The 57671-nt window shown below is 42.6% G+C and carries 50 protein-coding genes, 2 tRNA genes and 1 pseudogene (2 of these 53 cut by a window edge); 26 read left to right on the top strand and 27 right to left on the bottom strand.

What is annotated here, in order from left to right:
- The 5 genes from CYLST_RS14150 to CYLST_RS14130 all read right to left on the bottom strand — a co-directional run.
- Positions 1–1027: the 5' portion of a ferredoxin:protochlorophyllide reductase (ATP-dependent) subunit N gene (locus CYLST_RS14150; RefSeq protein WP_015208402.1), read on the bottom strand. The gene continues 377 nt to the left of window position 1, outside the view; the window shows 1027 of its 1404 coding nt (coding positions 1–1027); its start codon is at positions 1025–1027; its stop codon lies beyond the left edge, outside the window.
- A 152-nt stretch (positions 1028–1179) separates the two neighbouring features.
- A complete protein-coding gene (locus tag CYLST_RS14145; protein ID WP_015208401.1) occupies positions 1180–1941 on the bottom strand; it encodes a DUF5331 domain-containing protein in 762 nt (253 codons plus the stop codon).
- 29 nt (positions 1942–1970) lie between these two features.
- Positions 1971–2837: a ferredoxin:protochlorophyllide reductase (ATP-dependent) iron-sulfur ATP-binding protein gene (gene bchL, locus CYLST_RS14140; protein WP_015208400.1), complete on the bottom strand. Its 867-nt coding sequence runs from the start codon at positions 2835–2837 to the stop codon at positions 1971–1973.
- 572 nt (positions 2838–3409) lie between these two features.
- A complete protein-coding gene (locus tag CYLST_RS14135; protein WP_015208399.1) occupies positions 3410–3664 on the bottom strand; it encodes a TIGR02450 family Trp-rich protein in 255 nt (84 codons plus the stop codon).
- Positions 3661–4038 (bottom strand): hypothetical protein, encoded by a 378-nt coding sequence (locus CYLST_RS14130; protein ID WP_015208398.1) that lies wholly within the window; start codon positions 4036–4038, stop codon positions 3661–3663. Before CYLST_RS14130 ends, CYLST_RS14135 begins: the two co-directional genes overlap by 4 nt.
- 791 nt (positions 4039–4829) lie before the next feature.
- On the opposite strand from CYLST_RS14130, the gene clpB reads away from it, so the two are divergent.
- Together clpB and CYLST_RS14120 are read left to right on the top strand one after the other, a co-directional pair.
- Positions 4830–7448 carry an ATP-dependent chaperone ClpB gene (gene clpB, locus CYLST_RS14125; protein ID WP_041233107.1) on the top strand — a complete coding sequence of 873 codons (2619 nt, stop codon included), beginning with the start codon at positions 4830–4832 and terminating at the stop codon, positions 7446–7448.
- Positions 7449–7626: 178 nt separating this feature from the next.
- Positions 7627–7872 (top strand): hypothetical protein, encoded by a 246-nt coding sequence (locus CYLST_RS14120; protein ID WP_015208396.1) that lies wholly within the window; start codon positions 7627–7629, stop codon positions 7870–7872.
- Positions 7873–7929: 57 nt separating this feature from the next.
- Here CYLST_RS14120 and CYLST_RS14115 read toward each other — a convergent pair whose 3' ends face one another.
- Positions 7930–8505: a DUF924 family protein gene (locus CYLST_RS14115; RefSeq protein WP_015208395.1), complete on the bottom strand. Its 576-nt coding sequence runs from the start codon at positions 8503–8505 to the stop codon at positions 7930–7932.
- Positions 8506–8510: 5 nt separating this feature from the next.
- Complete coding sequence (locus CYLST_RS14110; protein ID WP_015208394.1) at positions 8511–9068, bottom strand: SRPBCC family protein; 558 nt, start codon at positions 9066–9068, stop codon at positions 8511–8513.
- A gap of 346 nt (positions 9069–9414) precedes the next feature.
- Here CYLST_RS14110 and CYLST_RS14105 point away from each other — a divergent pair, with 346 nt between their 5' ends.
- Positions 9415–9609 carry a hypothetical protein gene (locus CYLST_RS14105; RefSeq protein ID WP_015208393.1) on the top strand — a complete coding sequence of 65 codons (195 nt, stop codon included), beginning with the start codon at positions 9415–9417 and terminating at the stop codon, positions 9607–9609.
- Positions 9610–9961: 352 nt separating this feature from the next.
- Positions 9962–10046, top strand: a tRNA-Ser gene (locus CYLST_RS14100).
- Positions 10047–10051: 5 nt separating this feature from the next.
- Here CYLST_RS14100 and CYLST_RS14095 read toward each other — a convergent pair.
- Positions 10052–10495, bottom strand: a complete 444-nt coding sequence (locus CYLST_RS14095; RefSeq protein WP_015208392.1) for a DUF2267 domain-containing protein — start codon at positions 10493–10495, stop codon at positions 10052–10054.
- A 350-nt stretch (positions 10496–10845) separates the two neighbouring features.
- On the opposite strand from CYLST_RS14095, the gene CYLST_RS14090 reads away from it, so the two are divergent.
- Entirely contained in the window at positions 10846–12000 is a 1155-nt protein-coding gene (locus CYLST_RS14090; protein WP_015208391.1) for a CapA family protein, read from the top strand.
- Between the two features lie 6 nt (positions 12001–12006).
- On the opposite strand, the gene CYLST_RS14085 is transcribed toward CYLST_RS14090, so the two are convergent.
- Positions 12007–13701 (bottom strand): serine/threonine protein kinase, encoded by a 1695-nt coding sequence (locus CYLST_RS14085; RefSeq protein ID WP_015208390.1) that lies wholly within the window; start codon positions 13699–13701, stop codon positions 12007–12009.
- Positions 13702–13939: 238 nt separating this feature from the next.
- On the bottom strand, positions 13940–16108 hold the full coding sequence (locus CYLST_RS14080) for a BamA/TamA family outer membrane protein (protein WP_015208389.1): 2169 nt from the start codon (positions 16106–16108) through the stop codon (positions 13940–13942).
- Between the two features lie 275 nt (positions 16109–16383).
- Here CYLST_RS14080 and CYLST_RS14075 point away from each other — a divergent pair, with 275 nt between their 5' ends.
- On the top strand, positions 16384–17748 hold the full coding sequence (locus CYLST_RS14075) for a lipid-A-disaccharide synthase-related protein (protein WP_015208388.1): 1365 nt from the start codon (positions 16384–16386) through the stop codon (positions 17746–17748).
- 185 nt (positions 17749–17933) lie between these two features.
- On the opposite strand, the gene CYLST_RS14070 is transcribed toward CYLST_RS14075, so the two are convergent.
- Complete coding sequence (locus tag CYLST_RS14070; RefSeq protein WP_015208387.1) at positions 17934–18656, bottom strand: response regulator transcription factor; 723 nt, start codon at positions 18654–18656, stop codon at positions 17934–17936.
- Between the two features lie 316 nt (positions 18657–18972).
- Here CYLST_RS14070 and CYLST_RS14065 point away from each other — a divergent pair, with 316 nt between their 5' ends.
- The 3 genes from CYLST_RS14065 to CYLST_RS14055 all read left to right on the top strand — a co-directional run bounded on the left by CYLST_RS14065 (position 18973) and on the right by CYLST_RS14055 (position 22229).
- Positions 18973–19197: a hypothetical protein gene (locus tag CYLST_RS14065; protein WP_015208386.1), complete on the top strand. Its 225-nt coding sequence runs from the start codon at positions 18973–18975 to the stop codon at positions 19195–19197.
- A 541-nt stretch (positions 19198–19738) separates the two neighbouring features.
- Positions 19739–21070 carry an ATP-binding response regulator gene (locus tag CYLST_RS14060; protein ID WP_015208384.1) on the top strand — a complete coding sequence of 444 codons (1332 nt, stop codon included), beginning with the start codon at positions 19739–19741 and terminating at the stop codon, positions 21068–21070.
- Between the two features lie 34 nt (positions 21071–21104).
- A complete protein-coding gene (locus tag CYLST_RS14055) occupies positions 21105–22229 on the top strand; it encodes a sensor histidine kinase (protein WP_015208383.1) in 1125 nt (374 codons plus the stop codon).
- A gap of 18 nt (positions 22230–22247) precedes the next feature.
- Here CYLST_RS14055 and CYLST_RS14050 read toward each other — a convergent pair whose 3' ends face one another.
- Entirely contained in the window at positions 22248–22703 is a 456-nt protein-coding gene (locus CYLST_RS14050; protein WP_015208382.1) for a response regulator, read from the bottom strand.
- 1252 nt (positions 22704–23955) lie between these two features.
- Here CYLST_RS14050 and CYLST_RS14040 point away from each other — a divergent pair.
- Positions 23956–24609, top strand: coding sequence for a translation elongation factor Ts (locus CYLST_RS14040; RefSeq protein ID WP_041233105.1), 654 nt, complete (start codon positions 23956–23958; stop codon positions 24607–24609).
- A gap of 75 nt (positions 24610–24684) precedes the next feature.
- Here CYLST_RS14040 and CYLST_RS14035 read toward each other — a convergent pair whose 3' ends face one another.
- The 3 genes from CYLST_RS14035 to CYLST_RS14025 all read right to left on the bottom strand — a co-directional run bounded on the left by CYLST_RS14035 (position 24685) and on the right by CYLST_RS14025 (position 28688).
- Entirely contained in the window at positions 24685–26520 is a 1836-nt protein-coding gene (locus CYLST_RS14035; protein WP_041233104.1) for a hypothetical protein, read from the bottom strand.
- A 170-nt stretch (positions 26521–26690) separates the two neighbouring features.
- Positions 26691–27641, bottom strand: a complete 951-nt coding sequence (locus CYLST_RS14030) for an ABC transporter ATP-binding protein (RefSeq protein ID WP_015208378.1) — start codon at positions 27639–27641, stop codon at positions 26691–26693.
- Between the two features lie 192 nt (positions 27642–27833).
- Positions 27834–28688: a mechanosensitive ion channel family protein gene (locus tag CYLST_RS14025; protein ID WP_015208377.1), complete on the bottom strand. Its 855-nt coding sequence runs from the start codon at positions 28686–28688 to the stop codon at positions 27834–27836.
- Positions 28689–28897: 209 nt separating this feature from the next.
- On the opposite strand from CYLST_RS14025, the gene leuB reads away from it, so the two are divergent.
- From leuB to accD, 4 genes are all read left to right on the top strand, one after another.
- Positions 28898–29986: a 3-isopropylmalate dehydrogenase gene (gene leuB, locus CYLST_RS14020; RefSeq protein WP_015208376.1), complete on the top strand. Its 1089-nt coding sequence runs from the start codon at positions 28898–28900 to the stop codon at positions 29984–29986.
- 113 nt (positions 29987–30099) lie between these two features.
- Entirely contained in the window at positions 30100–30360 is a 261-nt protein-coding gene (locus CYLST_RS14015) for a hypothetical protein (protein WP_015208375.1), read from the top strand.
- A gap of 211 nt (positions 30361–30571) precedes the next feature.
- Complete coding sequence (locus CYLST_RS14010; RefSeq protein ID WP_015208374.1) at positions 30572–31393, top strand: prepilin peptidase; 822 nt, start codon at positions 30572–30574, stop codon at positions 31391–31393.
- Between the two features lie 628 nt (positions 31394–32021).
- A complete protein-coding gene (gene accD, locus CYLST_RS14005; protein ID WP_015208373.1) occupies positions 32022–32972 on the top strand; it encodes an acetyl-CoA carboxylase, carboxyltransferase subunit beta in 951 nt (316 codons plus the stop codon).
- Positions 32973–33039: 67 nt separating this feature from the next.
- On the opposite strand, the gene CYLST_RS14000 is transcribed toward accD, so the two are convergent.
- The gene (locus CYLST_RS14000) at positions 33040–34422 is read right to left on the bottom strand and encodes an MFS transporter (RefSeq protein WP_041233103.1); all 1383 of its coding nucleotides are present in this window, start codon (positions 34420–34422) and stop codon (positions 33040–33042) included.
- 118 nt (positions 34423–34540) lie between these two features.
- Here CYLST_RS14000 and CYLST_RS13995 point away from each other — a divergent pair, with 118 nt between their 5' ends.
- Complete coding sequence (locus CYLST_RS13995) at positions 34541–35779, top strand: ABC transporter substrate-binding protein (RefSeq protein ID WP_015208371.1); 1239 nt, start codon at positions 34541–34543, stop codon at positions 35777–35779.
- Between the two features lie 23 nt (positions 35780–35802).
- Here the strand turns inward: CYLST_RS13995 and CYLST_RS13990 are convergent, their stop codons facing one another.
- The 5 genes from CYLST_RS13990 to CYLST_RS13970 all read right to left on the bottom strand — a co-directional run bounded on the left by CYLST_RS13990 (position 35803) and on the right by CYLST_RS13970 (position 41547).
- A complete protein-coding gene (locus CYLST_RS13990; protein WP_015208370.1) occupies positions 35803–36165 on the bottom strand; it encodes a hypothetical protein in 363 nt (120 codons plus the stop codon).
- A 6-nt stretch (positions 36166–36171) separates the two neighbouring features.
- Complete coding sequence (locus tag CYLST_RS13985) at positions 36172–36576, bottom strand: hypothetical protein (protein WP_015208369.1); 405 nt, start codon at positions 36574–36576, stop codon at positions 36172–36174.
- A 12-nt stretch (positions 36577–36588) separates the two neighbouring features.
- Positions 36589–37965, bottom strand: coding sequence for a hypothetical protein (locus CYLST_RS13980; protein ID WP_015208368.1), 1377 nt, complete (start codon positions 37963–37965; stop codon positions 36589–36591).
- A 197-nt stretch (positions 37966–38162) separates the two neighbouring features.
- Complete coding sequence (locus tag CYLST_RS13975) at positions 38163–39080, bottom strand: alpha/beta hydrolase (protein WP_015208367.1); 918 nt, start codon at positions 39078–39080, stop codon at positions 38163–38165.
- Between the two features lie 13 nt (positions 39081–39093).
- Positions 39094–41547: an ATP-binding protein gene (locus CYLST_RS13970; protein ID WP_015208366.1), complete on the bottom strand. Its 2454-nt coding sequence runs from the start codon at positions 41545–41547 to the stop codon at positions 39094–39096.
- Between the two features lie 347 nt (positions 41548–41894).
- Here CYLST_RS13970 and CYLST_RS13965 point away from each other — a divergent pair, with 347 nt between their 5' ends.
- From CYLST_RS13965 to petJ, 6 genes are all read left to right on the top strand, one after another.
- Entirely contained in the window at positions 41895–42803 is a 909-nt protein-coding gene (locus tag CYLST_RS13965) for a carbohydrate ABC transporter permease (protein ID WP_015208365.1), read from the top strand.
- Complete coding sequence (locus tag CYLST_RS13960) at positions 42800–43636, top strand: carbohydrate ABC transporter permease (RefSeq protein ID WP_015208364.1); 837 nt, start codon at positions 42800–42802, stop codon at positions 43634–43636. The genes CYLST_RS13965 and CYLST_RS13960 overlap by 4 nt, the downstream gene beginning before the upstream one ends.
- 287 nt (positions 43637–43923) lie before the next feature.
- Positions 43924–44145, top strand: a complete 222-nt coding sequence (locus tag CYLST_RS13955) for a hypothetical protein (RefSeq protein ID WP_015208363.1) — start codon at positions 43924–43926, stop codon at positions 44143–44145.
- Positions 44146–44277: 132 nt separating this feature from the next.
- Positions 44278–44769, top strand: a complete 492-nt coding sequence (gene psbV / locus CYLST_RS13950; protein WP_015208362.1) for a photosystem II cytochrome c-550 — start codon at positions 44278–44280, stop codon at positions 44767–44769.
- A 558-nt stretch (positions 44770–45327) separates the two neighbouring features.
- On the top strand, positions 45328–45747 hold the full coding sequence (gene petE, locus CYLST_RS13945; protein WP_015208361.1) for a plastocyanin: 420 nt from the start codon (positions 45328–45330) through the stop codon (positions 45745–45747).
- A gap of 328 nt (positions 45748–46075) precedes the next feature.
- Positions 46076–46420 carry a cytochrome c6 PetJ gene (gene petJ / locus CYLST_RS13940; RefSeq protein ID WP_015208360.1) on the top strand — a complete coding sequence of 115 codons (345 nt, stop codon included), beginning with the start codon at positions 46076–46078 and terminating at the stop codon, positions 46418–46420.
- 59 nt (positions 46421–46479) lie between these two features.
- On the opposite strand, the gene CYLST_RS13935 is transcribed toward petJ, so the two are convergent.
- Positions 46480–47988: a hypothetical protein gene (locus CYLST_RS13935; RefSeq protein WP_015208359.1), complete on the bottom strand. Its 1509-nt coding sequence runs from the start codon at positions 47986–47988 to the stop codon at positions 46480–46482.
- Positions 47989–48464: 476 nt separating this feature from the next.
- On the opposite strand from CYLST_RS13935, the gene CYLST_RS13930 reads away from it, so the two are divergent.
- On the top strand, positions 48465–49142 hold the full coding sequence (locus CYLST_RS13930) for a lipase family alpha/beta hydrolase (RefSeq protein ID WP_015208357.1): 678 nt from the start codon (positions 48465–48467) through the stop codon (positions 49140–49142).
- Between the two features lie 87 nt (positions 49143–49229).
- The gene (locus CYLST_RS13925; RefSeq protein WP_015208356.1) at positions 49230–49865 is read left to right on the top strand and encodes a cytochrome b N-terminal domain-containing protein; all 636 of its coding nucleotides are present in this window, start codon (positions 49230–49232) and stop codon (positions 49863–49865) included.
- On the opposite strand, the gene CYLST_RS13920 is transcribed toward CYLST_RS13925, so the two are convergent.
- On the bottom strand, positions 49832–51751 hold the full coding sequence (locus CYLST_RS13920; RefSeq protein ID WP_015208355.1) for a cation:proton antiporter: 1920 nt from the start codon (positions 51749–51751) through the stop codon (positions 49832–49834). The genes CYLST_RS13925 and CYLST_RS13920 overlap by 34 nt on opposite strands.
- Before the next feature lie 396 nt (positions 51752–52147).
- On the opposite strand from CYLST_RS13920, the gene CYLST_RS13915 reads away from it, so the two are divergent.
- Positions 52148–52220 (top strand) — tRNA-Glu (locus tag CYLST_RS13915).
- A 102-nt stretch (positions 52221–52322) separates the two neighbouring features.
- Here the strand turns inward: CYLST_RS13915 and CYLST_RS13910 are convergent.
- Together CYLST_RS13910 and CYLST_RS13905 are read right to left on the bottom strand one after the other, a co-directional pair.
- The gene (locus tag CYLST_RS13910) at positions 52323–52916 is read right to left on the bottom strand and encodes an SRPBCC family protein (protein WP_015208354.1); all 594 of its coding nucleotides are present in this window, start codon (positions 52914–52916) and stop codon (positions 52323–52325) included.
- A gap of 2 nt (positions 52917–52918) precedes the next feature.
- Complete coding sequence (locus tag CYLST_RS13905) at positions 52919–54940, bottom strand: sensor histidine kinase (RefSeq protein WP_041233653.1); 2022 nt, start codon at positions 54938–54940, stop codon at positions 52919–52921.
- A 795-nt stretch (positions 54941–55735) separates the two neighbouring features.
- On the opposite strand from CYLST_RS13905, the pseudogene CYLST_RS13895 reads away from it, so the two are divergent.
- Positions 55736–56131: pseudogene (locus tag CYLST_RS13895) on the top strand (RpnC/YadD family protein); the annotation flags it as partial.
- A complete protein-coding gene (locus CYLST_RS36780) occupies positions 56105–56245 on the top strand; it encodes a DUF4351 domain-containing protein (RefSeq protein ID WP_425389084.1) in 141 nt (46 codons plus the stop codon). The pseudogene CYLST_RS13895 and the gene CYLST_RS36780, both read left to right, overlap by 27 nt.
- A 131-nt stretch (positions 56246–56376) precedes the next feature.
- Here CYLST_RS36780 and CYLST_RS32310 read toward each other — a convergent pair whose 3' ends face one another.
- Both CYLST_RS32310 and CYLST_RS13885 read right to left on the bottom strand, forming a co-directional pair.
- Positions 56377–57252 (bottom strand): PD-(D/E)XK nuclease domain-containing protein, encoded by an 876-nt coding sequence (locus tag CYLST_RS32310; RefSeq protein WP_015208351.1) that lies wholly within the window; start codon positions 57250–57252, stop codon positions 56377–56379.
- Between the two features lie 211 nt (positions 57253–57463).
- Positions 57464–57671: the 3' portion of a ribbon-helix-helix domain-containing protein gene (locus CYLST_RS13885; protein WP_015208350.1), read on the bottom strand. The gene runs 128 nt beyond the window's last position; the window shows 208 of its 336 coding nt (coding positions 129–336); its start codon lies off the right edge, out of view; it ends in the stop codon at positions 57464–57466.

Below are 57671 nucleotides of genomic sequence, written 5' to 3'. Positions count from 1 at the left end.
CGCAACGCACCAAGAACCGTGCGAGGGAAACTTCCAGCAAATTATCACCCATGAAGAATACAGACTTACCGCGAATCAGTTTGACATATTCTTCCAAACCTGCCCAAATTTGCGCTTCCCGTTCATCTAAACCTTGGGGTGTAATACCGAACACAGAGCAGATTTTCTCAATCCAAGCGCGGGTGCCATCGGGGCCAATGGGGAAGGGTGCGCCTATTAGTTTACATTTGCGGCGACGCATTAAAGTTGTAGCAGTGCGGCTGAGGAAGGGATTGACACCAGCGACATAATACCCTTCTTCGATGACTGGCAGTTCAGTGAAGCGCTTTGCAGGTAGCCAGCCGGAAACTTTGATACCTTGTCTCTTCAATTCCAAAGTTAACTGGGTCACCACGGGGTCAGGAAGAGAACCGAAGAGAACTAGGGGTTTATGATCTACATATTCAGATTCATCTTGGGCTACTTCTTCTTTTTTCTTGCCGAAGTTAAGCAGCTTTTGAATGGCGTTGCGCTCGTTTTTGTCTGTTTCTGACACCGGTGCCTTTTCGGGACAACGATTAGCCATAGCGGCTAACACAGTGTCCTCTCCTTGGGTAAATGCGTAGTCTAAACCGTTGGCACGAGCAACTACGATGGGAATACCAATTTCGGATTCTAACTTGGGTGCCAAACCTTCCAAGTCTGTTTTAATAATTTCTGTGGTGCAAGTGCCTATCCAGACGATTACACTAGGATTGCGATCGCGCTTAATTTGCTCACACAAGCGCTTTAACTCTTCATAATCACTCAGTTGTGCCGAAATATCCCCTTCTTCCAACTCTGCCATTGCATAGCGGGGTTCCGCAAAAATCATCACCCCCATCGCGTTTTGCAGGAAGTAGCCGCAAGTTTTTGTCCCAATCACCAAAAAGAAGCTATCTTCAATTTTTTGGTATAACCACGCCACGCAGCTAATGGGGCAAAAGGTGTGGTAATTCCCAGTTTCACATTCAAAATTTAAAGCTTCTGGTTGTTGAGCGACAGTCATTTTGGTTTTTCTCCCATTGATATTTAAAGCTAACAAGGCAGGTGGATATAGCTCTGACATCTAGGGGAAAATTAGTTTTTCCCCTAAACCGCCATGATGCGTGGTATATGACACCAGCCAGCCATCCCTAGATTCAACAGGAATGGCAATAATTAAGAATTGGGGAAGAGACGAGCAATTTCTGATTCGTCAAAAACGCCAGAAGGCAGTTCTTCCCCCAAAAAGTCATTATTCTCTTCAGCCTTTTGCAGCGAGGTTTCATCACCCCAAACATCCGACAACACATCGCTAAACGCGTGTTCTTCTGTTGTATTCAGTTCTGCAAGTACCTCGTCATCTAGATTCCCTTCAGTCACAGTCGGGGTGTCAAAAGAAATTTCGCCAAACTCATCCGCCATTTCTAGATTAAGCGACTCATCAGACTCATCTATTGAGTTGTGCCCGTTGGATAAGGAAATCTCGCCCAAATCATCTGCGGTTTCCTGTAACTCGCTGACCACCAAGTCTTGTGGATCTTCATCCTCCTCAAAACCAGGCAAAGGGTGATTAGTCAATGTTTCATCTTCGGGGGCGTCATCAATGAGCACTGCCGACTTATACTCATAAGTCTCTGTTTCTACTTTGGGAATGAAGCGGTTACCGAGAGCGATGTCTGGGTCAAAATTTAACTCCAACACCTCAATCAGGGTATCGGCGTCAGGATTCAGTTTGGCAAAAGGAAACATTAGCTGCGCTAGCTTGGGTTCCAGCGCATTGACAACTCCCAGGATGAGGAAAGAAGGTGGTCGCTTTCCGCCATCAGGGGTATAAACTGATTCCACTTCCATTTGCAGGGAAATCCAGTCGCGATTCACCTGAAAAAATTGCAACCACTTTTGTTTGATCGAATCGGTAAAACTTTGAAAGAAAGCCATAGCATCCCCCATCCTGAGAACTAAATGATTTATACAATCATCAAGTCTAATTCCTCTTCTGCATTAGTAACCTGGGGTTTACTCGGATTTAGATAAAAATCAGATAACAAAGAAAACAACTCACGGTCTGGGGTATCGTTCGGAACGACACCTTCGGGACGAGCCAGAATTTGGTCGGCGATGCTGAGGTAGTAATCGCAAACGTAGTCTAGAGAAGGATCTGACTCTGCCATTTCAAACAAAGTTTTGCCCTTCACGCGGGAAACACGTATATCTTCAATTAAAGGTAATACTTCGAGTACTGGCATCGGCACAGCTTCGATATATTTTTCAATCAAGTCCCGCTTGGAAGTGCGATTACCAATTAACCCAGCTAGACGTAGTGGGTGAGTCCGTGCCTTTTCGCGCACTGAAGCAGCAATCCGATTGGCAGCAAACAAAGCATCAAAGCCGTTGTCTGTAACAATCAGGCAGTAATCTGCATAGTTGAGAGGTGCGGCAAAACCGCCACAAACTACGTCACCCAACACATCAAACAGAATTATGTCGTACTCATCGAAGGCGTTGAGTTCCTTAAGTAATTTAACGGTTTCGCCGACTACATAGCCACCGCATCCAGCGCCGGCAGGAGGTCCACCAGCCTCAACGCAATCAACACCGCCATAGCCTTTGTAAATTACATCTTCTGGCCAGACATCTTCGTAGTGATAGTCTTTTTCTTGCAGGGTGTCGATAATCGTCGGAATCAAAAACCCGGTGAGGGTGAATGTGCTGTCGTGTTTGGGGTCGCAGCCAATTTGCAGGACTTTTTTGCCACGTTTGGCTAGAGCGACGGAGATGTTACAGCTAGTTGTGGATTTGCCGATTCCACCTTTTCCATAAACTGCTAGTTTCACTGTGTTTGCCTCTTATAGTTTTTTTATCAAACTGGTGGCTCAAACATTTGCCTTCACCTAGGCTGATTTGGCGATGCGTGAGGTCTGTGAATGTCATTATTGGCCAAATCGCCAGGAAAATAAAGGGGTTGTAAATCTGTCCAATAGTCTGAGATGGTGAATTATAAATTCAGTTAGCTATATTTGCAGTTTTTTCAGCTTAAAAGCCTGATTAGTCATAAAAATTCTTATAAAAATACTTTTAACATCAACTTAACTAAAATTAGTTACAAAAGACAAAATGCTGTAATTACCTTTTTTCAATGGTTTCCATAGAAGTAGCTGACCTTAAACAAGGATATTTGCTAGCCCAGAGGCTGATTGCTAAGATGAAGGGAGGGATTGTCGGCCCTATGCCGTGAAAAGCAGTTTAACCTTCTACAGCACATGAATTGGCAGTCTGGAGTCAAATGCCCGGATTAACTAGGTACTGCTTATTCCTGAATTACTTATTAGTTTGTAAATAAATATTAAATTAGCCAATATTTGGCTAAAATTTATTCCCCAGCCCCTGAAGGGGAGACTTGCGGGTATCAGGAAACTTCACCTTCGATGGCGGCGATTTCCTGTAATGTTTGCCAGCCTGCTTGCCACTGAGAACTGTCTTGTAATAATTTGGCATTCAGCCAGAAGCGGACATTAGGGTCACAGGCAGCAACCATTTCTGCGTACACCCATTTACCCTGATTTTTGCGGTTGACTACTTGGAAATGTCGCCAACCATCAACTTTTTGCTGTGCTGTCCACTTAGAACCGACTAGATAAGGAAATTTTGGCTTTTTGGTCATTGGTTATTGGTCAAATTACTGTTACGGTCGAAAGTCTGACAATCTAACTTGCCATCTTGCTGGATACATAAGGCAAAACTTTTGATCTGGCTCCAACAACCGTTAATGTTGTTCAGAATTTTGTGCTTTTTTTTAGAAAGGCGTTGCCGGACTGCCTCATTTGGGCAGAGAATCTCTAAAATGCCGGTACCATCTTCATAATCGACGATGCGAAAAAGACAGTCTTGCAACATAGCCCGGCTGCTACTGTCAAAAAACCGCTTAAATCGCTGTAGCTTTTCCCCTTCAGTCATTTTGCTGACGGGATTCATTTTAAATAAATCCTCATTTTCAAAGTCAAAGTCATCATCCTCAAAGTCGTAAGGGTCAATCATGTTCAGCTTCCACTATGCGACTTGGATTTATCGTAACTCTGGATGAGGTGATGGGGTGATGGGGGGTTTGGGGAATCCTGGACAAAACTGGACAAAAGAGCTAAAAATATATTCGCTACGCTAGTAAACCCTGCCCGGTAGGGAAACAAAGTAATTAATTTAGCAAAATTCGTTAACGCAACTTTACAGTATATATTAAATACATGCTGACAACAGTATGCTGAGATTACACTGAGTAGCGAAAATTGCCGTCTACTACAGATATACTCTGCGGACCTTTGCGCTTACCTCTGGGTGCCTCTGCGTTAAAAAAGATTTCTTTCCCTGGCTTGGCGTTAAAACTTTTTATAACAAAGCCGTTGGATTATACATATACAATAGCAGAAAAAATCAAGGTGTCAATATCAATGGCTGAAAAAACCTAAACCCGTCAAATTATTGATTTTATTGTCAATAATCTTGAGAATAAAGCAGCTTATTGAGAAAAATTGGAGAAAGTGAGAATTTTCCGAAAAACTTCATTTAAAAAACTTATATGCGGCCAAGAAACTGCTGCGTTTCTCAGACTGGAATTTATCCGGTTCGGGGGTGAGTTCGTGTGGTTTTTGGCAGGGTAATACTACTCTATAAAGATGTGATCACCGATCCAGCTAGTCGCTCGCTTCTTTTTACAATGACGCTATAAGAACAAAACCAACTCTTGTTCTATCTGCGAGGGACACTTGGCTCAAAGGAGGTTTCCTCGCGCCAGTATCCGCCTCTTTGCGTCGGTCGTGGTTTCTCTAAAGCCTATGCAACCTACTAATCCAAACAAGTTTACAGAAAAAGCCTGGGAAGCGATCGCGCATACCCAAGATGTTGTCAAACAATACCATCAGCAGCAGATAGAAAGCGAACACCTGATGAAAGCGCTGCTGGAACAAGATGGTCTAGCCAGTGCGATCTTCACTAAAGCGGGTGCGAACGAGCAAAAAGTGCGCGATCGCACCGACCAATTTCTCCGCCGCCAGCCAAAGGTATCCGGTAGCAGCAGTTCCGTTTATTTAGGAAGGAGTCTAGATACACTTTTAGACCGGGCTGACGCCTATCGCCAGGAATTTAAAGACGAATATATCTCCATTGAACATTTAGTGCTGGCTTATGCCAAAGATGACCGCTTTGGTAAAGGTTTATTCCAAGAATTTGGTTTAGACGAAGGCAAGCTGAAGAATATTATTAAACAAATTCGGGGGAGCCAGAAAGTGACCGACCAAAGCCCAGAAGGTAAATACCAATCACTGGAAAAATATGGGCGCGACCTCACAGAAGCTGCTCGCAAAGGTCAACTTGATCCAGTGATTGGGCGGGATGACGAAATTCGGCGGACGATTCAAATTCTCTCTCGCCGGACAAAAAATAATCCTGTGCTGATTGGTGAACCGGGTGTAGGGAAAACTGCGATCGCTGAAGGACTAGCACAGCGCATCGTTGCTGGTGATGTTCCCCAGTCGCTGAAAGACCGGATGCTGATCTCTTTAGATATGGGCGCTTTGATTGCGGGGGCAAAATTCCGGGGTGAATTTGAAGAACGCCTGAAAGCAGTATTAAAAGAAGTTACGGAATCTGGCGGCAATATTGTTTTATTTATTGATGAAATTCACACCGTAGTCGGTGCAGGTGCGACTCAAGGGGCAATGGATGCCGGTAACTTGTTAAAACCGATGTTGGCCCGGGGTGAGTTACGCTGTATTGGGGCAACAACTTTAGACGAGTACCGCAAGCATATCGAAAAGGATGCGGCGCTAGAACGACGCTTCCAGCAGGTTTATGTAGATCAGCCGAATATCGAAGATACGATTTCGATTTTGCGCGGGTTGAAAGAACGTTATGAAGTCCACCACGGGGTAAAGATTTCTGATAGTTCTTTGGTGGCGGCTGCTACCTTATCCAGCCGCTATATTAGCGATCGCTTTTTACCAGACAAAGCCATCGACTTGGTAGACGAAGCCGCCGCTAGACTGAAAATGGAGATTACCTCCAAACCCGAAGAACTCGACGAAATCGACCGCAAAATCTTGCAATTGGAAATGGAGAAGCTTTCTTTGCAAAAAGAAAGTGATGTCGCTTCTCGTGAACGCCTAGAAAAAATCGAAAAAGAACTGGCGGATCTCAAAGAAGAACAAAGAACCCTGAGTTCACAATGGCAATCTGAAAAAGACATCATCAACAAAATTCAGTCTGTTAAAGAAGAGATTGACCGAGTTAACCTAGAAATTCAGCAAGCCGAAAGAAACTACGACCTCAACCGGGCGGCAGAGTTGAAATATGGTAAACTAACAAGCCTGCATCGTCAATTGGAAGCCGTAGAAGCTGAACTTACACAAGCCCAAGGATCTGGTAAATCACTTTTGCGGGAAGAAGTCACAGAAGCCGATATTGCCGAAATTATATCTAAGTGGACGGGGATTCCCATCAGCAAATTGGTGGAATCAGAAAAAGAAAAATTACTGCATTTAGAAGATGAACTACACCGCCGTGTCGTCGGACAAGCTGAAGCAGTCACAGCGGTAGCCGATGCCATTCAGCGATCGCGCGCTGGACTTGCTGATCCTAATCGTCCCATTGCGAGTTTTGTTTTCCTTGGCCCCACTGGTGTCGGTAAAACCGAACTAGCCAAAGCCCTAGCGGCCTATATGTTCGACACAGAAGAGTCCTTGGTGCGGATTGATATGTCGGAGTATATGGAGAAACACACAGTTTCTCGCCTCATCGGTGCGCCTCCGGGATATGTGGGTTATGAAGAAGGCGGACAATTAACCGAAGCGATTCGCCGTCGTCCCTATGCTGTGATTCTCTTCGACGAAATCGAGAAAGCACACCCCGATGTGTTTAATATTTTCCTGCAAATTCTCGATGATGGTCGGGTCACCGATGCCCAAGGTCATACGGTGGACTTCAAGAACTGTATCATCATCATGACTAGCAATATCGGTTCACAGTACATTCTGGATATTGCCGGGGATGATTCCCGCTATGATGAAATGCATCGTCGGGTGATGGAGGCGATGCGAAATAGTTTCCGTCCAGAGTTCCTCAACCGGATTGACGAAATTATCATCTTCCACAGCTTGCAGAAATCAGAATTGCGGCGGATTGTGTTGTTGCAAGTGGAAAGACTGCGGCAACGATTAAGCGACCGCAAAATGTCCCTCAGGCTCTCGGATGCGGCTCTTGACTTTTTAGCAGAAGTAGGATATGATCCTGTTTTTGGAGCGCGGCCACTAAAGCGAGCAATTCAGCGAGAGTTAGAAACTCAAATTGCCAAAGCTATCTTGCGCGGCGAATTCAATGACGGCGACACCATCTTTGTGGATGTGCAAAATGAACGCCTTTCCTTCAGCCGCTTACCCATAGAAGTGTTTACTGGTTAATTAAACTCAAAGCCTTAGATCCCCGACTTCTTAAAGAAATCGGGGATATTGTTGTAATTTTTAGTCTTCGGGAAAACCAAAATTTATGCATCTGGGATGATCTCACCCGGACTTCTCTTGTGAGTCAATGTATTTTTTAAGAGATGCAAAAATTAATATTCTCCGGAGATAAAACTTTATGTCATTATCGCAGGTTAATGCCTTTTATGAAGTTTTGATATCGAATGAAGCTATTTATGAACAATACTTTAATAAATGCTGTCGGCGAGGAATATTAGCCAGTTGGCATTGGGATAAAACTAAAATTGTCAATTTTGCGGCTACTCTTGGCTACAGCTTCAATGAACATGAACTAGATCAGTTATGGTTTGAAAGCGAACCAAGTTTGTCTGATAATTCACTGAATTTATCGGCATACGGTTAGTAATTAGCAATTATTTAAAACGCTTTCCCAATCGGGGAAAGCGTCTTGATCATATCCCTAAAATGATGAACCTGGAAGCTGGAGAAACTCTTCTTCTTTTGGTGTCGAAGTGCGGTTTAAAATGCTATTGCGATGTGGAAAGCGTCCAAAACGCTCGATTATTTGCATGTGTCGAAAAGCGTACTCAATCGCACCCACGCTATCAGGATCATGACTGAGTTGCTGAAATAGCTTTACACACTGACGCTGATCAGCTAGGCTTTCACTGTGTTCAAAGGGCAAGTATATAAACCAGCATTGTACAGGCAATAATTTGCGATCGTAGCCTTGGGTAACAGCGTGTTGGGCTGCTGAAATTGCTTCCAAGTCAGTCGCAAAGGCTTCGGCGGTATCGCGAAATACATTTCGGGGAAATTGATCCAGCAGCAAAATTAGGGCTAGACAGCTTTCAGGTGTATCGAGCCAATTGTCTAAATATCCCGTTGCTGCCTGTTGGTAATCTGTGAGAAACCTGGTTTGCATTTCTCGGTCAAAATCTGTTTTTTTGCTAAACCAAACTTGTCGAGGTTGACCATAACCTGGTTCATCTGGATGACCAAACCAAAATTCCAAAATTGCTTTTGCCTGTGACATTGCTGTTATTGACCGTTACAAAGCACTTGTCGCATTTTCCGCAGATTAGCAGGCAACTCTAAGTTCATTGCTTGTTGAACGAAAATTGAGGGTATGGGGATATTAGGTGTCGCTTGGACTGTATAAGCGAGTATTGTGCCGTTACCGCAATCTTTTAGCTCTAAATTAGCATTAAAGTCTTCAAAGGTGCCTTTCTCCATCCGAAATTGAATTTGCTGCCCCAAGACTTCGACGACGTTGAGGTAAATTTCAACTTGAGCAGTGACAAAGAAAAAGGCTTTTTGTGCCGCTTGATACAAATGTTTGACTTCACCTTTAGACAAAACTTCGCTTTTGGTGATATCGGGAAAATATTGCACCCAACGGGGGTAATCAGTGACTTGCTGCCATACATGCGATCGCACTAACGGTAAATACATACTCGCAGTCACAGCACCACCCCAAGTCGTGTGCGATCGCGTTTGTACCAAAATTTCACCCTGTATCAGCAATCTTTGCTTGTCTTGGCTCCAAGGCATATCCGAACCTGTAATAGTTTTGTCTGAGATATGAGACGCAGACATAGTGATTTTAGTTACTCCTCAACTCATCCACATTCCCAAGGGGCTAAAAAACCATCAAACTTGATCGAGTTTAACCTACTCAACTTTAGTTCCAGCACATTTTAGAGATTTTCCGGACATGATCATTATTTCTGTAAGCTACTTGAAAGCTGCACTTAGTACAAAATTTACAGTATATATGCTAAAACTACTTGTTCAGGCGCAACACTTGTGGATGAAAATCGGAGTTGATCGCAGCTAGAATGGCACAAACACGATTTAAAAATCAAGAAAGAAAACTTCCTACAGGAACCACTTCGTGATTAGGTGTAACCATAACTTTATTTTAGGTTGAGAGGGAAATTAGGTGAGTCAGTCTTCCTTAAATCGCAAATTAGCCCAGACTTTCGGTATCTTACTAGGCTTGGGAATAGCCGTTTGGGTACTGAGAGGCTTTGGCATTCTCACTTTTATTCCCGGTGGCATAATTTGGCTGTTGTTACTGTCCGCGATCGCTGTAGCGTTGATCAGTTACGCTCAAAGGATATGGTGGCGTTTTTAATCTCAAAGTTTATTGAGTTTTCGCCGAAAATACTATCCTGCCGATGTTTTACACAAAAGCCCATTGCTGACAATTTCGGGTGATGCGTGCAGATTCCACATTCTGTCTCATAGACAGCAGACAATAACCGGGATACAGAGAAAAAATCTCGCCTTTTCTTTTTTAACTTTCACCTTACTGACTTTTGCTGGGTTTCATTTTTGCCATAACAGAAGAGTGCGATCGCTTTCAGTCACAAGCCTATATCTGGGCTATAATCATTTATTGATAACAGCATGAAAAAATACGTGATAAAATTTAAGAATCACAAGTGAAGTGCTTTTTTGACGTGAAAAGTTAACTTTGTTTGTTTGGAGAGGTGTCCGAGTGGTTGATGGTGACGCACTCGAAATGCGTTTTGGGGAAACCCAACGGGGGTTCGAATCCCCCCCTCTCCGTTGAATTAACCGGGTACTGTTTCAATCCAGAGTTCTCGCAACGCTGGCGGCAACATGTTAATCACATCTTCAATCTCTCCTTGGGAAACCCGCTGGGCAAGAATCTTGAAGACAGCGCGCACAAGATACTCAGCATCGATTTCCGGATCGACATTGTGGAAGTAATCACGGATATGGCTGAGGAATTGTTCCTTAGTCCGATCCTTCGTCGGGGTTGCCCCTGGCCTCCAGTTTTCGTAGTAGAATCCAGCTAGTAAGATGGGTAACTGCGCTCCTAAATGAGCTGCTTCTTGGACGGTTAGGCGATCGCGCAGTGCGTGTAATGTGGCTCGCAACCCTTGGAAAACCCGGTGCTTATTTTCCCAACCGAGTTCTTTTGCTAAATCATTGATCCAAGGAATCGTTTTCTGAAGAGTAGCATCGAAGATATCCAATCCTGTCATTGTCATCATGACACCTCCGCTATTGTGCATCAGAATTCTTGCTAAATGCTAAATGCTTTGAAAAGCAAGACGAATTGCTGATTGGCTCTTTATAGTTTTACCCTCACCTGCGAAGATCCTAGAAAAATTAGAATCCTATTTCTTCTAGCCAATGGTGCATGATTGTGCTCTTCTTCCTCTATCTAGCAGATGAGTCTACACCTCTGACTATGTGCTTTCAAGTAGGAAAATGGTAAACCTAGTCCTCAGTAGCATTCCCCGATTGAGCAATCGATTTTTTGGCAAAAACAACTAAACTATACCTTATAAATACGTAATTTTAGGCTACACTAATGCCATCGTGTGAGGAGTGAACGATGGCAAATCGTAGCCAGGGGCGAATATTCTCATTTGGTTTTATCGGGTTCTGTTTTTGTGTGGGTATTAGTATCGGAATCATCATCCGGTTTGGGCAATTACAGCGAAGTGACGCTGCTAGCACACCCACTGAATCTGTACCATTTCCGTTTTCCGACGCTGAAGCACAGCCAACCGCTTCAAATACCATCACCATCAAAGCCGTGGGCGATATTATCCCCGGTACTAATTTTCCTAGCAACAAACTGCCGCGCGATCGCAATCAACTGCTGCCAAAGTCTGTCAGAGCCTACTTACAAGGATCGGATATTTTGTTTGGTAACTTTGAAAGTAGCTTAACAAACCATCCCTACACTGCCAAAGATATCAGTCGCGGAAAAACTTTTGCCTTTCGGTCACCACCTGCCTACGCCCAGTTATTTGCTGAGGCTGGTTTTAATGTGTTCAATATGGCGAACAACCACGCAATGGACTTTGGTTCAGTGGGGTTCCAAGATACAAAGAAAAATCTTGAGGCTGCGGGAATTAAAACATTAGGTCATAAAAATCAAATTCTCTATTTAGAAGCCAATCAAATTTCAGTAGCAATGATCGGCTTTACCACCTATAACTTATACAATTCTGTCAACGATTTAGAAGCAGCCAAAGCACTGGTAGAAGAAGCCAAAAATAACGCCAAAGTTGTGATCGTGTCGATGCAAGTGGGAGCAGAAGGAACTGCGGCGCTGCACGTTAAAAATAAAACAGAGTTCTTTTATGGGGAAGATCGGGGCAATTCGCTGAAGTTTGCCCGGACAATGATCGATACAGGAGCAGATTTAGTCCTGGGACATGGGCCCCACGTTCCGAGAGCCATCGAAATGTATAAAGGAAAAATGATCGCCTATTCTTTAGGCAACTTTTTGGGATACCGGACTTTAGCCACAAATGCCCAAACTGGTTACTCAATGATTTTATTCGTCAAACTCAACTCAGAGGGAGATTTAGTATCAAGTAAAGTTATCCCAGTTCATCTAAATCGCCAAGGTATTCCGCAAATCGATCAGCATTTTCGGACTGTGGGACTTTTGCGTTATTTGAATAATTACGATTTCCCTAATGATCCTGTAGAGTTTAATCAACAAGGAGAAATTGTGGTGTTCAATAGCAAATAACCTGAACTAATTGCCTTCTGGCTTTTCCACTGGCAACTCATCCTTCTGGGATTGACTTTCAACAGGTGACTTTTGTTTGGTTTCCTGTGTGGGAACTACCACAGCAGGATCTGATTTCTGGGGTTCCGTCGGTGGTGGCGCTGCTGGGATGACTACAGAATTTTCCGGTATTGCAGGTTTGGATGGGGTGGAATCTTGACTAGAAGCGGGTGAGTTATTTTGGGGCAATGGCTTGGGGGCAGTTTGACGAGACTCCCGAATCACCCGCAGCGTATCCAATACCGAAGGCGCGGGGGCAGCAGTTGGTTGAGATGAAGGTTGCTCTGTGTTACGGCGTGGCGATGCTTCAGAGTTATTTTGAGGCGATGGCGATCGCGAAGCATCTCGTAGAGAAGCCCTGCTGCTTTGAGCAGATCGCACTGGAGAAATTTTAGCGCCACTAGGATCTGCTTCTGGGGAAACACGATCATTGCGCTTGCGTCGCTGAGAATTCGTAGAGACTGGCGCCGATTCAGTTGGCGAAGAGGTTTCAGTCTTTTTACCCACAGGCGACGTTGCACTTTTGGTACTTTCGATAGAAGGTATTGCCTGTGCAGGTTTTTCAAAAGGCTTTTCTTCAAAAAGCGGTTTAGCTACTGGCTGCGGCTGAGATTTGGGGAACAACTTCGTGATATTAAAACTTGCTGTGGCGGCGATAAGTGCTACACCTGCGCCAATAAACACCTTAGATGAAGCCAATTTTTGAGCTGGTGATGCCACTTTTGCCGAAGCTGATGGTGCTTGATTGTGACTTTGGGCTGTTTTCTCCAGCAAAATTTCTGGCTGCTGCTGGACAGATAAATCGATGGTAGGTACTGTGTGAGTGAGTACCGCTGGCGGTGTCACATCCAGCCCAGTTCCAGGTAATAATTGCAACCATTCTGCAACTGTCGCCGGTCGAAAACGAGACTCTACCGCCATACCGCGCATTACCGCCTGATTAACAGCAGCACTCAAGTGGGGTTGCAGTTCGCGGGGGGAGGGCATTTTTTGGCGATCGCGTAGTAGTGACGGAATGGGAACTTGTGCCGTTAGCAGTGCATACAAGGTGGCGGCCAAACCATAAATATCTGTTGCTGGTGTGCGCGGTGCTTGCGTCATATACTGCTCAATTGGGGAATAGCCCTCAGAAACTATCCCTGTGTGCGTCTGCTGCACACCGCCATTAAATTCCCTAGCAATGCCAAAATCAATCAGCACTACCTCCTGAGTTCCTTGACGGAGAATGATATTATCCGGTTTAATATCTCGGTGCAGCAAACTATTCTGGTGTACTACCTGCAAGGCTGCGCCAATTTGCCGGATGTAATGAATTGCTGTTGCTTCGGGCAACGGTATCCCTGGGAAGACAAATGCCTCTCCTAAGGTTTCACCAGGAATGTATTCCATCACCATGTAAGGCAGCCCAGCCTCGACAAAAAAGTCACTGACCCGGACAATATTGGGATGGACACAAGTGGCTAATCGTCTGGCTTCATCTTGGAATTGGCTCTCAAACTTGGAAAAATCAGGATTTTGTCGCAGCCGTTCATTGATGGTTTTCATCACTACCTCTTGACTCAAGTAGTGATGCATAGCTTTGAAGGTCACACCAAAGCCGCCGCGCCCTATTTCCTGGATAAGGGTATATTTTCCACTCTGCAAAATTGTGCCTGCTAACATAACGAGTTTTGAGTCCTGAGTCCTTAGTCCTGAGTGGGCAAATTAAGTACTGAGTCCTGAGTTTTCAAAGAAAGATTCCGTCGAGTCTTGGTTAGTCCTGCTTGCCTATACTAGGGGATGATTGAGTTTTTGGATCGCTTTCCAGGGGAAAACTTCCTCATCGTTACCCTAGTTTTGTCCTTTTTACTTTAGCTGATGAGTCCACACTTTCACTAATCCCCAGAAGGCGCCACTGCGGCTAAAAGCGCTGACCTATGCCTATATGCACTCGACCTTGTCCTTGGTCGTTAATGCCATAATCAGCCCGAATTAAGCCCAGGGGTGAGTCAACGCGCAACCCAGCCCCATAACCAAAACCATTACCTGGTTTACCCCTTACCCCTGCTGGATCTCCCAAGACAGTATCACCAGAACCTAAGTCTGAGGCATAGTCGGCAAACAGCACGCCCCCTAAAATTGGGATGATGGGGAAGCGATATTCTGCGGAAGCTAAAACGTAACTGCGACCGCTACCCACTTCGCCTCCGTTGTAACCGCGCACTGAATTGGAACCACCCAAGTTAAAGGTTTCATAAGGTGGTAAATCACCAATCACTGTGCCGGCTTGCAGATTCAGAGCAAAGACTTGTGGCTGTTTACTGTTAAATAGCTTGAGTGGCACGTACTGGCTATAATTCGCCCGTAGACGATTCATGGAAATATTACCTTGACCGAGGAGAGGAATAGATTGTTCAGTACTCAAACTGATGATGGAACCTTGAGTTGGTTTAGTGGGGTTATTCCGCTGGTCTTGGGTGGCGGTGAAGGATACGGTGGTGAGGTCGTCAACCCCAGTTCCACTAAAAGAGAGGGGATTCCCATTGGCATCGGTGGGAGTGATATTGCCGTCGCGATCGCGAATGCTGGTGCGCGTGTAGTTAACTCCTAAGGATGTATCCCAACCGTCAATCGGTTGCTGGAGACTAAAACCACCACCAAATCTAGCTTCCCGCACTTTATCACCGTTAGCTAGTTTAATTTTGTCATCAAAAGTATCGGAAAGTTCCCGCTGACGGAAGGCATTGATGCTGTAGCCTAAGCGATCAGGGTTAGTTGCCCGATAGGGACTGGTGAATTTAGTATCAAATTGCACGTCTTGGCTACTAACACCAACATTCACAACCACGGTATCGTTAATGCCGCCGACATTCTGGTCTTTATAGTTTAAAGTGCCTACTAGCCCCTGATCGGCGTTATAGTTACCGCCCAAATTGACGGAACGTGCCCCAAGTTCTTTGAGTTCATAGATCAAATCAACTTTTGTGGCATCGCCTTCAAAGGCAAGATTCACAGTTTCAAATAAGCCAGTACGAGATAGCTGCTGCGCGTCTTGCCTGGCTAGATTTTCTTGGAAAACTTGACCTGGTTGCAACTTGAGTTGCTGTCGCAAAAAATCTTGTTTAGTGCGTCCCTTTACTGGATTCCCCTGATTATCAATGGTTTTTCCCTTGTCGTTGACAAAGCGAAACTTGATATCGCCGACTAATCCTTCAGCGAGATTTAAGGTGAGGATGCCTTCGCGGCTGGGTTTGATTGAGAGTACCCTAGCTAAACTATAACCATTGTCGGCATACCACTTGTTAATTGTTTGCACTGCTTGCTGGAGTCCAGCGGGACTGATAACTTTGCCTATTTGCGGCTGTAAGCTTTCTAGGGCTACTTTGTAAGTGAGGATACGCGCATCTGATAGTTGTAGCGATCGCACCACGACTGGTTGCACCTGATAGACTACATTCAGCCCGGTGGGCGTAACGCTGCTGTTCACACTGGCGATCGCAAATAAACCTGTATCCAAAATTGCGGCTACGTCCTTTTGTAGCTGGCTTTGGCTAGTTTCTCCCCCCTTCTGAGTTTTAATCACTCGGCGAATTATCTGCTGCAATTCTTGACCAACTCCCACTATCTGCACATCTGTAGCTGTGACGACTAAATCATTGACTATGGTGGGAGGAGTTGGCGGATTTGGAGATTTAGGGATTTGTGGAGTGGGAAAATCTAGCCGTTGGGGAGTTGAGGAATTAGAAAATTCAGGAGTGGGAAAATCCAGCCGTTGGGGAGGTGGGACGATGATTCTAACTGGAGAGTTTTCTTTAACTACCGATTTTAAAATTACTGGGGAATTGTGATTCACACCTGTTTGCACAAATACAGGATTTTGAGAAAATTGCTGAGTAACTACGGTTTCTGGGGAAGCGATGGTAGCGATCGCCTCCACCCGTGCAGGTGCGTCTTCAATGACTGACACCACCACTTCTGGGGCTTTTTCCGCCTGAGTGGCAGCTTTAGCAGGTGCAGCCTTAGCTTGCTGAGTGACATTACTAGCAGCCAAAGTAGCTAAAGTAAAAATTGCCGCAGAAGAAACTCGCATAATATATTTAACCTAATTAACTGGGAGTTAGTTGTGGCGAGGTCAGGCAATGGGGATAATACTAACTTCCAGCGGCTTTGCCGATTTATACCCCCATTGATACCCTTTTGACAAACAGACAGTTGATTGTGATTTTTTGTTTCCTGTCGGCCACTTCTGGCTGTTAGTTGGAGGCTTTTGTCCCACCAGACAAAGCAAAATTTGACTACTGGTTAATTACTATTTTTATCAGAGAAAAGACTTTTTGATCCTGAAAATTCTCAAGGCGAGGTTTTATGAATGATTTATCCCAGTTATCTTTAGCGAATCACGCCCAAGGCGCAACTTCTCGTTTGCAGTTACTGGTTTTAAGTAATGGTCATGGGGAAGATATGATTGCAGTTCGGATCTTGCAAGAACTCCAGCAACAATCAAACCCACCAGATATCTTTGCTTTACCTCTGGTGGGTGAAGGACGTGCTTACCAACAGTTGGATCTGCCGCTGATTGGTTCAGTACGCACTATGCCTTCTGGTGGCTTTATTTATATGGATGGACGACAACTGGTGCGAGATGTGCGCGGCGGTTTATTGTCACTTACCTGGAACCAAATTCAAGCTGTACGCCGTTGGGTTAGTTCTCAAAAAAAATTAGGTAATCAGCAAGCTATTTTAGCTGTGGGTGATATTGTGCCGCTGTTGTTTGCCACTTTCAGCGGTGCTAATTATGCCTTTGTCGGCACGGCAAAATCAGAATATTATGTACGGGATGAAGCCGGCTTATTGCCACGAAAATCAAAAGCTGCCAATTGGGAAAATTTTTCTGGTTCGATTTACCATCCTTGGGAGAGGTGGTTGATGAGTCGTCGTCGTTGTCGGGCGGTGTTTCCTAGAGATTCATTGACGACGGAAATTTTAAAAAAATGGCCGATTCCCGCTGTTGATTTGGGAAATCCGATGATGGATGGTCTGGAACCCAGTTGTTCCCGCCGACAATTTTATAGTGCTGATGCCCAGCAACAAGAGATAATTCGTCCTTTAGTTGTGACTCTCCTACCGGGTTCTCGTCCACCAGAAGCTTATAGCAATTGGGAAATGATCATGATTGCTGTATCTGCACTGATGGCAAGTTTTCGGGAGCGAGATTCTGTTTTTCCCGCGAATGGTACAGTAGTTTTCTTAGGAGCGATCGCATCTGGTTTGGACTGCAACGTTTTGTCCCAAACTTTAAAGGCTCAAGGCTGGCGACTCCATGAATCTTCTCCCATCCAGCTTGATGACCCCAATGTCTTGATATTTAAACAAAAAAATGCTTATTTAATGCTGTCACAGCAGGCATATAATGACTGCTTGCATTTGGGAGATTTGGCGATCGCTATGGCAGGAACAGCCACAGAGCAATTTGTCGGTTTAGGCAAACCTGCGATCGCCATTCCCGGCAATGGCCCCCAATATAACCCTGGCTTCGCTGAAGCTCAAAGTCGTCTTTTAGGAGCATCATTGATTTTAGTAGACCAACCAGTGAAAGTGGCGCAAGTGGTGCAATCTTTGCTGAAACATCCCGACAGCTTGCAAATTATTGCCGAAAATGGTGTACAGCGAATGGGTTATCCAGGCGCAGCCAGACGTATTGCTGACTGTTTGCAGGAACGACTGACTTAAAATCCCCCCACTGCTGAATACCGTTGCTCTTAAAGTGTGATGCAGATGATTTATCTTAGCCCCCCAAATCCTGGGGGGTTGGGAGGAGCTAATGAAGTTTCATAATTAAAGGGAATTAGGATAACGCAGTGGGATTCTTCTTCGTAACAGCAAAAATTTCTTGTCTGGTTCTTCTTTTTATCTAGCTATGCTACTAGCCCAGAACGCAAAGCACGAACAGCAGCTTGAGTACGGTCATCCGCACAGAGTTTATTCAAAATGTTGCGAACATGGGTTTTGACCGTCCCGACAGTAATATAGAGTTTTTCAGCGATTTGTCCATTGCTGCACCCAGCGACTATCAACTCTAAAATTTCCAGTTCTCGTTGAGTCAGGGGGTAGGTTTCTAAAACTTGCTCGTATTCAGTCGCCAGCGCCTCAATTTTTACAGTCTTCGGCTTATCAGACGGTTGGTTATCTCCTGGTATACCCAGCCGCATCTTCCGCAAGACGACGTTGGCGATCGCTGGATCAATCCAAGAGTTACCATTGTAAGTTGCTTGTATTGCCTCCGTTAATTTATTGATGCTTGTCTCTTTCATATAATAAGAATCTGCCCCCGCCGCGAAAGCTGCCAGGACTGCATCTTCTGTGTGATCCATTGTCAGGATGAGAATCTTGGTTGCCGATTGTCCGGTTTCAGCTTGGTAGCGTCTAAACTTGCGGGTGAGTTCAATACCGTCCATGTCCGGCAGTCCAATATCCACCACCGCCACATCTGGCTTCGTAGTTTCCAAAAGTTTGAGTCCTTGAGTGGCATTCGCCGCTTCACCAATAACTCTCAAACCGCTGTGAGACTGTAATGCAGCCCTTAGTCCCATTCTGGTTAAATCATGATCTTCAATTAAAAGAATACTAATTTCACTCATTGGCTACACCCACGCTTACCTGATCGCATCTCTGCAAATTATGACCTTTTGTAAGTGCCTTTTTTTATTTTCCCAAACTAAAGATAGATGATGTTTTACCCAATATGCATCCACCGATAGAAATAACAATATTACTTTTTTTTCATATTAGATAGAGGTAAAAATCTAGCTGGAGGTATATGGCTATTTTCTGAAAAAATATGAAATATGGAAACGAACACGAAACCCTACCACTCCTTTGTCATGACTCAGCCTACATTCATCAAGATTAATTTTTAATATTATCTTATCCAAAGCTTTGAAAAAGTTCACGCGAATGAAAAAATTAAACCGGGTCAAAGCTGCCTTAGGAGCAACAGAGCAAGCTTGGGGAGTCATCTTGAAGCAAATCGAGCAAAATGGCATCCTCAGGGCCGGAAATCAGAGGGACTATGGTATTAGTAAATTCACTAAGGGAAAACCACTAGCGACTAAATTTGCCGCAGAAGGTGATAGCCTAAGTATTTACTCTATTTATGAGCAAAATATTGTATTAATATAGACATATTAATCCAGTAAGCACACAGACACTAATAGCATTGGTTGAGCGATCGACAAAAAAATCGTTGAAACGCAATCAGATCTGATTACTTTAAATTCACCAGTAGGTGTAGTTAGCACATTCAAATTTACCTGGATGAGTAAAACTGCTCAAGCTTCTGGTACCAATGTTTGTATGCAACTCTCACTAATGGCTGAGGACGGGTACTCGCCCACTCAATTACAATTGTCTTGAGCTAGATAAAGTATTTTATTTTACTCTAGATTGACTCAGGCTGTTTTGACAGCAGATCATGTTCAGATTGCTAATTGCTAATTACTCTAAAGTAATTAGCCATGAGCGGAGAAACTGACAACTTAAATGTTGCTGGATATACCCTAAAAGCTGCAACCTTAGCTAACTTGGTGGGGATGATAACAGCGCTCAATGTGCAAAATTCCTGAGTCAATAAAGTCCCAAATATTGCAAATTGTTTAGTTTGATAGTTTGTAAATACAAATGCTATACATCAACCTATGTTTGGCAGCGAAAATAAAAACCGATGGAAGAGACGCTGAAAATTTTGGTTGTAGACGATGACGAAGTAGATCGCATGGCAGTGCGTAGCGCCCTGACTAAAGCAGGTGTTCGCATGGAATTGACTGAGGTAGGCGACGGCAACGATGCCATCTCTGCCCTGGGAAATAATACCTATGACTGCGTTTTCCTCGACTATCGCTTACCAGACCAAGATGGCTTAACCATAATCCACAAGCTACGCTCTTCAGAAATCAAAGTTCCTTTAGTCATCCTGACGAATCAAGGAGATGAACAAGTTGCTGTCGAATTGATGAAAGCTGGTGCTACAGACTATCTATCTAAATCTAGGGTAACATCAGAAACTTTGGCACAGATTCTGCGAAATGCAATTCGGTTACATAGGGCGGAAATGAAAGCGGCTTTGGCAAATCAGCAGCTGAGAGAAAGTCATGAGCAGCTGATTCGGAAGAATCAAGAATTGGAAAAACAACAGCAACAAATTCAGTTACAAAATTTGAAGCTATTGGAAGCATCGCGGCTCAAGTCACAGTTCTTGGCAACCATATCTCATGAGTTGCGGACTCCCATGAATGCCATTATTGGTTTTTCACAAATATTATTGCGTCCCAAGTTTGGTCAATTGACTCATCAGCAAGCAGACATGGTAGAGCGAATCTTAAATAATAGTAAGCATTTACTGATGTTGCTCAACGAAGTTCTCGATTTTTCTAAATTGGAGGCTGAACAATTAGAGTTAAAACCAGAAATTTTTGATTTGCCTAAGGTGATAAATACTACGGTATCTGAAATCCGTTCTCTAGCTGAAGCAAAAAAGTTGTCTTTACTAGTACAAACAGACTTGCAAAATACTCTAGTGTTTAATGACCCAGTGCGTGTGCGTCAGATTTTAGTTAACTTACTCTCCAACGCGGTTAAATTTACAGAATCTGGGAGTATTTGGATTGAGGTGAAAGAGATGCCAAATCAAGTGACAATTGCTGTTCGGGATACAGGAATTGGCATATCTCCAAGAGATTTCAAACATATTTTTGAAGCGTTTCGGCAAGTTGATCAGAGTATCACCCGCAAATATCCTGGCACAGGTTTAGGTTTGGCTATTATTAATTCCCTGGTGCGAATGATGGGGGGTAAGATATTACTCGAAAGTCAATTGGGGGTGGGTTCAATGTTTAAGATTGAGTTACCACGTCAAATCACATTACCGACTATAGCGGTCAATGGTTCGGCTTTAGATTTGGATGATGAAGATATTTTCTGTTCTGCCCAGAATCCTCATCAGTCTCCATCTCAAGCTAGCAAAGCACCAATGGGGTATCCTCATATTAAACTATAGATTACTTTAAGTTACTTCCAAAAGTTGATAAATCATGTCTGTTGTTAAAAATTCTAAGATTGACCGTATCCTCGCCGTTGATGATACTAGAGATAATCTAATTTTGGTGCAAACAATTTTAGAGAGTGAAGGCTATGAAATTGAGTTGGTAACAGATGGTGCAGCGGCTTTGCAACAGGTACAACAATCTCCACCCGATTTGATTCTGCTCGATGTGATGATGCCAGGGATGGACGGTTACGAAGTGACACGTCGAATTCGCAACAATCCCGACCTCAACTATATTCCGATTTTGTTGATCACTGCCTTTCATGAATCTAGCGTTGTTGAAGGCTTGGATGGTGGCGCCGACGATTTTATTCGTAAACCATTTGATACAGATGAATTGTTGGCCAGGGTGCGATCGCTGCTGCGTTTAAAGCACAGTATCGACGAACAACAAAAGATGACACGCCAACGGGAAGACTTTGTATCTCGTCTGACTCACGATTTGCGAACACCCTTAGTAGCTGCCGATCGCATGCTTGCTTTATTTGAGCAAGAAACCTTTTGCAAAATTTCGCCGGAAATGAAACAAGCGATCACTGTGATGATTCGCAGTAACCAAAATTTGATGCAAATGGTCAATACCTTACTAGAAGTCTATCGTTTCGAGGCAGGCAAAAAGACCTTAAATTGGGAGGACTGTAATTTACCCCAGATAGCTCAAGAAGTAGTTAGTGAACTAACTCCTCTAGCAAATGAGAAAAGCTTGACTTTGAAAATAGACACTTCTTTGTTAGATGAACTGGGAGACAATGCTGGTGTAGTCTTGGGTGATCATCTAGAACTGCGACGAGTTTTGAACAACTTAATCGGTAATGCCATCAAGTTTACAGACACAGGCGCTATAGAAGTCCGCATTTTTGAAACCTCAGCCACCGCTACCAATAAAGATGGAGTCACAATTGAAGTTGCAGATACAGGGTATGGGATAGCTGCCGAAGACCAAGCAACAATTTTTGAGCGGTTTCGTCAAGGTAAAAATAAACGCTCAGGTAGTGGCTTGGGACTGCATCTATCGCGCCGCATTGTAGAAGCACACGGTGGCACAATTGAAGTTACTTCTGAAATCGGCAAAGGCAGTGTATTCACAGTGCAACTACCAAAGCACACTTAAATTGTGCTAATGAGTGGGCTATTCCTTACATATCTCAAAAGCCAAGTGCGAATTGAATTTCCCGTAAAGCAAACGGCGAATAATCGCCTCTAAATCCTCAAGCATGTAAGGTTTGCTAATGTAGTCATTAAAACCCGCTCTGAGGATGCGTTCCCGATTGTCCCTGCCAGCTAAAGCCGTGACTGCTACCACTGGAATGTCGCAAGTTAGAGGTTCTCGCTTCAGATAATGCACAATTTCCAGACCGCTAATACCTGGTAACAAAATATCCAACATGATCAAGTCTGGCTGATACTCTTTTGCCACTGGTATCGTCATGAAACTGTCAGTTTGACAAATGAATCTACAGCCGAGTGACTCAAGGGCATAACTAATCAGCAGTAGACTATCATTATGGTCTTCTACTACCAAAACCAAAGGCCAGTGAGAGTTGTGCTTCTTTTCATCACTCATGAATGAATGTGTCAGATACATCTCTTCTCCAGAATATTCAATTGGGATTCATCGTCTTTCTTATGAGAACAGACGAGACATCCCGCGAGCGATCAGATAATGCTCATTCAAGGTTGGCTCGTGTTTCGCTTTCACCAAGTTGATTATCCTTAACCACGCAAGAAAAGGCAAGAAATCCTCAAGCTGAATAGGGTAAGCAGACACTTCTCGATTATACGCAAAATTAAAGAATATTTTCCTAATTACTTCACTATAACTTCATATAAAAAATTAAAATCATAGTTTTAGCTAGGATCTCTGTTGTCAGATCGTATTCAGGTAATACTTAAAAATACGTAGAAATTAAGTAATCAAGGTTGGTGATTATGAGATTACATACCACTGTTTGCAGATAGTTTCTATTAAGAGAATAATAACACAATTTTGCTTAATCATACAGAAGCCGTTAATTGCTTCTGTTCAGTATAGCTAATAAAGAAATCTTTCCTGACAGAGTCTTAAGAACTAGCAGCTTGTTCTCAAACATAGCTTACTCGCAAGAAAAGATAATCAACTAACTAGACAAGGAGAAATTACAATTTTCAGTTAGCCATATCTTCTCAATTCAGTAGCACTCCCTACTAACAGGACGGTATCTTTGGGTTCATTCAGTCCACTGGCTGGGCTGGGCGTAAATAATCCTTTCCCTGATTTGTGCTATCTGTTCGCAAGAGGAAGCAAAGAAAACGTTTGTCTAGACCATTGACATTAATGTAGTATGTATGTAATATAAATAGAATAAACAAAAAACACAATCTCTCAATCAAGTTACTTATCCAGTTGCTGATTAGCTATCTCTAGATCATTTTCAGGAGGTATCTGATCTGAATTGCTCACATTCGATTTAAAGGTCGTTATAACCACCTAAATCAAAGCCAAATTGGCTGCCTGAGTATGCATAGAAGAATAAGAAGCAACAAATCGCCTTTGTTAAGGTATTAAACTGTACAACACAGCAGTGGGCATCAAAACCACTATCTTACAGTAGTTATCATAAAACAATGACATTATTCTTGATTTATATTGTTCATCGTTATTTATTTGTTTAATCAAATCTTGGGAAGCTCGTACAAGACGTATAGAACCTGATTCTGATTTAAAAATGCTAATTTCTTCTATCAAACAGTGGCAAATAACACTACTTTGATCAATAAAATAAATCACCATTGGTCGATAAGTTTAAGCATTTGATTGTGATAGTTGGCAGAGATAACCGTTGTAAATAGGAGGCAAAATAATGGAAATATCTGCACAAGTTGTCAAACAACTGCGTGAAAAAACAGGCGCTGGGATGATGAATTGTAAACAAGCGCTGAAGGAAACGAATGGTGACATCAATAAAGCAATTGCCTGGTTACAACAAAAAAGTTTTGTCACTTGTAACTACACTCGCATTGCGACAGAAGGATTGATTAGTAGCTACATTCATACTGGCGGTAAAGTCGGTGTGCTACTGGAAGTCAACTGTGAGACTGATTTCGTCAGCCGTAGTCAAGAATTTCAAACTTTGGTGCGAGACATCGCCATGCAAATAGCAGCTTATGCAAATATCGAGTATATCCATGTAGTAGACATTCCGGCGGAAGTTATCGCCCAGGAAACAGAAATCGAAATCGGGCGGGATGATTTGGCTAATAAACCAGACAACATCAAAGATAAAATCATTCAGGGACGGATTGAAAAACGCCTGAAAGAAATGTCCTTGATGGATCAACCTTATATGCGTTCCCCAGCTATCACGGTGGAACAGCACATTAAACAGGCGATTGCTAAACTAGGTGAAAACATCCAAGTGCGTCGCTTCAACCGATTTGTACTAGGCCAAGGCATTGAAAAACCAGAAAGCCACTTTGCCCAAGAAGTAGCCTCCCAAATTCGTAGCAAATGATTGAGCTAACAGCAGTAGAGTGGTGGAAACCCACTCTATTGCTTAAATTAAGCATACAAACGATAACCGCTATACTTAGCGTCCAGCTAATAATGCTTTTGTTGCCGACTCCCCAGCTAATTTGACTTGTCTGATTAATCGGAAGTTTAACAATGTTAGAACAGTCAACTCAGCTAGGAATGCCTTAAAAATTGTTATCGTCTGGGAGTATTCTATAGCTGCCCAGGGAAAACTTGAAAATAGCCATACAGCAGGACTATGGGCTGGGGAGATACTCAGAAATTGTAGAATTATTGGTGGCAAAAACATTGTTGTGCCTACGGTGCCAATTGCCAAGAAAGAACGCTTGCGGGTTTTCATCAACAGCATCATTTGAGCTATGGTGGCGTAAATCATCATTAGACTGAAGAACAGAACCACAGCTAAAATTGCCCGCATCTGATCTAAATGGACGAAAGCCTGTTTATTCGGTGCAAGTATAATCCAAACGATGATTGGAGTTGTAGCAATAACCAGGTTAATGGCGATCGCTAATAGTGCAGGGCTTTTTTCGCCCCAAATCAAATCATGCCATAGAGAGTTACGTTCACCACTCTGAGAATGAGCAACGTTTTGGTGTCGATATCTTGCCCAATCTTGTATAGTTTGGCGATGAGGTGAGAGAATGGCAATTAAACTCAAAGCTATGACAAAATTGAATAATACTAAGAAGATAGTTGAATCTTCTAGCCTGTTATTTGAATTTTGCATAGTCAGTCCCAAAAGCATCACTTGAAAACAAGCAACAAACAAATAACTTTGTTTTTTATTCAAGATAGTGGCATTAGGGTTACGGAAGCAACGTTTCATCCCTTGCCAAATACCGTAAGTACATATTCCATAATTTACGATATGGAAGCCGACAACGCTGACCAGATTGGCTCCTATTGGCAAATAGAGAAACTGTAAGTCTTTTAGGGCTAAATCCTTGTAATTATTATGAAACAAATTGGGAAACAGATAATTTGTCATTTCCCAGGGACTTAACAGTCTCAACCAAGCAGTGGGATTGTTTAAGTAGCCGCTAGAAGACGATGCCATGATCATCGTTGTAAATACAAATATGAGAACGGCAGCACTACCTAACCACGGTTGGAAGCTACTAAAGAAACGACTAATTAAGCCAAAAAGCAGGGCGGCACTGTAGAAGAAAAGACAGCTAGCAACCAGAATAGCATAGTAACTAAAAATGTGGCTTGTGGCTATTTCGGCAGAATGCCCAGCCCATAAATGTAGAGGAACTGCCGTGACAACAAAGAGATAAATTAAACTCGGCACTCCTAGCAGCTTGCCAGTTAATATGAGGAGCGAGGACTGGGGACTGAGGCGAATAAAATTTAGTGTGCCGCGATGTTCTTCTTTGGCTAAATCGTTGATCAACAAAAAAGTTCCAGCAATTAAGAGTGTGAAGATAAAAATTACACTCAATGAGAGGAAGGTGTATTCCCAGTGATCTCGCCACCATAATTGCCAATCAATTTGATCGGAGGGAGTAAAATTATTTGCTAAATCACGCTGCAATTTAGCCAGGTCTGTATTGACTTGCTTGAGTTGTTCTTTGATATTTGGGATGATTGTGGGATCGGATAGTTTAATCTGTTGATAATTACTTAATTTCTGGTTAAGTATGTTTTGTTGTTGGTAAAGATGGCTTTGCTGCTGTTCGTACACTTGACGCAGACGAGAGTACTGGCTAGTTAGGGGATAGTCCTCACCAGGTAATTGCGTTAACTGGTACAAAAATATTACCAGTTGTAGCAATAGGGATGAGACAACAGCGATCGCCACATTAAAAGTTTTCAGGCGTCCTTTGAGTTCTCGGAAAAGTTGGGGATTCCATTCGCCCGCTTTGTCTAGTAAATTGAGCATCATAGTCATAAATTCTCCAAAATAAGGGGATTATTGACGACACCAAGTTTGGATAGATATTGATTGTTAAAATTCTTGGAACAGCCTTTTGGCAAAGATTTTTCATCCAAAATCTTTCGACTGAGACGTTTGGCAAGGGACGAAGGTTAAAATCCTTGCATTGGGATGACGGATCAAGATGCTTGTTTATGACCAAGTTTGAGGAAAATGGTTTCTAAGTCTTCTTGGGTGTAGTGAAAATTAGTTAAGGGAATTCCAGTACTAATAAGCGATCGCAACAACTCAGCACTATCTTCCTGTTTACCGGAAAAATTCACCCGCACGCTGTTTTTGCTTGGTATCACCTCCCACTCTTCTACTAGGGGATGATTTTTTAGTTCACTCAGCAGCACTTCTAGGTTACCCAAGGTCGATACTAAAATTTGCTGGCGGGCAAGACGTTGGTAAAGTTGTTGTAGTGAGGCACTTTCTACCAAAAAGCCCAGTTCCATAATTCCTACAGAGGTACACAGTTCCGCTAAGTCGCTGAGAACGTGGGAGGAAATTAAGATCGTCATCCCAGCTTCTTGCAAAGCTTTGATGATTTCGCGAAACTGCATCCTCGCGATCGGATCAAGTCCAGAAACCGGTTCATCTAGCAGCAGTAAAATCGGTTCGTGGATAATAGTTCGCGCTAAACTCAAGCGCTGCTTCATCCCCCGCGACAGAGTTGAAATCTGGCTGTGGCGTTTATTACCGAGTTGAATAAGTTCTAAAACTTCATGTAGGCGTTGAGTACGGCGGGGATCTCGTAAGCAATACAAACGCGCAAAATAATCTAGGTAGTCCCAGACTGTTAAATCTTCATATAGCGGATAGTCATCGGGTAAGTAACCGAGACGACGTTTGAGGGTGGGGTTGCTTTTGTCCCGGAGTAGAGGCTCGCCATTAATATAAATCTCACCAGTAGTTGCTTCCTCAGCTGCTGCTAACATCCTGATGAGAGTTGTTTTACCCGCGCCATTTGGGCCAATCAGTCCGTAAACTTCACCCACCTGGATTTCTAAGTCAACATTGTTAACGACAATATGCCGCTCAAATTCCTTAGTAAGTCCACAGGTACGAATTGCTAATTCTTTTACCATAGCTGCTGGAGTGCGGCTGAAGATTAATAGTTAAACTAACCTCTCTCCAGAGCATTTGTTAGTCTTGTTTCAAAAATAGAAACTGGCTTTACGCACTTTCTTCTTGCTTATGGCCTTAATTACGGTTTGATAAATACCGGAAGAAGTAGGCAAGGTCTACGCCCTACCTACTGTTTAACTTTTATTTTGCCGTCAACTCATTACAGATGGTGATGGGATCACAGAGTAACTCCCACTTGGAGATGAGCCATTAACTGTATACCGCTGTTCGGGAATTGGATATCCAGCCTCGCCAAAGGTTTCGCGTATGGCTTTGTTAGTGTCAAAATACACTTGCCAGTAGTTATCATTACTGCAATAGGGACGCACTGCTAGTACAGGGCCTGCCAGGTTAAAGGTGATAATTTCGACATCTGGTGCTGGATTTTGGATAACATTAGGAATTTGGCTGAGTTTCGCTTTCAAAAGTGCGATCGCCTCATTATGTCCAACATCGTGATGGAGTTGAGCCAGCAAGTCAACGCGACGGTACGGATTGGCGGAAAAATTCTGAATATTGTCAGAAAATATTTTATTATTGGCGACAATTGTCAACACATTATCAGGTGTATTAATACTGGTTGTGAACAGTCCAATTTCTGTAACAGTGCCTGTGACACCTCCGGCTGTGATGAAATCTCCAACTTTAAATGGTTGAAAAATAATTAAAAAAGCGCCTGCTGCGAAATTTGCCAGTAGTCCACCCCATGCTGCACCAATAGCCAGGCCAACTGCTGCTAACAATGCCGCAAAGGAGGTTGTTTCCACGCCAAAAAAGCCCAGAAGTGCCACAATCAGCACAATTCTCAGGGTGACGGAAATGATATTTGCCAGATAATTGAGGAGTGTTGCATCAAGATGTTGGATTCTGAAAGCCCGTCGCACTAACTTGACCGCAAAGTCAATCAATCGCTGACCAATAAACCACAGGAGGATCGCACCGACAATTTTTAGTCCAAACTGAGTTAACAGCGCGATCGTCACTTGCCCAATTTGCTTGAAATCCATAATTTTTGTTTGTACATTTACAACACAATAAAGATAGAACGAAATAGACTACCAATACCTATAGATAGGTTTTTTAAATCTTTAATTTATGTATATTTTATTTCTTAACAATTTGTAGATATTACTGATAAATAAATTTAAAGCTTGATAAATACATTTTGCTGGTTATGATGTTTAATCGGCAAACATTTACCCAGTAAAAATTAGTTATGACTCAGAACTACCACATTACCTTACTCCCTGGCGATGGCATCGGCCCTGAAATAATGGCCGTAGCGGTAGATGTGCTGAAAGTCGTAGGCAAGCGTTTTGATATTCAATTTGAATTCTCAACAGCCCTGATTGGTGGTGCAGCAATTGATGCTACAGGCGAACCGCTACCAGATGTCAGCTTAGATATATGCCGCAATAGTGATGCAGTTTTACTCGCCGCCATCGGTGGTTATAAGTGGGATTCATTACCATCCCATTTACGCCCAGAAGCAGGTTTGTTAGGACTGCGTGCGGGTTTAGGACTATTTGCCAATTTGCGCCCAGCAAAAATTTTGCCCCAGTTGATTGATGCTTCTACCTTAAAGCGGGAAGTTGTAGAAGGTGTGGATATTATGGTGGTGCGTGAACTCACTGGGGGGATTTATTTCGGTAAGCCTAAAGGTATTTTTGCTACAGAAACTGGTGAAAAACGTGGTGTAAATACGATGGTTTACACCGAATCAGAAATTGAACGTATTGGGCGGGTGGCCTTTGAGGCAGCGCGAAAACGGGGCGGAAAACTCTGTTCTGTGGATAAAGCTAATGTATTAGAAGTATCGCAACTGTGGCGCGATCGCATGATCAAACTTGCCGCAGAGTATCCAGATATTGAACTATCTCATTTGTACGTCGATAACGCAGCGATGCAGCTCGTACGCGCTCCTAAGCAATTCGATACCATCGTTACAGGCAACTTATTTGGCGATATTCTCTCTGATGCAGCGGCCATGCTCACTGGTAGTATTGGAATGTTACCCTCTGCGAGTTTAGGCGCAACTGGGCCTGGCGTATTTGAACCTGTTCACGGTTCCGCCCCAGATATCGCCGGACTTGATAAAGCCAATCCCTTGGCCCAGGTTTTGAGTGCAGCAATGATGTTACGCTACGGCTTAAATCAACCAGAGGCAGCAGACTTTATGGAAAGCGGAGTGTTACAAGTTTTACAACAAGGCGATCGCACAGGGGATATTATGTCTGTGGGAATGAATCTTTTAGGTTGTCGCGCTATGGGCAACGCACTGATTCAAATTCTCGAAGCAAAATAACTTTCTAGTCTTAGCTGGGAGATTTTAGCATTAGTTACCAAAAGTTTCGGATAAACATCTGAAAGTTTCGGATAAACTAGAGAGAACTCTATAAATTGTATAAAGAGCTTATAGTGTACGCTTTACGACAAGGACAAGCTGATTTTGCTACCCCAAAAAACCAGCCGCCTCTGGTTGATCCCACCGTGATCAGAGCAGCTGGGCAGATTTACTATACCTACTGTGAGGTACATCCCGAAATTGTCGGGCAAGCTTCAGGTGTAGCAATTAGTCGCGTGACTCATCGGGGTAAAGTGATTTTTACTCATCAACCAGTTCTATTACCACAAGAATGTTTCGTGCCGTTGAATCAAATTGAATCCTATATGTACTAGTCATTAGTCATTAGTCAGTAGTCATTAGTTAATAACTGACAACTGACAACTGACCTTTCGGGTATCTCTTGTGTCGCTGCTACGCGTTAGCTAGCGCCTAGCGTTCAGCACCTCTAAAAGAGGCACGTTAGTTGCTAATTGGGAGCCACTGTTTGTATACCAGACCCCCAATACTGCACTGACTTACAACCAACAACTGACAAAAAACTATATGGACATTTTGATCTTCGCCCCGGCGAGTCTGATTGTCTTCGCTTTGGGTGCATCTATTGGCAGCTTCATCAATGTTGTGGTTTATCGGCTACCTGCTAGACTATCAATTCTTTGGCCACCTTCTCGCTGTCCTCATTGTTTAAACCAGCTTAAAACCTATGATAATGTACCGGTACTAGGTTGGTTGTGGTTAAAAGGGCGATGTCGTTATTGCAAAAGCCAAATTTCTCTCCGTTATCCTGTAGTTGAAGCGATAACGGGTATATTATTCTTACTAATTTTTTTAATATTTAACTTCTCGATTTTCACAATAGGTTATTGGGCTTTTTGTAGTTGGTTATTAGCTTTATCGCTCATAGACTTAGATACCATGACTTTACCCAACTCACTTACTAAGTCAGGCTTGGTAGTGGGGATTGTCTTTCAAATGATTGTTGGTTATTTACCAGAAGCTAGCTGGGTAGGATTGGTAAAATACCTAATGATGGGGATAGCAGGCGCGGTACTGGGCTTATGGCTATTTGATGGGATATCTCTAATTGGTTCCATCGCCTTTCGTAAAGCGGCAATGGGTGCAGGTGATGCTAAATTAGCAGCCATGATGGGAGCTTGGTTGGGTTGGAAGTATTTGCTCTTGGCTGGTTTTATTGCCTGTGCCTTGGGTGCGTTAGTCGGTAGCGGTGCAATTATTTTATCACGAAGAAGATGGGGTCAAAAGATGCCTTTTGGACCTTTTCTATCTTTGGGGGCTGTGCTGACTATCTTTAGCGGCGAAGCAATTTTGTCGAGTTACCTGCGGTTATTTTTCTCCGCAGCTTGAAACACAAGAAAAACAGACAAATGTAAAATAAAACATACCAATTTAAGAGCCAAATTTTAATTTTAAATGCCCTTTTTTTTTACTTTTTTACTTATTACCCCGTGCTCCCATCATCAGAAACTGCCATCCTCCATGACTGTAACTTGCATTACCCCATCTGCCCTTGATATATTGGTAATATTAGCCTGTGAGTTGTATTAGCCTCTGAAAAAAACTCAGTTGGCAAACATGACTAAGTATTACAGATGCTGGCTGCTCGTAACCTGGCAGCAAGAATAATTAATTTGGAGGCAAGGGCATCCTGATGGGGGGTTGATATTCCAGTTGTAATGCCTGTCAGTTCATATAATTAAGTCCCGTGGCACGTGGTAAGAGACTTGTATTGGTATAAGCATTTTCGTTAAGCTGGCAACCAAACATGCTCTCATCAGACCTGAATTGCGAATAAGCATAATTTGTCGATTTAGTCGAGATATAAAAGTAGAGACGCGATTCATCGGGTCTCTACAAGAGTCAGGAGTAAAAAGTAAAAACTAAAAATTAATCTGGACGTAGGATTTTTTACCCTAAACGGACAGTAGTGGCTTGACCTGTTTTCGACCTCATACCTACTTGAATTAAGATAAAAATGGCGAACAACGAAGAATCACGCGGTTTAAAGTCCCTGTTTGATTGGTTTGCAAATCGGCGTAAATCAGGATCTACCAGCCTCGAACGCCAAGAACGTGAAATTGCTGATGGACTATGGCACAAGTGCCCTAAATGTGGTGTTTTGTCATATACAAAAGACCTCAGGGCTAATCAGATGGTCTGTGTTGAATGTGGTCATCATAACCGGGTGGATAGTGATGAACGCATCCGGCAATTGATCGACCAAAATACCTGGAGACCGATGGATGAGCATTTACGCCCAACCGATCCTCTGCAATTTCGCGATCGCAAACTCTACAGCGATCGCTTGCGGGAAATGCAGGAAAAAATTGGTTTAATAGACGCAGTTAAAACTGGCTTGGGTCAAATTAATGGCTTACCCATTGCCCTGGGAGTAATGGACTTCCGCTTTATGGGCGGTAGTATGGGTTCGGTTGTCGGCGAAAAAATTACCCGGATGATTGAGCAAGCTACTCAAGGACGCTATCCTGTTGTCATCGTCTGTACCTCTGGTGGTGCGAGAATGCAAGAAGGAATGCTCTCCTTGATGCAAATGGCGAAAATATCCGCAGCCCTACAACGCCATCAAGAAGCCCGATTATTATATATACCCATTTTAACTAATCCCACCACAGGCGGCGTCACTGCTAGTTTTGCCATGTTAGGCGATATCATTATCGCAGAACCAAAGGCAACCATTGGTTTTGCTGGACGACGAGTAATCGAACAAACCCTGCGGGAAAAACTGCCCGATGATTTTCAGACTGCTGAAGATTTGCTCAAGCATGGTTTTGTCGATGATATTGTGCCTCGTACCCAGTTAAAGAGCACCCTAGCCCAGCTGATTGCTTTGCACCAGCCCTTACCAACTACACCCCATATGGTTTTGTGGGAATCAATGAGCTTGAGTTCCACTGTTGTTGAATAAATGGATGGGGGTGGGATTATTCAAAATTTTGAATTTTGAATTTTGAATTTTGAATTTCCCCCTCTCCTCACTTTTGCGGTTCTTGGACAAAGGCAAGTGGAATTAACGCTGCTAGTCGGCACAAACTAGATAAGGCAAATAATCCTAGTAAACCGTGAGACTGGGAAAATTGGGCAATAAAGCCACCCAGGGTTGTGCCCAAAGCACCACTAGCTCCAATAGCAGCAGCAACGGTCGCAAAATAGATAGACTGATTCTTCATTGGGGCAATTCCCAACAGCAGATTGTTATTACATAAATCAATTGCTGCCCAAGTGCCTCCAGTAAAGATGTGCAACAGCGGCAACCACAGCCAGAGATTCAAGCTACTAGTACCAATTCCCAACCATGCCAATGGTGTGACTGCAACTAGAATTCCCATAGAAATCAGAATAGGACGATTGCCTATCTTGTCTGCTAATTTACCCCACAAAATCATCATTAGCAGATTCGCCCCCGCCTGTAGGCTACTATAAGTAGTCACCCAACTCACATCTAGTTCCAAGGTGTCTAGCAGATAGAAGTTAAAGAAAGGTCCACTGAGATTAACAGCTAGCATCCATAAGCTGAAATATGACAAAAATCCCAAAAAGTTAGAGTTTTGCCAGACGCTACTAGCCCAAGAATTTTCGGGTATGGGGATAGGTTCAGGTATTTCACCAGTTGCATTGTCACTGTTTGGAGATAACTTGACAACATTACTATTTTGTAGTTTGGGATTGATATCAACTTTGAAAGACTGACACCCTAAACTAAGCATTCCAAGGACAATACCCAATAGCAGAACTACCCCATAACCTTGTTGAGTCCCACTAGGCCAATGTGATACAGCTAATCCAGCTAAAGGTACACAGACTAAATTAGTGAGGCTAGCAGCGCTATTGCGGATGCCAAAATACCTGCCTCGCAATTGCCGGGGAACGATTATCGCTAACCAACTGAGCCAAGAAGCGCTTCCTAGTCCTCCTATAAGATGGCTGAAGAGAACAATCAAGAGTGTCAATACCATCAACTGCTGAGAACTAAATTTTCCCCAGCTTGCTCCCGCAATGCCAATCACGAGAATCAGCCACAGTAACCGAGATATTCCATAGATTAAAAAAGAATATTGAAAGCGGCTGGTGGTGCGTTCCGACAAGTAAGCACCCAAGGGCTGAATCAGATTTACCAACATTGGTAAAGAAGATAGCATTCCAAATACCACTGGAGTTGCATCCAATTCCACCAGAAAATTACTGAGCAAAATCCCGCCAGTAGTGATAGAAAAACCTGTTGCGAAGATAGCATCCAAGGTGGAGGCTCGTAAACTGGTGCGAATAGAATTTTTGGCGGTTTGGGGGCTGGGTTTTACGTTAATCTGGGGAATTTCCAGAGTTAGAGGTGTAGCTGTTTCAACCTGAACAGAATCCATAAGTCCTCGTGGGAAATTTGTAACCCCGACAGTATGTGTTTCGTTATCGAAAAACATACGCTCTGTGCTGATAATTTTTCGTTATAAGTGAGGTGAGAAAGACTGTCATCAGTAAGTGATGAGAAATTGGTTGTTCAATTTTTTGGGATTGGCGATCGCGATCGCGATTATTAGTTGTCACAGTCTACCGTTACCAAGCACACCCCCAATTACTATCAAACTCGGTGGTTGGGCAGGTTCCCCCGTTGAGCAAAAACTTTTAAAACAGGTATTGCAAGACTTTGAAGCACAACACCAGACGATCAAAGTTAAGTATGAGGTGATATCTGACCAATATATGGACGTAATCAAAACCCGTTTAATTGGGGAAGCAGCCCCCGATGTGTTTTATCTCGATGCATTAGAGGCTCCTTTTTTGATGAGTCAGAATGTCTTGGAACGCCTAGAAGCTTACATTACTCCAGAATTTGACCTAGGGGATTTTGAGGAAACTTTACTCAACAGCTTTAAATACCAAAATCATCTTTATGGTCTTCCTAAAGACTATTCCACCCTAGCTCTGTTTTATAACAAAACAGCCTTTGCTGCCGCTGGTTTGACTAGACCACCAGCTACTTGGGAAGAATTACGCAGCTACTCCCAACATTTGACAGGCAAACTTAATAAATACGGTTTTGGGATTACCCCAGAATTGGCACGTCAGGCTTACAAAATCAAAGCTTTTGGCGGGCAAATTGTTGATCAAAATGGTGATGCAGCTTTTGCTAGTGAGGCAGGTTTGCCGGGTTTACAGTTGGTGATAGACCAGTATCAAAAAGACCACACCGCTGCCCAAAAATCAGATGTGGGAACAAATTCAGGCAGTGAAATGTTTGGTCAGGGTAAGGTAGCAATGGTGATTGAAGGCAATTGGGCAATTCCTTACTTAGAAGAAACCTTTCCCCAGTTGGATTTTGCTACCGCAGAAGTGCCGAGGATTAATAATAAAAAAGGCACGATGGTTTTTACGGTTGCCTACGTGATGAATAAACAAGCAAAACATAAAGCTGAAGCTTGGGAGTTAATTGCTTATCTCACGGGGAAAGCAGGAATGCAGAAGTGGACTGGTACAGGGTTTGCGCTGCCAACACGTAAATCTGTGGCTAAAAAATTAAGCTATGACTTGGATAAATTGCGATCGCCATTAGTCGCAGGAGTAAATGACGCTATGCCTTGGCAGGTGGGTAAATATCCCGGTGCGATTGTTAACAATTTTGACAACCAGTTTGTTAGTGCCCTACTGGGAGAACAGCCATTAAAACAGGCAATGTTGCAGGCCCAAAATGCAGCTAATCAACAGATTAAAATGATGAAGTAATTAAAGGGCAAAAAGCATCCACTTCAGTTTGAGGTCGGATCAACAAACCAACGATCCTCCTTACCATCATAACCATAATAAGTCGATTTAAATTGCCTCATAGCAGCTACGTACTGAGATAACAACAGTACTACATCACTATTCTGAGGAACATCATCCTCATTAAGGATATCAAGATAATCAAGTGATGCTTCTAAACATAATACTTGGCGACAACTTTCTAGCAGTCGGTTAACGACTTTTACCTTACTCTTACTCAGCACAGCATCTGGCTTCTTTTTACTCAATTCCTTGAACTCTATCTTCATAGCCTCTAGCAAAGGCATTGTGAATTCGTGAATATCAGCTTTTTCACGACTCGTCTGTTTTTGATCTTTTTTAACCATAAGGATTTATTCTCTTAAGCGTTTTGGGCAAATTGTTTGAATATAAACTTTACCTGATTTATCTCCGGTTTCATTTCCCTCTACATCTACCACCCAATACCAACCTGTACTCGTGTTTTTTACATTATCTGCACGCAGTTTTTCAAAGCATTGTAAATACTGTGTAAGAATGAAAACTACATCACTATTTTGTGGTAAATTGTCTACATCAAACTCTGAAAAGTCTTCAAAGGGTCGATATTTTTCTCCAAGGAATTTATTTGAGTCATTCAGTAATTTATTAACAAACTTGAGTTTGAACTCGTTAACTCCATCATTGGGAGATTTCTTAGACAAAACAGAAAGCTCATCGTAAACTCCTTGAAGCTGACCAGAGAGCTTTTCAAATTCGTCAACATCTTTACGCTTCATATATTTCACCTTTTATGAGGGACATAATCGACGGAATTCTACATACTTCTTTTTGAGAACATCAATTGGCGATCTCTGCTTACTCTCAAAGACATTAACCATTAATGAGATATCCTCATCTGTAAGCGTAATGATGCATCGTCTTTGGCCAGACCATAGATCAATGGTATTACCCAACATCGCTTTGGAAAGTGGATTTCTTGTGACAAGAACACCAAATTTACCAAGTCCAGAATCAAGATATCTGTTAAGTTGGTTAATATGTTCTCGCTCGATTGCTTTCACATTCTTTAACTCAAAAACAAGTTGTCTATTACCATAGTCTTGATAAACTTCTTCAAGAAAATCGATTGACCGATTGTTGTAGAAGATAAGGTCTCGAATCAGTCTTCCAGAATCTGTCCGACTTTGGTCTGCTGCAAAATCAAGGTTTGGATAGAGAAGTGATGCAAGAAGTTGACAGATATTATTTTCGTACTTAATATCTGCCTGGTCTTCTTTTCCCGTAGGCAGTTTTTTTATTTCAGTTAATTTCCGTTTGGCGGAAAGAACAGGTATCTGTTTAAAGAGAGGATCGTTTTTACAGTCTTCCTGAGTTCGTTCTTTTAATTTGATATATTCCTGCACAACCCCATAATTTTCCCGGTTAAAGTTGAGAACCTTAACACGTTCCTCTGGTTCACCAGGGTTAAAAATTTCATCACGAGGGCAATATTCTTTAAAATAGTCTTCAAAGTTTATCCAGGGAGAGAATTTTAACCATCTTTTAGGAACAAATATTAAAGGTTCTTTGGTTTCCGGATTCACAGGTAGAGAGAGTTGCTGATCCAGAATAAATGATTTTTTACGATAATCATAGAGTGTAGAAACAATAGTTTTTTCTAGTGGTATTCCTACGTCTTCACATCGTTCTATAGTATAGTCTATTAAAAAAGACTTGATGAAGTTACAGGAAATATCACTGATACGATCTTTTGAGATTCCATCTACATAAAACTGTATTTCTTCAAAGTGAAAGAAGCCATATTTCCCACACTCTGGAATTTTTTGAAATAGAGAGATAATCTCATCAGCTTTGTGAGAGCTAATCCTTACACCTTTTCGTTTTTTTGATAATCCAAGTCCAACCTCTTGGCACTCAGATGCAAGGATGAGATTATTCCGTGCCTCATCTGCTTTACCTTCCTGAACAAGAAAGTTTAGGTGATTAAAGGCATTAATGAGAGAAGTATGAAGTGCCTGATCTTGTAGTGAGGGAGACTTCCATAAAAGAAAAGGGTCAACATAAAGGGGAATATCTTCATCTAGAAATGCTATAGCGAAATCTAGCTGTGCTTGGGTTTTTGTGATGCCGTGGAAATCTGTTATTCTAGGTCGGATGAGTGCCATTCGCTATTTTTTACTACTTAAACTTAAGTATAATGTAAAAAACTTCTCAGTATGACTAAAACATCTACCGTCGATGGCTTTATCTAATTCCGTGGTCATCAGGTCTGGTCTCGCATTGTCAAACCAGGCACAAATCTGGCAAACTAGCGTTGTTTCTTCATGGAGATCCAGGAGTACCCCACGAGTACCTAGAACCCTTAGAAGCGTTTCTCTATAAACTTCTGAATTGCTTGGAAATACGAATTTCTCCCCGGCTGATAAATCCGGAAATGTTCACCACCGGGAATTAAAAATAGTTGTTTAGGTTCAGGTGCAGCATTGTATAACTGCTGACTCATATAGGATGGAACAACGCTGTCAGCAGTTCCATGAATAAACAGAACAGGAAGACGTAGAGAAGAAACCTTCGAGATAGAATCAAACCTTTGCGTCAGTAGCAAATCTACGGGAAACATCCATAACCAATTTCGGTGCTTGATTTCCTCAGCCATTGAGGTAAAAGAACTTTGTATAATTAAAGCACTGGCTTCTGAGTGTTGGATTGCCAAATTTATCGCTACAGCACCCCCAAGGGATTCTCCATAAATGACAATTTGTTCAGGTGGAATGCGTCGTACTCTAACTAAGTAATCCCAAGCTATCTGGCTATCTTGATAAAGCTGAGACTCACTAGGAAAATTCCCCTGACTGCTGCCAAAACCTCGATAGTCTATCACCAATACAGAAAAACCCAACTGTCGCAACCCCTGAAGTCTGGCTACATGATTGTAGTAACCCTTATTACCAGCAGCACCACAAAAATATAAAATCACTTTAGGGGATGTTAAAACCCTCGTAGGTTCATTTGGGATGGCGGAGAGTTTCTCTTGGGGTGTTGGCGCTGCAATCCACCAACCGTGGATATATTCACTAGAGCCTGCAATGCTGATGCGCTCATCTTGATAGGGGAGTTGAAAGTCTGGGGAACTGGGTAGAGTTAAAAATTGTGAACTGGGGCGAAAGATAACATAACGCTGCCGCAAAAATAGTAACAGGCAAGCTGAAGAATATGCGATCGCTAAAATTCCTATACATATTAGTAGCTGTTTGCGCTTCAACTTGTGAGTAACAAACATGATTTGTATTTTATTAATCCTGATCTAATCCCCATTCCCGTCTCAAAGTTTCCAACTTGGGATTTTTTACACTTAACCGCTTACACTCATCCAAAAATTCCTTTACCTGCTCTTGAGTCAGACTTAAACCACCATCTTGGAGATTGTTAATATATGTAATGACATCTGAAGTTGTGAGAGCCGAATTTATTTCATCCAGAAAGAGGGAATTGCTAACTTCTCGACACACCAACTCAATATCTGATGAGGTAAACCTAGAACTTTGCTCTGCCAAAATTTCAAAATTAACTAGCTGATTTATATCAATTTGTGACAGGTAGTGTTTGAATAACTCTTGTCTCTCCGATGCATCTGGAGGAAAAATAGGAATCTTCCAATCCAATCTACCAGAACGTTTTAAAGCACTATCAATACCACTGAGATAATTGGTTGCAGCAATCACAATTACATCACTATCTTTTATATTATTCAGTTCAATTAGCAATTGGTTAATGGTTGCTTTTTGGTCAGTATGTGCATTGTCATCATTACGGTTAAACCCAATACTGTCTAACTCATCAATGAATAAAACTGAAGGAGCTTTCTTTTTAGCTTGAGCAAAGATATCACGCAGGTTTTTCTGACTTTGACCGATCCACATACTGATTATATCAGCAGGAGAAAACTTAAAAAAATATCTGCCAGATTCATTGGCAAATGCATTTGCCATGAGAGTTTTACCGCAACCAGGCAACCCATAGAAGAGAATACCACCAATTGAACCTTTATGTCCTTGAGATTGCAGCTTGAGAAGTTTGCTTAATTTTTCCTTTTCCTCATTTAGACCTTTAACTTGATTAAAGTTAAGTTTAGCTTGTTTAGCGATTGGGTATGTTTGTACTAACCTAGGCTTTTTAGCTGCAAACTCAAAAGATGGATAATCAATTGAGTCAAAGGATACTGGCACTAATTGGTATTTTTCATAATCGGGAGCCATGACTACAATCTGGAAACCATCACCATAATATTCAGATAATTTATATTCTAATATTTGCTGAGTTTTTTTAAGTTGGTAATAGTTACGGGCAATCTCAAAACCTGGAAGTACTAACCAGACACTCTCCAAGTTGTTAGGCCATACCTTTGATTTTCTCAAAATCCTCTTAACCATGTCAAAGAAAAGATTATTGTCGCCAAAATCTTGATATTTAAGAGTTTCTATCTCTACGACCACCTTGTTTTTTACATATACTTCTATGATTTCATTTTGGTAGTCTTCATCATCTTCTGCCATCTCTTCGTCTGTTGTTTCTTCATCCCTAGAAGTCAATTCTACTTCACAGCCTATATTAGACAATTCGTATCCTAGGCTTTCCAGAGTCTTTATAGCAAAATACTTAAAATAGATATATTCTGTAGTTTCTTGCTGCCATTTTAGATTGCATAAATGTTCAGGTTTCATCCTTATTAATAACTGTGATTCAGCTTGAATTTGTGCTTTTTGTAGTTCTAGAAAATAATTCAGCAGAGATGCATTATCTTCTTCTATTTCATAGCATGGAAGTTCCATCAGCAGCCGAAAATGGGCATATATTTCTTCTCTTTGCTCAATAGAATCTTCATTTGAATATTTACATCTAAGAGTAAAAGTAAAAGGAATTTTCCTGGCAACCCTATCTACTAAATGTCCCAAAGCATCTTCTTTCTGCTGAGATTGAATTTCTGATACTGATGGACAATGAAATAAAATAAAGAATTGTGCAGAATTATACTTGTTTGCATATAAAGATATCTGTTCAAACTGCTCGTCAAATTTTTCAGAATCTAGCAATTCCATGCCAGTTGTACCAAGTATAACGCTAGTCATGGTTGAACGATAAAAGTGAAAAATACTAGCGTCAGAAAGGGAATCTTCTTGGTTATTTTCATACCCTTGATCTGACTCAACAATATTTGTCGAAAATTTTCTGTTAGAAGATTTAGGAATATCACTATTGCCTCGATATTGATATTTTCTAATTAATTCATAACTGAAAATCTTTACAGCAATATCAGAAAAAAAATCTTCTGCTTGGGGAATCAAAAAAATTCCCACTGGTTGATTTGAGTCTAAACAAGCTTGGAAACGTTCATATTCTTGCTCGGAGCCAAAATCAAATAAATAATAGAAAAAATCATGTTTAACTGCAATGGGTTGCCGAAGTCTTTTGGCAATTGGTTCTGTATTAGCTACTTGATTTGATTTTCCCCCGGGAAATCCCTGAAGAGAAATTGCTATTTTGGTGTCTAAAGGAATATATAGATCAAATGCCGGATTTGCACAAAGTCTTAATGTCAAAAGAGCAGTATTAAAATCATCTATAAATGCTTGACTTCGGCGCTGGTAACCAAACTGTTCCATGATGGTTTTAACTCGCAGGTTCTTTTTTGCTCTGCCAGTTCTCTGGAGTTCATTTTTGATAGACCGTAAGTAGGCTATATAGGACATTTTGTATTTTTTTCTAAATTGTGTTGATCAGCATCCTAACAGAAACTAAAGATATACTTTCTTAAGTTACACATGAAGCTAACTGAAACCAGCGATCGCGTAGCGTTGTGTAAAGAGAAGCTTACCGTGCCTTGTTCTGAGGAGCAACGCTTGCGTATAGCGTTCCGCACGAAAGGTATCGATCTTTAGCGATACAAGCTAAATTCATCTAGGGTGGGTGCTTAAGAGTCAATTGTGTACCATCTAGCTAGCTTGCCAAACTAGAACAACAATGTCTTCCCTACAGGAGTAGGATCAATAATTATGCATAACCCATCGCCACAGTTGGTTTAGGCGGAGGTTCAGTTGTGTTTGAAACTAGCAGGCGGCGAAGCAACCCCAGGTGGAATATTGCAGAAAACCTTGCTGGGTATATTTTCATGATGCCCACCATTTTAGTGTTAGGCACTTTTGTGGTGTTACCTATTCTCTACGCTGTGTTTCTGGCGCTGCACAAAGTCCAACTCCTAAGCGGCATTAAGTACGAGTTTATTGGCTTTGGTAATTTCACGCGGTTGGTTGAAGATGAACGAGTTTGGATTGCTTTAAGAAACACATCACAATATGTAGCAATTGTGGTGCCAACTCAAACTATTTTGGCTTTAGTTCTGGCAGTAACCCTGAATTCTGGGATTCGCGGCAAAAATTGGTGGCGCATTCTCTATTTTTTACCGACAGTCACTTCTTCAGCGGTGCTGACGCTAATTTTTATGTGGATTTATAACACCGATGGGCTACTAAACGATTTTCTCGCTTGGGTGGGACTTCCTACCTATAACTGGCTGGGAAATCCGGCAGTTGCCCTTAAAGGCATCATGATCATGAATATTTGGTCAACAGCGCCTTTTTACATGGTGATTTACCTGGCGGCCTTGCAAGACATCCCCCAAACACTTTACGAGGCGGCTGAACTCGATGGGGCCAGCGGGTGGGAAAGATTTATCTACATTACTATTCCATTCCTCCAGCCTGTGACCTTTTTTGTGGTGGCTGTGGGGGTGATTGGCACTTTTCAACTGTTTGACCAATCTTATATTTTCTCTGGCGGGACTGGTGGCCCCAACAACGCTACCCTGACGGTGGTGTTGCTAATTTACCAAGCTGTATTTCGCAATTTACAGATGGGGTACGCAGCAGCAGTTGCCTTTTTGCTGGCAGCGGTAATTATTGCTATCACTTTGATTCAACGGCGACTTTTCGGAGGGGAGGGCAATTGACTCATATCTCTCGGTTTTGGTGGCTCAAAATCCTGTTATACCTGTTGCTGACAATCTATGCTCTCATCACTCTGATTCCTTTTTTGTGGGCAATTTCGGCATCATTTAAGCCGCTATCGGAAATTGTCAGCGGTACACCGAATTTCTTACCGCAGAATTTTACTCTTGACAACTACAGGCAAATATTCTTACAACAACCGCTGTTCTGGCGTTGGCTGTTCAACAGTTTAGCGATCGCCTTGAGTGTGACGATTTTAAACTTGCTGTTAAACTCAATGGCAGGTTATGCCTTGGCGAGATTGCGCTTTGCGGGTAAACGCTTCTGGTTCTTCTTGATTTTGGCGGTGCTAGCAGTACCGGCACAGATTACCTTGATTCCCACATTTTTGATTTTGAAAGCTATTGGTTGGCTGAATTCCTACCAGGGAATGATTGTCCCCAGTATGGTCAATGCCACTTTCATCTTGATGATGCGGCAGTTTTTCGTCAATTTTCCTCAAGAACTAGAAGAAGCAGGGCAACTGGATGGCTTAAATACCTTGGGGCTTTTCCGCTATATTGTTCTACCTCTGGCAAAACCAGCGCTGGCAGCACAGGCGGTTTTTGTGTTCATGGGCAGTTGGAATAATTTTTTACTGCCGCTGGTGATTTTGTTTGACCCGTCCATGTTTACTCTACCCTTGGGGCTGAACACCTTTAAAGGTCAATACATCAGCTATTGGAACTATATTATGGCAGCTTCTATGGTATTCACCTTGCCAGCTTTAGGAATTTACGCCTTTTTCAATCGCTACTTTATTCAAGGTGTGACGTTTACAGGCGGCAAAGGGTAATGGTCAAAGCACGCTGGGCTTAAGCATTGGTTTGACGCTGGCGATACATGCAGTACTGAAGGACAAAGAGCAATTATTGAAGAAAACTCTTCCTTGTCTTCTCCAATGCCCAATGCCCAATGCCTAATCCCGTTCATTTGTTAAGAGTTATTTCTCCCTATCACCCCATCACCCATGTTCTGCGATCGCCATCTGAGATTCAACCCTATTTTCAGCAACAAATTGCACTCTTAACGTGATATTGGTATTACAGCGACTCAATCTCTATCTATCAGTTAACAAGCATTATGGGTTTTGCAGACCTATCGATCGCAGAGATAGCAGCAGACTACAGTGTTCCTGTAGAAAAAGTGTTTTCTCTGTGCAACCAACTGGGAATTGCCTATAAACACCAAAAGACCCGTTTGGCGTTAGAGGATGCAAAGGCAATTCTTTCCCAAATCCAAATATTGTCTGAAACACACCCAAAAGGTACTAGCAACTTGGTGGGTGATACGGAAGTCACCTGAAGAGCTATCTCAGGCTTTGGCTAATCGTTAATGACTAATAGCAAAGAATAATTAGCTATTAGCAATTGGCAACGTGGAGATTGAGCATCGCTTTTTGATCTGTGTTAAGCATCAATATCTTTAAGGGGAAACATGTTTAAAAGACTAATTGGCGTTGTTGTGGTTACTGTTTTGCTGACGTTTCAGTTGGTTGTCGGTAGTGCAACAGCGGTGGAACTGGATGAAGCGATCCGAACAGTGCCATTAAATGCTCAGGGTGATACTGTTGTACTCAGCCTGAAACAAGTTAAGCAAGGCAAAGCTTTATTTAATTACGCTTGCGCTCAATGTCATGCTGGGGGAGTTACCAAGACAAACCAGAATGTGGGACTTACTCCAGAAGATTTGGCACTGGCAACACCTAACCGTAACAATATTGAAGGTTTGGTGGACTATCTGAAAAATCCCACTACTTACGACGGGGAAGAGGAAATTTCTGAAGTACATCCCAGTATGAAGAGTGCAGATATTTTCACAGAAATGCGAAATCTGACGGATGATGACTTGGTGGCGATCGCTGGCCATGTTCTCTTACAACCGAAAGTTGTTGGCATTAAGTGGGGAGGCGGTAAGATTTATTACTAAATCCAGGCTAGCAAATCTCAATACTAAGTAATGTAGGGGGAAATCTACCCTTACTACTGAAAAATTCTGAGTTCTGAGTCCTCATAACTGATGGCCGTCAATTCCCTGCCAATGCTGGAATTTTCTCTCTGGAATTAGGACTCTTAACTCGGAATTTTAGCTGGGTTAAGCGATCGCCCAAGGCACCCAACCTAGGGAATGGCGAGACGCCCGCTCAAAGAGCGATGGGCATACAGTTGTGTCACAGGCGTGGAGAGGGAGCGCCCTTTATGAGGCAATCGCATTAACGCTCTTAGGATTGCTAAAAATTTTTGACCAGTTAGGTTGCGAAAGAAAAAATTAAAATCCGCTTGTTTGTGGTTTAACTTTTTTTCTGGGAACCACCCATATATATATTGGTGTATGGCAATCTAGTAATTCTTACTCATTGCACAGGTTTTTGCTACTTACGGCTGCCAATTCTTAAAAAAAAAATCATCTACGACAGATTGTCATATTTAGCGTCAATTTTATTTAAAATGAGAAGAGGAAAATAAAACTATTTGTTAGGAGAGAGCCATGAAATCGATTGCTGCCAGCTGGCGACGCTTGAGTTTAGCTGTATTGACAATCCTTTTAGTTGTTAGCAGCTTTGCTGTATTTACTCCCAGCGCTGCGGCTGAAACTTACACAGTCAAACTGGGTAGTGATAAAGGACTACTGCAATTTCAACCATCAAAGTTGACAATTAAACCAGGTGACACTATTGAATGGCTGAACAACAAAGTTCCCCCCCATAACGTTGTGTTTGATAAGGCTAAAAACCCTACTAAGGACGCTGCTCTAGCCACATCGCTGTCTTATAAGAAATTGTTGCTGAGTCCTGGTCAAAAACAAACAACCACCTTCCCAGCAGATGCCCCCGCTGGTGATTACACCTTCTATTGTGAACCTCACCGTGGCGCTGGCATGGTTGGGAAAATTACTGTCCAAGGCTAGAAACAACACTTTTGACACTTAATAATTTTCCTTGCTTATGAGGGAAATTAGCGTTGAGTCACAAGCCATACGTATAAAGTGGCGCACAAAATGAATAGTGGCGGTAACGAGATTTATCCCTACCTAAGGTGGTGAAAGCCTAGTGGTAATGGTTGGGATGAAGCTCGTTCCGCCAATTTTGATCAAATTTGCCTATAATCAGAGATTTATCGGCAACATACAGTAGAGTACACATAGCGGTTGGCAACTGTAAAGGCTAATATCCGCCATAGAATAGCAACTGAACAAGGTTTTTCAGTTGCTGGATGCTTGTTGCGAGGAGAATCTCTTGAGAATATTTTTATTAATTCTGCTGTTGGCGATCGCTCTGTTTAAATTGACATTTGTTCATCCAGCACTAGCTGCCGAAACAGCCAACGGCGCTAAAATCTTTAATGCTAACTGCGCTTCTTGCCATATAGGTGGTGGTAACATCCTAATTGAGCACAAAACCTTGAAAAAAGAAGCATTGTCGAAGTACCTGGCAAATTATGATAGCGATTCTATCCAGGCAATTATTTACCAGGTACAAAATGGGAAAAATGCTATGCCTGCCTTCAAGGACAAGTTAAGCGCTCAGGAGATTCTAGAGGTAGCGGCTTACGTTTTCCAAAAAGCCGAGCAAGGCTGGTAATCGAGCGCCAGATTTGTTTGGATCTTCGGATAGCCCTTTGGTAAGTCAGAGGGTTTTGATTATTTTTGATTAGAGTTGTTTTGTTGTTCTTGCTTCAGTTGGCGTAACTGTCTCGTTAGTTTTAGTCTTGCGAGTTCAGCTGAGGAGGCAGGCTGAATCTTATTGGCTTCTGGCGTGGGTACAGGCTGATTGTTATTCGCGGACGGTGCGCTCGCTGGCTTAATCGTTGTTGAGGGTGTGGGCACAGGCTGATTGTTCGCGGACGGTGCGCTCGCTGGCTTAATCATTGTTGAGGGTGTGGGCACAGGCTGATTGTTCGCGGACGGTGCGCTCGCTGGCTTAATCATTGTTGAGGGTGTGGGCACAGGCTGATTGTTCGCGGACGGTGCCGCTGGCTTAATCGTTGTTGATGGCGTGGGTTTTAACTCTGAAGTCACCGCATTCGTTTGACTGCTGTTATTTTGGAACCGCAGGTTGAATGGATAAGAGCTAATTCGCTGATCAGCTTTGGGTCGCTTGGCGTTGAAATATTCCCTGGCCTTTGATTCCAGTTCAGGGTTTACTGACTTGTCTTGGAACTTGATATCTAATACCTTACCATCAGGATGTAGGACTAATCGACCCAAAACAGTACCTTCCAAACCCGGTTTATCCGTAGAGATGGTGTCGCGAATAACTGGTTGTTGTTTAGAATTCGGGTATTCTTCCAGAACTGCTTTTCTCAGATTGTCAAAACCCTCTAAATTTCCCTGCGCGATCGCTCCATCTGTGACCTTTGAAGACGACTCTGGTTTATTGAAACCAGGCAATTCAGGTGCTTTATTTAATGAACTTGGTTGGACGCTTTGCCCATCTGGGCCTACGTTACTTTGTGGAATCGCTGCCATTGGAGAACCTAGGGGCCCATTTTGAGTTACTTTGGCTGCACCATCTCCATTCGGCATGGTTTGTTGCGTGGTATTTTCCCTTGCTGCTGTCGTTGGGGCAATATCAGCAAGATCGCTTCCTATATCCCTAGGTCGTGAATTATCTGCCTGGACTTGTGGCAACCTATTCACAGGCAAAGACTCGCCTACAATCCTGACATTTTTTTCATTAAAACGAGAAGCTGAAGAGTATTTACTACCGATATTAAAACTAGAGGTATCAAACCGATTATTTGTGTTCCCAAGGCTCCATGAAGACTGCCTTCTGGGCGAGGAGGATGTGCGGAAGTTAGCAGTTGATGAGGGGATAACTGGCATTCCCATCTGGTTGGATACAGATGCAGGGGATGGGGGAAAGATAGTCGTCTGTCCACCAAAGTTCGGTGCAGGCAGTTGCTGTTGTAGGGCAACTTGGGGTGAGTCAAGCGGCGTTTGTGGCAGACGGCTTTGGTCAGCTTGGCTCAATTCCAGCAGTCCAACCGTTTTTGACGAGTCTGTTGCTTTGGGTTTACTGGAGTCCACAGGCATCAATGGCACAATCAACGCAATAGCACCGTGGATGCCAAGAGAGGCTATAGCTGCTATCCCAGTTGGTTGGCTTAGGATTTCTGGTATATTTCTCAGCAGGGAGGCGTAAGACATAGCTGTTATCGTTCACTCGGCTCGGTTGCAGTTGACTAGCAATTTTATCTTTCAGACTATATTGCGCTATTAGAGAATGGGGTTCTCTAACAAATAATAATTTCCTACACTAGCACTCAAAACAGGAAAATTGCCTTTTTTTGTGGTAATGGTCTTAATGAACTAATATTATACTTCAAAATTTGCACTTGCTAACTAAAGAGTTGAAAAAATAGTACTGATGATGTTTATAATCGGCGAGATTAAACCCAAAAGCTATATGGGTGCTGATTTGGAGCAATTGGTTATATTTGAACAAGTCGCTTTTAAAACTACCCAAATTTTTGCTAGTCAGATAAACTGACTCTGAACAAAACGGGAGTATCATTCCCGGATCAAACTTTTTCTCAACTTCAGACTTGATTAAGTATCACTATCCATATTTTTAGGGAATTCAAGAGAAAAATTTCAAGTCCCACTTGTATCAAAAGACCCAAATGGCATTACCGACAGTTATTTTACCCGGTTATTTAGAAAGTGCGATCGCTTACGGCCAACTTGAACAATCTCTACAAGATTTGGGTTTTCCCACAGCTACGGTACCACTGCGACGGCGTGACTGGATACCTACTTTTGGAGGAAGGCCAGTAACGCCGATTGTGCAGCAACTAGATCGCACAGTAAAGCGGATATTGCAGAAATATAACGCTGCTCAAATTAACTTGATTGGTCACTCAGCCGGTGGTTGGATATCCCGCATCTACCTAGGAGAAAAACCTTATTTGGGAAGTACTTGGGACGCTCACCCCTCGGTTGCCACTCTCATCACCTTAGGGACACCCCATATTAGCCAAGAACGCTGGACGCGCTGGAATCTGGACTTTGTCAAAAATAACTACCCCGGAGCATTTTACAAAAACGTTCGTTATGTTTGTGTAGCCGGCAAAACTATCTTTGGCGAAAGGCGACGCGGTAGTTGGTTAGCTTACAGTAGTTATCAATTAACCTGTGGCCAAGGTAACACTTGGGGTGATGGGATCACACCTATTGCAGCTGCTCATTTGGATGGTGCTCAAAATCTTGTCCTAGAAGGTGCGAAACATTCTCCCAGAAGTCCGGGAATTTGGTATGGTTCACCAGAACTGTTAAAAGCTTGGGTGCCATATTTAGCTTGAATATCTAATTTTGCTCAAAAAATTTAATATTTATTAGCTAAAATTGTCATATAAATACAAAATTAGTTAAGGAAAGAGGGGTCAGCCATGCAAACCACCCAATTTGATCGGATTTTGCGGCGACTGGCGACGATATTATCTGTCGTGATTCTTACCTTGTGCCTGATTTATACCTCTACTGGCGTAATGCTTTCTTTTTACTATGCACCAACAGCCGGCGGAGCTTATCAGTCATTGAAAATGATTAATACACAAGTGCCTTACGGCTGGTTATTTCACAGAGCGCATGATCTTGCTGGTCATGCCGTAATTGTGATAGCTCTAATTGATATCGTGGTGATGTTTTTAGGTCGGCAATTTCGTCAAAGCTGGCTGACAGCTTGGATTAGTGGAATTTTATTTACCCTAAGTGCGATCGCCTTAAATTGGACAGCGATGATTCTCGGCTGGGATCAAGAAGGATACTGGCGTTTTAACATTGAGTTAAGAAATATCGAAGCCATTCCTTTCATTGGTAGCCAACTGCGAGACATCCTCACTGGTGGTGGAGCTATTAGCACCGTAACTGTGCAGCATCTCTACGCCATACACAGTTACATTATTTCCGTTGCTGCCATCATTCTAGCGGTGATGCATTTATCTGCTTTGTTATGGCAAGAGAAAGAAATGGCTAGTCCAGGCGAAGTAATTCAACTGGCAGAAGCCTCACTAGCAGAAAGTTGAGACAATTTAGCTAGGGGGACTTCTTCCACTTCTGCTAAGGTTTCCAAAGAAAGGGGAGTAGACTGACTAGCACCAGATAGGCGTTTTAACAGGTTCGGTCGGGAATCATATAACAAGTAGATAATGCGATCGCCAATTTCCCATTCTTGGCCGACTTGCATGATCTGTAGGCTTTTTTCCCGTTCTACCAACAGCGGCACCAATACGCCACTCCGCATTTTTTCCTGTATATGCTCCTGTTGAAGGGAAAATTCCCCCTCATTCAGGGTCGTTGTCCCCAACTTCACCCGCCCATCATTCAAATACTCAATCCAGGTCTTAATCGCTAAATCTGAGACAAAAGCTTGGCTAACTTTATTATTAGCAGAGTTATTCGCCTGCCCTTCACGGGGGAAAACTGCTAAGACGCGGGGCGGATTAAATTCCTCAGCGGCTCGTTGCGCCAAAACAAAATTCACCTCACCGTTACTGGTCATCGCCAAAAAAGTTCCTAGAGAGGCAATTCCCGCCTCTTCCAAAACCTCAGCATCCAGCGCACTGCTAGCAATTACCCGGAAATTTTGGGCTTCAGCCTGGGCTAAACTTTCCGGGTCAGTATCAATCATGACAACATCCTCTCCCCGCTCTTGAAAAAATCGGGCAATCAACAGACTCAAGGGATTACAACCCACAATCACCGCTCCAGTTGCATCTTTAGAAGTGATTTTCAGCCACTTAGCAATCTGTCCAGCTGTTAGTCCTTGACAGACAACTGTCATGATAATTGTCAAAAACACCAAAGCTTTGATCGCATCACCACCGTTAACACCCCGTTGTGTCAGAGAAATCGCAAATAAAGAAGCAATGGAAGCAGAGACAATTCCCCTCGGCGCAACCCAGCTTAAAAATAGCTTCTGTCGCCAATTGAGAGCACTGTTCCAGGTACACAAAAGAATGTTAATAGGGCGAACAACTAGCATCAATACCAAAACTGTGTATAAACTGCCCCAACCTAAGGCAAACACACTGGCAATGGATAGGTCAGCTGCGAGCAAAATGAATAGTACAGAAACGCTGAGAATTGTCAGCTGACCTTTAAAGCTCCGCAACAAGCGTTCTTCTGGCACCGAAGAATTGGCAAATACAGCCCCAGCGATGACTGTCGTCATTACTCCCGATTCACTGCGGATCGCTTGGGCTAAGGTAAACAGACCCCACAGCACTGCTAACACCACCAGGTTTTTGAGTTCAAAAGACAGAAAATTGGCGCGTTTGAAAATCAAGCTCATTAGGTAACCGCCAGCGCCACCAATTGCCCCGCCAACACCCAAACGCATGAGTAAACCGATGATGGCTTTGATCGGGTCAGCATCACCATTCAAAATCGTGTCTAGGACAACGAAGGCGAGGATAGCTCCCACTGGGTCGATTAAAACCCCTTCCCCTTCCAAAAGCGTCGCTACCTGTCGATCTACGTTGATTTGTTTGAGCAGGGGGCCGACAACCGTTGGTCCGGTGACCACAACAATCGAAGCGTAGAGAAAAGCGATGTTCCAGGGAAATTCACCCAGCCAGTGAGCTGCCATACTACCGCCCAGTAGTGTGATCAGCGTGCCTAAGGTGACGAGCAATTGCAAACTGACTGAAACTCTGCCTAACTCTCGCAAATCCAAGTTGAGTCCACCTTCAAACAAGATGATCGCCGTTGCTAGGGCGACAATCACTTCCAGTCCTGTGCCTAGCAAGTGCGGGTGCAATAGCCCAATGCCGTCTGAGCCAAGCAGGATGCCCAACATGAGTAACAAGACGATGCTGGGTACTTTTAGGTATGCAGCCAGTACCTGGGCGCTAATGCCTGCAACGACAGTAACCACCATCTGTAGGGTGATTTCAAATGATGCTTCCATGTTGTAGATTTTGAGTGATTGATTTCAAAATCTTTTGTAAAGAGTAATAAATCTTAGCTCTACAGGGTACGACAGTACATCTCTTGTCCCTTACTGAATTTTGAGGTTTTCTCATACTGGGTTTTTATAATACCTACTTATTAGCTGGTTGGCGATCAAGTAGGGACAGTTGGGCGTGCTCTTTTAGTATCACAGAAAAAATCCCACTACCCAGCAAACCGCCCTCAAGGGATGTTCTTCCATGAACGATGTTCTTTGTCTCTCTGATGTTCCAGTCAGATGCGGGGGCCTTCTTGGGCAAAAATTAGAGATATAGGCAGCCACCAAAACTTTTTTTGTAAAAGCTGTTGACATCTGCTGAAAAATCAGTTAATTTATAAAAGGTTTGAGACAGATGCCCCCATCGTCTAGAGGCCTAGGACACCTCCCTTTCACGGAGGTAACGGGGATTCGAATTCCCCTGGGGGTACTTTAAAAAAGTCAGAAGAAAGTGTAATTCTATTCTTCGCAACTAAGTAAACCACCCCACTAATTTAGGTTTTGGGAATAGCTTACCTAGTTTGTAAGTTCGTTAACTAGTTAATGACTCTACGCGCTGGCGAATCGCTAGCAGGTTTAACCGCAGATCATTGCTGAGGCGATTTTCGAGGATTGATATTGGCATAGTGAGCTTAGGCCAAACTTGGATTGTGTAGCAGAGATTTGTGCCTTGGGCTGCACCGAGGGAATAAGGCTCTAAGCACCATTTGCCAGAAAAGCCTTTGAAATCTCCCTCTACCATCTGGAAATTAATTTCTTTGGGGAATAATTCTTCAAGATCCAAAACTACACGCGCACAAAACTTGAAATTGAGTAAGCGCTGGGAGCCTATTTGCTCAAGTCTAATACCACCCTGGGGATGTGCTAACAGACGACTTTGGGCTAGGTTAGGGATGAAATCAGCTAAGGATTCATAATCTGTGAGAATCTGCCAGATTTTTTCCACTGGTTGAAGAATTTGCAGCCTAGCCGTGATTTGTCGCTGTCGATCTGAGATTTTCTCAACTTGGATAGCTACATCAGCTGGTACAGTAGCTGCGTTAGCACTCAAAGTTTTTTCTGGGTTGTTGTCTTCACTAGGGGCGTTGCAATCAAGTCCCTCAATAGTGTTGTGTTGTTTAGTCACTTTCAGTTGGGTGGTTTGCTGGCGTCAGAAAATTGTGGCAGAGTTAGGGTAAAGCCAATTTCGCTTAAGTGAGAATCCTTGAGGGGAATACTCTCAAGTGCGATCGCTCCATTCAAATGCTGCACTAGAGACTTGACTAAAGCAAGTCCCAAGCCCGTCCCTGGAATCCAGCGACCTTTACCACGACGGAACTTGTCAAAGATATAGGTTGCTTCTTCTTCAGAAATGCCACGTCCGATATTAGTCACTTTAATAATAACCTGATCAATTTGTTGATCAACTCGGTGAGCAACTTGCAAGTGGACGATGGTGTCATGCTCCGAGTATTTACAGACATTAGTTAATAACTCTTTGAGGATGCGGTCAAAACTCTCTAGTTCAGTTTGGAGTTTTAACGGCTTATTTGGTAAATCTACAGCGATGGTTAATCCTTTATCTATCAGATTTTTGCTAACAGAAGCTGCTAAATCCTGAATTTTGAGATTTACATCGATGGTTTCTAAGTATGGAGTTCCTTGATGAGACTCCAACTTCTGGAGCGTCAACAAGTCATTAATCAAGTTAATTTCTTTGGTACACTCTACCTCTAAAATATCTAGGTATTTAACCTGACGCTCTGGAGCAATTCCTGGCAGACGCAAGTTCCGGATTGACATCAGCATATTTGTCAGAGGGTAACGCAAGCGATCGCTCATATTGCTCAAAAATTCATCTTTGAGCTCGTTTAGTTCCTGCAATTGCTCAACGTATTGCCTTGTTCTTTCGTACAATTTGGCCTGCACTTCCAAACTACGCTTAAGTTGCTCTGTGCGCTCATCTACCAAAGTCTGGATTTGCCGCAGTGTCTGTGACTGAATTATGGCATTGCTCACTTGAGCACAGACCATTTCCACAAGATTTAATTCTGCTGGTTGCCAACGGCGAGCAACGGCTTGTTGGAGCACTAAAAAGCCTAAAACTTTGCCTTGGCTCTCTAATGGCATTAACAATACCGCAGGCAGTTCCTCAATAGCAAACAATGGCCCAGCTGTCCAGCTATCCTTTTGCTCTGTGTAGTCATCAATGACTACTGGTTTCCCTGATTCCGTGAATACACGCTGGCATAAACTACACTCTGAAAGCCAGTAGGACTGATCCAAATTATCTGTTTGATTGCTGCCGGACATGGGTGTGACCTGATTCCATTCCCCAATGACAGTAGCTTTTGCTTTAGGAATTTGTTTTTTAGATTGAGCCCTAAACAGGGGGTCTGTATATTTTAAAAGGATGAGCAAACCCCGATCTGCCTGTAGCGATTCGGCAGTGGAGGCAATAACTAACTGGAGCATTTGATTCAACTCCAAGTTGCTACGACTCAGTATAGTTAATTGCTTGATTAAGCTTTGATACTGGTTGCTCTTTTGTAAATACTGATGTTGAGAGGCAATCAACTGTGATTGTGCCACTTGAGAAAAAGCGATCGCACAAGATGACTCTACCGCTTTGAGCAATTGCTTTTCTGATTCACTCCAATCATAGGGTTGGAATTTTATCAGGCTAATTACGCCATTATTATTGCCACTAAATCGAGTCGGAATTGCTAACACCGCTTTGATTGGTAGTGGCAAATGTTGACACCCAATTACCAGACTTTTTTGAATGCTCGAAATGTCTTCAATAGTCAATGTTTCGGCAGCACAATTTACCACGGGCAAGTTCATCAACAATTGTTCCATTGAGAACATTTCGTCTGAGTGCGGCAATCCTAAATACTTGTCAGCACACCAATTAGCAGCAGTCGCTTCACCAGAAACCTCACCTGTCACTGTAACCAAGCAGCAGCAGTCCACTTGAAAGGCTACTCCAAGCAAGTGAGCAATTTCTTGCAACATCAAAGAAGACACCGAAGTTTTGGCGATGATTTGGTTAATCTTTTGTGCCAAAGTATGGGCAGTTTCTTCCTGATGCTGCATTAGATTGACTGGGTATACTTGTCGTTCAAAGTCATCTGAGCACTGTGGCGGTGATGATAAACGCTTTTTCATTCCTAGCATGCTTTTGGATTTGGATAATGATCCCATTTTTTTACCCAACCTCTTGGTATTTCTTTTACCGTTAGTTGTGTTGCTACACCCAATAAATTACTACTTTTTTATGAAGGGTCTTTTCACCTGTTATAGTTCCTTTCTATTTCAGATGAACAAGTTATTTAGTATAATAAACAATTTTCTACATAGGCGAGAAAATATCTAAAGTATAATAAAATTTCCCACACATAAATGCCTAACAGATATTATTTTTGGCATTGATGTTTTGAGTTAATTTACTATCTTTGACCTAGAATATCCTGTCTCTAACTCTTCTTAAACCGTAATTTCTCTGGAATTGCAGCCAGAGCACCGTTAATTATCTCCGCGTTAACACTGGTATGCCTATGTCAATACGTAATATTTTTTTCACTAACCTTGGCTTGAGATCGCCACTTTTCTATCTCCAGAGAAGGAAGAAAACATTTGGCGACTGTATCAAGGATTGGAAACAGGGGTCAAAAATTTGGATAATTTTTTTAGTGATCATCGACTTTAGGCTACGCTATCGCTATCTGAAGTTCATCCCCAAAAGCCGGAAACAACTGATTTTTCTAGATGCATAAGATTATAAATTTGTACAGTATGTAAGTCATAATAATTTTAAATAACTAGGAACTATGCATTGACAGAAATAATAAAGGGCGATCGCAGCCAGAGCAACGGCGTATAAGGGTAAAATCTATGAGTGAGAGCTAAACTGCTGTACCCCCAAATCACATCAGCCGTTCAAGATTAATCTGGATAAAAACTGTGGGTTATGACAACGTATGTCAAACTTTAGCAGAAACATATCCCAAGGATTTTGCTCGGTGGTTGCTAACCGTCGAACCTAGAGAAATCCAAGTATTAAAAGCTGAATTAAGCATCGAACCAATTCGTGCAGATTCTGTTACATTTCTTCAAACAGAGAATCGGATTTTACATTTAGAATTTCAAACTCGCACCACCTCAAAACCTCCACTCCCTTTAAGGATGTTGGATTATTCTGTGAGGCTGACACGCAAATATAAGGTTCCCGTAACTCAAGTAGTGATTTTCTTACAGGAGACAGACGACCAAATCGCTTTTACTGAAGAATATGTGAATGAGACAACTACTCACCGTTATCGAGTTATACGGTTGTGGGAACAAGATTCAACAATATTTCCTAACATAAAAATATTATCTGCTAATAAATTAGAAAATTTGGGAGAAGCATTATTTGATTTTTCTCATGTGCATGATTTAGAAGTTTGGTTAAGTCAAGAAGAAAATATTTAACTTGTATTAGGGACTTCCAATTAAAAAAATGTCCAATCGGTAGGGACACAGCATTGCTGTGTCCCTACAAGTCTATGATTACTGGATAATTTAATTTTTGGTATTCCCTTAACGAATGTAGGAAGGCATATTTAGGCTTCGTGCATTATGCCTGGACGCGATACCACAACTGCATCCACTACTCCCGAAATCAGTCTGAGTCCATTGATTAGCATATCATGTTGTTCTATACGACGAGAGTCGTCCCAGATAAAAACTATGATATTGCTGTATCTTGAATCCTCAACAAGGTAAAGACTTGCATCAGCTGCAATTTGCTCAATCATGCTTTGAGGGGTATCAGTTGCTCGCATGAATTTCGCTTCAACGATTGTCTTCAGCGAAGGTAAGCCAAGGTCAAGACGCGGATGTGCTTGTCCAACAGGGAGTGTAGATTCTTCGTCTGTGACGTCAGGAAAAGTTGGAGTGAGCAGAAAACAGAGTAAGTTTTGTACATGATATTCGTTATCAATATGCCACTTTCGAGCATCTCCTCCTCTTGTGCGCGATTTTTGTTCCCAAGTCCAACGACGTAGTCCAGCAGGTACGCGACGTAATAAATTACAAAGTTCATCAATTCTGGAGATTTTTTGAGAAGCAACGGGGAAAGTTAATAATTCATTTTCAAGACTTGCTTGTATACCTTTTAAAATTGAAACGCCTTGGTAAACATCTATAGGAACACAGCCTAAATTATCAAACTTGGTAACTTGATCTTGATGAGGGCTTTCTTTAGAAATGATTTTGTTTAGAAAAGAGAGACATTGAATTTTCCAAATATCGCACTTTTGAGAATCAACATATTCTATATCTGGTGTTTTGGTAGGCTCACCTAATCCGTACAAACTTCGTCTGTTATCTACAAATTTACCTGGACTAACTTTGCGATTTTCATAAATGCTGTCTCCTTCAGTGATTAGCCTCTTTAGTTGAGCAAGATACGAATTTGAAGAATCTAAGTTTGTCATGAAAATATTCTCTCAGTTAACTTTTTAGCATTTGACATATCTCACAGATAACTTTGAGCAAGGTGCTGCTTTTGCTCAGAAAGTGATTATATTGTCATGCAAACGCATTACTATGTGGTTAAAAATACAGAATGCTGCAAAATTTTCGAGATGTCATGCACAAATGCATCTGACCCCCGCGATGGAAACACGGGGGCTTTAGAATATAAAACTACAGAGCTAAACTCTCGACACTTAGGGGCACCATATCGCCATTCCTCGTCAATCCTAATAACATCGGTTGCTGTGGTTGAATTAGTTGTCCTGTTAGTACACAGCGTTCCTCTTGCTGGGCTGTAGCTGCGATACTCGCTCGAATATCGGAACGCGAAAATCGAGGTTTCCACTCGCCTGATTTTTGCTGGACATAATTCCAGAGG

Origin of the sequence: Cylindrospermum stagnale PCC 7417, from assembly GCF_000317535.1 — a bacterium.
Classification (GTDB): Bacteria; Cyanobacteriota; Cyanobacteriia; order Cyanobacteriales; family Nostocaceae; genus Cylindrospermum; species Cylindrospermum stagnale.
The sequence above is the reverse complement of the archived record's forward strand: the minus strand, read 5'-3'. Positions and strand labels throughout refer to the sequence as shown.

Bases quoted from the DNA above. Each gene is read 5' to 3' on its own strand.
- CYLST_RS14145 (WP_015208401.1), bottom strand. From the start codon at position 1,941: ATGGCTTTCTTTCAAAGTTTTACCGATTCGATCAAACAAAAGTGGTTG.
- CYLST_RS14135 (WP_015208399.1), bottom strand. From the start codon at position 3,664: ATGACCAAAAAGCCAAAATTTCCTTATCTAGTCGGTTCTAAGTGGACA.
- CYLST_RS14130 (WP_015208398.1), bottom strand. From the start codon at position 4,038: ATGATTGACCCTTACGACTTTGAGGATGATGACTTTGACTTTGAAAAT.
- clpB (WP_041233107.1), top strand. From the start codon at position 4,830: ATGCAACCTACTAATCCAAACAAGTTTACAGAAAAAGCCTGGGAAGCG.
- CYLST_RS14120 (WP_015208396.1), top strand. From the start codon at position 7,627: ATGTCATTATCGCAGGTTAATGCCTTTTATGAAGTTTTGATATCGAAT.
- CYLST_RS14115 (WP_015208395.1), bottom strand. From the start codon at position 8,505: ATGTCACAGGCAAAAGCAATTTTGGAATTTTGGTTTGGTCATCCAGAT.
- CYLST_RS14110 (WP_015208394.1), bottom strand. From the start codon at position 9,068: ATGTCTGCGTCTCATATCTCAGACAAAACTATTACAGGTTCGGATATG.
- CYLST_RS14095 (WP_015208392.1), bottom strand. From the start codon at position 10,495: ATGACAATGACAGGATTGGATATCTTCGATGCTACTCTTCAGAAAACG.
- CYLST_RS14090 (WP_015208391.1), top strand. From the start codon at position 10,846: ATGGCAAATCGTAGCCAGGGGCGAATATTCTCATTTGGTTTTATCGGG.
- CYLST_RS14085 (WP_015208390.1), bottom strand. From the start codon at position 13,701: ATGTTAGCAGGCACAATTTTGCAGAGTGGAAAATATACCCTTATCCAG.
- CYLST_RS14080 (WP_015208389.1), bottom strand. From the start codon at position 16,108: ATGCGAGTTTCTTCTGCGGCAATTTTTACTTTAGCTACTTTGGCTGCT.
- CYLST_RS14075 (WP_015208388.1), top strand. From the start codon at position 16,384: ATGAATGATTTATCCCAGTTATCTTTAGCGAATCACGCCCAAGGCGCA.
- CYLST_RS14070 (WP_015208387.1), bottom strand. From the start codon at position 18,656: ATGAGTGAAATTAGTATTCTTTTAATTGAAGATCATGATTTAACCAGA.
- CYLST_RS14065 (WP_015208386.1), top strand. From the start codon at position 18,973: ATGAAAAAATTAAACCGGGTCAAAGCTGCCTTAGGAGCAACAGAGCAA.
- CYLST_RS14060 (WP_015208384.1), top strand. From the start codon at position 19,739: ATGGAAGAGACGCTGAAAATTTTGGTTGTAGACGATGACGAAGTAGAT.
- CYLST_RS14055 (WP_015208383.1), top strand. From the start codon at position 21,105: ATGTCTGTTGTTAAAAATTCTAAGATTGACCGTATCCTCGCCGTTGAT.
- CYLST_RS14050 (WP_015208382.1), bottom strand. From the start codon at position 22,703: ATGTATCTGACACATTCATTCATGAGTGATGAAAAGAAGCACAACTCT.
- CYLST_RS14035 (WP_041233104.1), bottom strand. From the start codon at position 26,520: ATGATGCTCAATTTACTAGACAAAGCGGGCGAATGGAATCCCCAACTT.
- CYLST_RS14030 (WP_015208378.1), bottom strand. From the start codon at position 27,641: ATGGTAAAAGAATTAGCAATTCGTACCTGTGGACTTACTAAGGAATTT.
- CYLST_RS14025 (WP_015208377.1), bottom strand. From the start codon at position 28,688: ATGGATTTCAAGCAAATTGGGCAAGTGACGATCGCGCTGTTAACTCAG.
- leuB (WP_015208376.1), top strand. From the start codon at position 28,898: ATGACTCAGAACTACCACATTACCTTACTCCCTGGCGATGGCATCGGC.
- CYLST_RS14010 (WP_015208374.1), top strand. From the start codon at position 30,572: ATGGACATTTTGATCTTCGCCCCGGCGAGTCTGATTGTCTTCGCTTTG.
- accD (WP_015208373.1), top strand. From the start codon at position 32,022: ATGGCGAACAACGAAGAATCACGCGGTTTAAAGTCCCTGTTTGATTGG.
- CYLST_RS14000 (WP_041233103.1), bottom strand. From the start codon at position 34,422: ATGGATTCTGTTCAGGTTGAAACAGCTACACCTCTAACTCTGGAAATT.
- CYLST_RS13995 (WP_015208371.1), top strand. From the start codon at position 34,541: ATGAGAAATTGGTTGTTCAATTTTTTGGGATTGGCGATCGCGATCGCG.
- CYLST_RS13990 (WP_015208370.1), bottom strand. From the start codon at position 36,165: ATGGTTAAAAAAGATCAAAAACAGACGAGTCGTGAAAAAGCTGATATT.
- CYLST_RS13985 (WP_015208369.1), bottom strand. From the start codon at position 36,576: ATGAAGCGTAAAGATGTTGACGAATTTGAAAAGCTCTCTGGTCAGCTT.
- CYLST_RS13980 (WP_015208368.1), bottom strand. From the start codon at position 37,965: ATGGCACTCATCCGACCTAGAATAACAGATTTCCACGGCATCACAAAA.
- CYLST_RS13975 (WP_015208367.1), bottom strand. From the start codon at position 39,080: ATGTTTGTTACTCACAAGTTGAAGCGCAAACAGCTACTAATATGTATA.
- CYLST_RS13970 (WP_015208366.1), bottom strand. From the start codon at position 41,547: ATGTCCTATATAGCCTACTTACGGTCTATCAAAAATGAACTCCAGAGA.
- CYLST_RS13955 (WP_015208363.1), top strand. From the start codon at position 43,924: ATGGGTTTTGCAGACCTATCGATCGCAGAGATAGCAGCAGACTACAGT.
- psbV (WP_015208362.1), top strand. From the start codon at position 44,278: ATGTTTAAAAGACTAATTGGCGTTGTTGTGGTTACTGTTTTGCTGACG.
- petE (WP_015208361.1), top strand. From the start codon at position 45,328: ATGAAATCGATTGCTGCCAGCTGGCGACGCTTGAGTTTAGCTGTATTG.
- CYLST_RS13935 (WP_015208359.1), bottom strand. From the start codon at position 47,988: ATGTCTTACGCCTCCCTGCTGAGAAATATACCAGAAATCCTAAGCCAA.
- CYLST_RS13930 (WP_015208357.1), top strand. From the start codon at position 48,465: ATGGCATTACCGACAGTTATTTTACCCGGTTATTTAGAAAGTGCGATC.
- CYLST_RS13925 (WP_015208356.1), top strand. From the start codon at position 49,230: ATGCAAACCACCCAATTTGATCGGATTTTGCGGCGACTGGCGACGATA.
- CYLST_RS13920 (WP_015208355.1), bottom strand. From the start codon at position 51,751: ATGGAAGCATCATTTGAAATCACCCTACAGATGGTGGTTACTGTCGTT.
- CYLST_RS13905 (WP_041233653.1), bottom strand. From the start codon at position 54,940: ATGAAAAAGCGTTTATCATCACCGCCACAGTGCTCAGATGACTTTGAA.
- CYLST_RS32310 (WP_015208351.1), bottom strand. From the start codon at position 57,252: ATGACAAACTTAGATTCTTCAAATTCGTATCTTGCTCAACTAAAGAGG.